52 protein-coding genes, 2 tRNA genes and 5 pseudogenes (1 of these 59 running past the window's edge) are annotated in these 56,159 nt (G+C 59.9%); 35 read left to right on the plus strand and 24 right to left on the minus strand.

Annotated features, from left to right (window positions below):
* Positions 1-5 precede the first annotated feature (5 nt).
* Together HU727_RS18970 and HU727_RS18975 are read right to left on the minus strand one after the other, a co-directional pair.
* Positions 6-575 carry a lipocalin family protein gene (locus tag HU727_RS18970; RefSeq protein ID WP_186533757.1) on the minus strand — a complete coding sequence of 190 codons (570 nt, stop codon included), beginning with the start codon at positions 573-575 and terminating at the stop codon, positions 6-8.
* A gap of 29 nt (positions 576-604) precedes the next feature.
* On the minus strand, positions 605-859 hold the full coding sequence (locus HU727_RS18975; protein ID WP_186533758.1) for a hypothetical protein: 255 nt from the start codon (positions 857-859) through the stop codon (positions 605-607).
* 292 nt (positions 860-1,151) lie between these two features.
* Between HU727_RS18975 and HU727_RS26155 the strand changes: the two are divergent.
* Together HU727_RS26155 and HU727_RS26160 are read left to right on the plus strand one after the other, a co-directional pair.
* A pseudogene (locus HU727_RS26155) lies at positions 1,152-2,174 on the plus strand (cache domain-containing sensor histidine kinase); the annotation flags it as partial.
* Positions 2,175-2,267: 93 nt separating this feature from the next.
* Positions 2,268-3,032: a methyl-accepting chemotaxis protein gene (locus HU727_RS26160; protein WP_437180427.1), complete on the plus strand. Its 765-nt coding sequence runs from the start codon at positions 2,268-2,270 to the stop codon at positions 3,030-3,032.
* Positions 3,033-3,168: 136 nt separating this feature from the next.
* On the opposite strand, the gene HU727_RS18985 is transcribed toward HU727_RS26160, so the two are convergent.
* From HU727_RS18985 to HU727_RS19005, 5 genes are all read right to left on the minus strand, one after another.
* On the minus strand, positions 3,169-3,771 hold the full coding sequence (locus HU727_RS18985; protein WP_186533760.1) for a DUF924 family protein: 603 nt from the start codon (positions 3,769-3,771) through the stop codon (positions 3,169-3,171).
* Between the two features lie 3 nt (positions 3,772-3,774).
* Complete coding sequence (locus HU727_RS18990) at positions 3,775-4,785, minus strand: class 1 fructose-bisphosphatase (RefSeq protein WP_039756611.1); 1,011 nt, start codon at positions 4,783-4,785, stop codon at positions 3,775-3,777.
* Between the two features lie 292 nt (positions 4,786-5,077).
* Positions 5,078-6,442, minus strand: coding sequence for a DUF3999 domain-containing protein (locus HU727_RS18995; protein WP_186533761.1), 1,365 nt, complete (start codon positions 6,440-6,442; stop codon positions 5,078-5,080).
* Entirely contained in the window at positions 6,439-10,026 is a 3,588-nt protein-coding gene (locus HU727_RS19000) for a DUF2339 domain-containing protein (protein ID WP_186533762.1), read from the minus strand. The genes HU727_RS18995 and HU727_RS19000 overlap by 4 nt, the downstream gene beginning before the upstream one ends.
* A gap of 250 nt (positions 10,027-10,276) precedes the next feature.
* Positions 10,277-12,727 (minus strand): glycogen/starch/alpha-glucan phosphorylase, encoded by a 2,451-nt coding sequence (locus HU727_RS19005; protein ID WP_186533763.1) that lies wholly within the window; start codon positions 12,725-12,727, stop codon positions 10,277-10,279.
* A 260-nt stretch (positions 12,728-12,987) separates the two neighbouring features.
* Between HU727_RS19005 and HU727_RS19010 the strand changes: the two genes are divergently transcribed.
* A complete protein-coding gene (locus HU727_RS19010) occupies positions 12,988-13,425 on the plus strand; it encodes a YkgJ family cysteine cluster protein (protein ID WP_186533764.1) in 438 nt (145 codons plus the stop codon).
* Positions 13,426-13,684: 259 nt separating this feature from the next.
* Here the strand turns inward: HU727_RS19010 and typA are convergent, their stop codons facing one another.
* Positions 13,685-15,505: a translational GTPase TypA gene (gene typA / locus HU727_RS19015; RefSeq protein WP_186533765.1), complete on the minus strand. Its 1,821-nt coding sequence runs from the start codon at positions 15,503-15,505 to the stop codon at positions 13,685-13,687.
* A gap of 139 nt (positions 15,506-15,644) precedes the next feature.
* Positions 15,645-17,099 (minus strand): tRNA uracil 4-sulfurtransferase ThiI, encoded by a 1,455-nt coding sequence (gene thiI / locus HU727_RS19020; RefSeq protein WP_186533766.1) that lies wholly within the window; start codon positions 17,097-17,099, stop codon positions 15,645-15,647.
* A gap of 328 nt (positions 17,100-17,427) precedes the next feature.
* On the opposite strand from thiI, the gene glnA reads away from it, so the two are divergent.
* From glnA to ntrC, 5 genes are all read left to right on the plus strand, one after another.
* Complete coding sequence (gene glnA / locus HU727_RS19025; protein ID WP_186533767.1) at positions 17,428-18,834, plus strand: glutamate--ammonia ligase; 1,407 nt, start codon at positions 17,428-17,430, stop codon at positions 18,832-18,834.
* A 286-nt stretch (positions 18,835-19,120) separates the two neighbouring features.
* Positions 19,121-19,633, plus strand: coding sequence for a DUF4124 domain-containing protein (locus tag HU727_RS19030; RefSeq protein WP_186533768.1), 513 nt, complete (start codon positions 19,121-19,123; stop codon positions 19,631-19,633).
* Positions 19,630-20,253: a DUF4124 domain-containing protein gene (locus HU727_RS19035; RefSeq protein WP_186533769.1), complete on the plus strand. Its 624-nt coding sequence runs from the start codon at positions 19,630-19,632 to the stop codon at positions 20,251-20,253. Before HU727_RS19030 ends, HU727_RS19035 begins: the two co-directional genes overlap by 4 nt.
* Positions 20,254-20,483: 230 nt before the next feature.
* Complete coding sequence (glnL, locus tag HU727_RS19040; RefSeq protein ID WP_186533770.1) at positions 20,484-21,569, plus strand: nitrogen regulation protein NR(II); 1,086 nt, start codon at positions 20,484-20,486, stop codon at positions 21,567-21,569.
* The gene (gene ntrC / locus HU727_RS19045; protein ID WP_186533771.1) at positions 21,566-23,002 is read left to right on the plus strand and encodes a nitrogen regulation protein NR(I); all 1,437 of its coding nucleotides are present in this window, start codon (positions 21,566-21,568) and stop codon (positions 23,000-23,002) included. The genes glnL and ntrC overlap by 4 nt, the downstream gene beginning before the upstream one ends.
* 531 nt (positions 23,003-23,533) lie before the next feature.
* Here ntrC and HU727_RS19050 read toward each other — a convergent pair.
* Entirely contained in the window at positions 23,534-23,974 is a 441-nt protein-coding gene (locus HU727_RS19050; RefSeq protein ID WP_186533772.1) for a hypothetical protein, read from the minus strand.
* Between HU727_RS19050 and HU727_RS19055 the strand changes: the two genes are divergently transcribed.
* Complete coding sequence (locus HU727_RS19055; RefSeq protein WP_186533773.1) at positions 23,973-24,428, plus strand: tRNA (cytidine(34)-2'-O)-methyltransferase; 456 nt, start codon at positions 23,973-23,975, stop codon at positions 24,426-24,428. The genes HU727_RS19050 and HU727_RS19055 overlap by 2 nt on opposite strands.
* 120 nt (positions 24,429-24,548) lie before the next feature.
* Here the strand turns inward: HU727_RS19055 and secB are convergent, their stop codons facing one another.
* Genes secB through HU727_RS19070 form a run of 3 tightly spaced genes read right to left on the minus strand, consistent with a single transcriptional unit; the run spans position 24,549 to position 25,762 of the window.
* The gene (secB, locus tag HU727_RS19060) at positions 24,549-25,034 is read right to left on the minus strand and encodes a protein-export chaperone SecB (protein ID WP_016772114.1); all 486 of its coding nucleotides are present in this window, start codon (positions 25,032-25,034) and stop codon (positions 24,549-24,551) included.
* A 58-nt stretch (positions 25,035-25,092) separates the two neighbouring features.
* Entirely contained in the window at positions 25,093-25,347 is a 255-nt protein-coding gene (gene grxC, locus HU727_RS19065; RefSeq protein WP_186533774.1) for a glutaredoxin 3, read from the minus strand.
* Between the two features lies 1 nt (position 25,348).
* Positions 25,349-25,762 carry a rhodanese-like domain-containing protein gene (locus tag HU727_RS19070; RefSeq protein ID WP_186533775.1) on the minus strand — a complete coding sequence of 138 codons (414 nt, stop codon included), beginning with the start codon at positions 25,760-25,762 and terminating at the stop codon, positions 25,349-25,351.
* A 153-nt stretch (positions 25,763-25,915) separates the two neighbouring features.
* On the opposite strand from HU727_RS19070, the gene gpmI reads away from it, so the two are divergent.
* The 5 genes from gpmI (at position 25,916) to HU727_RS19095 (ending at position 32,435) form a co-directional block, all read left to right on the plus strand.
* Positions 25,916-27,445, plus strand: a complete 1,530-nt coding sequence (gene gpmI / locus HU727_RS19075; protein WP_186533776.1) for a 2,3-bisphosphoglycerate-independent phosphoglycerate mutase — start codon at positions 25,916-25,918, stop codon at positions 27,443-27,445.
* A 216-nt stretch (positions 27,446-27,661) separates the two neighbouring features.
* Positions 27,662-28,948 carry a murein hydrolase activator EnvC family protein gene (locus HU727_RS19080; protein ID WP_186533777.1) on the plus strand — a complete coding sequence of 429 codons (1,287 nt, stop codon included), beginning with the start codon at positions 27,662-27,664 and terminating at the stop codon, positions 28,946-28,948.
* A gap of 31 nt (positions 28,949-28,979) precedes the next feature.
* Positions 28,980-30,299 (plus strand): S41 family peptidase, encoded by a 1,320-nt coding sequence (locus HU727_RS19085; protein WP_186533778.1) that lies wholly within the window; start codon positions 28,980-28,982, stop codon positions 30,297-30,299.
* Positions 30,300-30,301: 2 nt separating this feature from the next.
* Entirely contained in the window at positions 30,302-31,093 is a 792-nt protein-coding gene (locus HU727_RS19090; RefSeq protein WP_186533779.1) for a divergent polysaccharide deacetylase family protein, read from the plus strand.
* 103 nt (positions 31,094-31,196) lie between these two features.
* Complete coding sequence (locus tag HU727_RS19095) at positions 31,197-32,435, plus strand: trypsin-like serine peptidase (RefSeq protein WP_186533780.1); 1,239 nt, start codon at positions 31,197-31,199, stop codon at positions 32,433-32,435.
* A 3-nt stretch (positions 32,436-32,438) separates the two neighbouring features.
* Here HU727_RS19095 and HU727_RS19100 read toward each other — a convergent pair whose 3' ends face one another.
* The 7 genes from HU727_RS19100 to HU727_RS19130 all read right to left on the minus strand — a co-directional run bounded on the left by HU727_RS19100 (position 32,439) and on the right by HU727_RS19130 (position 38,255).
* Complete coding sequence (locus tag HU727_RS19100; protein ID WP_186533781.1) at positions 32,439-33,194, minus strand: substrate-binding periplasmic protein; 756 nt, start codon at positions 33,192-33,194, stop codon at positions 32,439-32,441.
* A 73-nt stretch (positions 33,195-33,267) separates the two neighbouring features.
* Positions 33,268-34,038: an imidazole glycerol phosphate synthase subunit HisF gene (gene hisF / locus HU727_RS19105; protein WP_007972752.1), complete on the minus strand. Its 771-nt coding sequence runs from the start codon at positions 34,036-34,038 to the stop codon at positions 33,268-33,270.
* A gap of 9 nt (positions 34,039-34,047) precedes the next feature.
* Positions 34,048-34,785, minus strand: a complete 738-nt coding sequence (gene hisA, locus HU727_RS19110; protein WP_095137961.1) for a 1-(5-phosphoribosyl)-5-[(5-phosphoribosylamino)methylideneamino]imidazole-4-carboxamide isomerase — start codon at positions 34,783-34,785, stop codon at positions 34,048-34,050.
* A 42-nt stretch (positions 34,786-34,827) separates the two neighbouring features.
* A complete protein-coding gene (locus tag HU727_RS19115) occupies positions 34,828-35,088 on the minus strand; it encodes a DUF2164 domain-containing protein (RefSeq protein ID WP_186533782.1) in 261 nt (86 codons plus the stop codon).
* A complete protein-coding gene (gene hisH / locus HU727_RS19120; RefSeq protein WP_186533783.1) occupies positions 35,089-35,727 on the minus strand; it encodes an imidazole glycerol phosphate synthase subunit HisH in 639 nt (212 codons plus the stop codon).
* Entirely contained in the window at positions 35,727-36,320 is a 594-nt protein-coding gene (hisB, locus tag HU727_RS19125) for an imidazoleglycerol-phosphate dehydratase HisB (RefSeq protein ID WP_016772125.1), read from the minus strand. The genes hisH and hisB overlap by 1 nt, the downstream gene beginning before the upstream one ends.
* Before the next feature lie 270 nt (positions 36,321-36,590).
* Entirely contained in the window at positions 36,591-38,255 is a 1,665-nt protein-coding gene (locus tag HU727_RS19130; protein WP_186533784.1) for an OFA family MFS transporter, read from the minus strand.
* Positions 38,256-38,591: 336 nt separating this feature from the next.
* On the opposite strand from HU727_RS19130, the pseudogene HU727_RS25770 reads away from it, so the two are divergent.
* The 12 genes and pseudogenes from HU727_RS25770 to vapC form a co-directional block, all read left to right on the plus strand.
* Positions 38,592-38,774, plus strand: a pseudogene (locus HU727_RS25770) (hypothetical protein); the annotation flags it as partial.
* Between the two features lie 29 nt (positions 38,775-38,803).
* Positions 38,804-41,020, plus strand: coding sequence for an AsmA family protein (locus HU727_RS19135; protein WP_186533785.1), 2,217 nt, complete (start codon positions 38,804-38,806; stop codon positions 41,018-41,020).
* Positions 41,017-42,084 (plus strand): A/G-specific adenine glycosylase, encoded by a 1,068-nt coding sequence (mutY, locus tag HU727_RS19140; protein ID WP_186533786.1) that lies wholly within the window; start codon positions 41,017-41,019, stop codon positions 42,082-42,084. The genes HU727_RS19135 and mutY overlap by 4 nt, the downstream gene beginning before the upstream one ends.
* Positions 42,081-42,353, plus strand: a complete 273-nt coding sequence (locus HU727_RS19145) for an oxidative damage protection protein (protein ID WP_186533787.1) — start codon at positions 42,081-42,083, stop codon at positions 42,351-42,353. Before mutY ends, HU727_RS19145 begins: the two co-directional genes overlap by 4 nt.
* Before the next feature lie 103 nt (positions 42,354-42,456).
* A tRNA-Phe gene (locus HU727_RS19150) sits at positions 42,457-42,532 on the plus strand.
* Between the two features lie 99 nt (positions 42,533-42,631).
* The gene (locus HU727_RS19155; protein WP_186533788.1) at positions 42,632-42,979 is read left to right on the plus strand and encodes a hypothetical protein; all 348 of its coding nucleotides are present in this window, start codon (positions 42,632-42,634) and stop codon (positions 42,977-42,979) included.
* Between the two features lie 149 nt (positions 42,980-43,128).
* Positions 43,129-43,353: pseudogene (locus HU727_RS25875) on the plus strand (DUF1016 N-terminal domain-containing protein); the annotation flags it as partial.
* A 105-nt stretch (positions 43,354-43,458) separates the two neighbouring features.
* A complete protein-coding gene (locus HU727_RS19165; protein WP_186533789.1) occupies positions 43,459-44,433 on the plus strand; it encodes an alpha/beta hydrolase family protein in 975 nt (324 codons plus the stop codon).
* Between the two features lie 29 nt (positions 44,434-44,462).
* Positions 44,463-44,876, plus strand: coding sequence for a hypothetical protein (locus HU727_RS19170; RefSeq protein ID WP_008080543.1), 414 nt, complete (start codon positions 44,463-44,465; stop codon positions 44,874-44,876).
* A 6-nt stretch (positions 44,877-44,882) separates the two neighbouring features.
* Positions 44,883-45,335, plus strand: a complete 453-nt coding sequence (locus tag HU727_RS19175; protein ID WP_186533790.1) for a hypothetical protein — start codon at positions 44,883-44,885, stop codon at positions 45,333-45,335.
* A 165-nt stretch (positions 45,336-45,500) separates the two neighbouring features.
* Entirely contained in the window at positions 45,501-45,731 is a 231-nt protein-coding gene (vapB, locus tag HU727_RS19180; protein ID WP_103485283.1) for a type II toxin-antitoxin system VapB family antitoxin, read from the plus strand.
* Positions 45,731-46,138 (plus strand): type II toxin-antitoxin system tRNA(fMet)-specific endonuclease VapC, encoded by a 408-nt coding sequence (gene vapC, locus HU727_RS19185; protein WP_186533791.1) that lies wholly within the window; start codon positions 45,731-45,733, stop codon positions 46,136-46,138. Before vapB ends, vapC begins: the two co-directional genes overlap by 1 nt.
* A 70-nt stretch (positions 46,139-46,208) precedes the next feature.
* On the opposite strand, the gene gabP is transcribed toward vapC, so the two are convergent.
* Positions 46,209-47,600 carry a GABA permease gene (gene gabP, locus HU727_RS19190; protein ID WP_186533792.1) on the minus strand — a complete coding sequence of 464 codons (1,392 nt, stop codon included), beginning with the start codon at positions 47,598-47,600 and terminating at the stop codon, positions 46,209-46,211.
* Positions 47,601-47,626: 26 nt separating this feature from the next.
* Between gabP and HU727_RS19195 the strand changes: the two genes are divergently transcribed.
* The 7 genes from HU727_RS19195 to HU727_RS19225 all read left to right on the plus strand — a co-directional run bounded on the left by HU727_RS19195 (position 47,627) and on the right by HU727_RS19225 (position 52,856).
* Positions 47,627-47,872: a hypothetical protein gene (locus HU727_RS19195; protein ID WP_186533793.1), complete on the plus strand. Its 246-nt coding sequence runs from the start codon at positions 47,627-47,629 to the stop codon at positions 47,870-47,872.
* Between the two features lie 282 nt (positions 47,873-48,154).
* Positions 48,155-48,928 (plus strand): ABC transporter ATP-binding protein, encoded by a 774-nt coding sequence (locus HU727_RS19200; protein ID WP_186533794.1) that lies wholly within the window; start codon positions 48,155-48,157, stop codon positions 48,926-48,928.
* Positions 48,929-48,941: 13 nt separating this feature from the next.
* Complete coding sequence (locus HU727_RS19205; RefSeq protein ID WP_186533795.1) at positions 48,942-49,688, plus strand: ABC transporter substrate-binding protein; 747 nt, start codon at positions 48,942-48,944, stop codon at positions 49,686-49,688.
* Positions 49,689-49,763: 75 nt separating this feature from the next.
* Positions 49,764-50,459, plus strand: coding sequence for an ABC transporter permease (locus HU727_RS19210; protein ID WP_186533796.1), 696 nt, complete (start codon positions 49,764-49,766; stop codon positions 50,457-50,459).
* The gene (locus HU727_RS19215; protein ID WP_186533797.1) at positions 50,456-51,145 is read left to right on the plus strand and encodes an ABC transporter permease; all 690 of its coding nucleotides are present in this window, start codon (positions 50,456-50,458) and stop codon (positions 51,143-51,145) included. The genes HU727_RS19210 and HU727_RS19215 overlap by 4 nt, the downstream gene beginning before the upstream one ends.
* Positions 51,126-52,361, plus strand: coding sequence for a methyltransferase (locus HU727_RS19220; RefSeq protein ID WP_186533798.1), 1,236 nt, complete (start codon positions 51,126-51,128; stop codon positions 52,359-52,361). Before HU727_RS19215 ends, HU727_RS19220 begins: the two co-directional genes overlap by 20 nt.
* Before the next feature lie 419 nt (positions 52,362-52,780).
* Positions 52,781-52,856, plus strand: a tRNA-Thr gene (locus tag HU727_RS19225).
* A gap of 324 nt (positions 52,857-53,180) precedes the next feature.
* Here HU727_RS19225 and HU727_RS19230 read toward each other — a convergent pair.
* Positions 53,181-53,291, minus strand: a pseudogene (locus HU727_RS19230) (helix-turn-helix domain-containing protein); the annotation flags it as partial.
* Positions 53,292-53,764: 473 nt separating this feature from the next.
* Here HU727_RS19230 and HU727_RS19235 point away from each other — a divergent pair.
* A pseudogene (locus tag HU727_RS19235) lies at positions 53,765-54,045 on the plus strand (DUF3077 domain-containing protein).
* A 43-nt stretch (positions 54,046-54,088) separates the two neighbouring features.
* Here the strand turns inward: HU727_RS19235 and HU727_RS19240 are convergent.
* The gene (locus HU727_RS19240; protein ID WP_225919867.1) at positions 54,089-54,769 is read right to left on the minus strand and encodes an RES family NAD+ phosphorylase; all 681 of its coding nucleotides are present in this window, start codon (positions 54,767-54,769) and stop codon (positions 54,089-54,091) included.
* The gene (locus tag HU727_RS19245; RefSeq protein WP_186533799.1) at positions 54,766-55,176 is read right to left on the minus strand and encodes an MbcA/ParS/Xre antitoxin family protein; all 411 of its coding nucleotides are present in this window, start codon (positions 55,174-55,176) and stop codon (positions 54,766-54,768) included. Before HU727_RS19245 ends, HU727_RS19240 begins: the two co-directional genes overlap by 4 nt.
* 332 nt (positions 55,177-55,508) lie before the next feature.
* Between HU727_RS19245 and HU727_RS19250 the strand changes: the two genes are divergently transcribed.
* On the plus strand, positions 55,509-56,159 hold the 5' portion of the coding sequence (locus HU727_RS19250; RefSeq protein ID WP_186533800.1) for a LysR family transcriptional regulator. 276 nt of this gene lie beyond the right edge of the window; only the first 651 of its 927 coding nucleotides appear in the window; the start codon lies at positions 55,509-55,511; its stop codon lies beyond the right edge, outside the window.

Raw genomic sequence — 56,159 nt, forward strand, 5'->3', positions numbered from 1 at the left:
TGCTCTTAATTCGAAGTTTTGGCCATCTGCCGATCCGATGCTCGCCAGATCAGTCGCGTGGTGTCATACCCCTGCTGACGCGCCTTGCTCAGCAGCTCTTCGCGCACCACACCGTTGACCGTTGGCGTGCGTGACAGCAGCCACATGTACTTGCGACTTGGATCGCCGACGATGGCGGTCTTGTAATCGTCGCTGACGTACAGAACCCAGTATTCGCCCTTCGCCACACCGGGAATCAGACGCGAAAACCAGTTATCGAATTCGACCCAGAGCTTGTCGGTCTTGCCTGGCACCTGGGGATAAGCCGTGCCCTTGGCTTCCTCCCACTGCCAGTCTGGTGTCAGGCAACGGTTGAGCACGCCGATGTTGCCGTCAGGCTTGAGCGTGTAATGGGCTTCGGATTGCGCGCAGTGACGCTGGAAGTACATCGGCAAGCGCGCCAGCTCATACCAGGTGCCCTGATAGCGCTTGAGGTTGACGCTGTTGACAGTCTTCGGCGCCAACGGGTCGACGCCGGAAGTGGCGCAGCCGGCCAGTACCAGGCCAGCAAAAAGGATCAGCAATAACCGCTTCATTTTTATCTCCGTGGGCGCGAAGCCCCGGTTTACTTCAGGCCTTGGCCGGAAAACATCAGCACTTTGTCACCGGCGTATTGCACGCTGATAAAGCTGTTCTGGTCGCCCCAGGTGCAACTGGACATACCGAGCGCGCCCGAGCAATCGGTGGGCTTGCCGAGGAGGGTTTCCACTTCGGACTTGGCCATGCCGGCCGAGAGCTTGGAGTAGTTTTCCTGATTGACCTTGCTGCATGCGGCCAACAGCACGCAAAACGACAGCAGGGCGAGAGATCGCAGCGACATGGTGTAACTCCTGGAACGAGGGGGGATGGCATGGTGCCAACCAGAAGCTTAGAAGAGAAAAGTGTCATCTGGTTCCGTGGCCGGACGGCTATTTATTAGCCCGCCCGTCTGGCTTTTGCCGGTAAATCAAAAACTTTGTGACGCTGTCGAGCATTTCGTCGACTTTTGCTGCAGGCGTCTAATCTTTGGCGCCACGCGGTCGAAATAAGAGCAGCGCAACGCTGCCGGATATGGCAAATTGCCGCACTTTCTGACCAGCCCCTTCGCGGTAGTTCATTCGATGACCAGAAACATGAAATTCAGCCACAAGATTCTGTTGGCTGCCGCCCTCGTGGTGGCCGTTGCGTTCGCCTGTTTCATTTTGTTCAACGATTACCGCCAGCGTCAGGCCCTGAGCAGCAGCACCGAGGCCACGATGCAGGAATTGGGCAGCCTGACCACCAGCAACATCCAGACCTGGCTTGAAAGCCGCATTCAACTTTTGCAATCACTGTCGCAGCAGGTCGCCGTCGACGGCAATGCGCCCGCGAGCCTGAAACGCATCATCGATCTGCCCGCCTACACCGGCAACTTTCAACTCAGCTACTTCGGCGGCGCTGACGGCGTGATGTTTTCCGTGCCGGCCGGCAACCGCGCCCCGGATTACGATCCTCGCGCACGCGGCTGGTACAAAGCCGCCAACAGCGCGCAACAGACCATCGTCACCGAACCGTACATCGCCGCTTCGTCGGGCAAACTGGTGATCACCGTGGCCACACCGGTACAACGCCAAGGCCAGATGCTGGGCGTAGCGGGCGCCGACATCGACCTGACCAGTGTCAGCGCGATCATCAACTCGCTGAACTTCGGCGGCCACGGTCATGCATTCATCGTCAGCGCTGATGGGAAGATCCTGATTCACCCGGACAGCAAACTGGTGCTCAAAACCCTCGCCGACGCCTATCCGAGCGGTGCGCCCCAGGTCAGCCCGGGCCTGAAAGAAGTCGAGTTCAATGGCCAGACTCAACTGATCTCTTTCACCCGCGTTAACGGCGTACCGTCGGCCGACTGGTACGTGGCGCTGGTGCTCGACAAAGACACCGCGTTCTCGATGCTCAGCGAATTCCGCACATCGGCACTGATTGCCATGGTCATCGCCGTGCTGATCATCATAGTTTTGCTCGGCATGCTGATTCGCATGCTGATGCAGCCGCTGCTGACCATGGGCCGGGCGATGCACGACATCGCCGAAGGCGAAGGCGACCTGACCAAACGCCTGGTGATCCAGGGCAACGATGAATTCGGCGCACTGGGCACCTCGTTTAACCGCTTCGTCGAACGCATTCACACCTCGATCCGCGAAGTGTCTTCCGCGACCGGTCAGGTCAACGAAGTCGCTCTGCGCGTGGTCGCCGCCTCGAACTCGTCGATGTACAACTCCGATCAGCAGGCCAGCCGCACCAACAGCGTTGCTGCCGCGATCAATCAGCTCGGCGCCGCCGCCCAGGAAATCGCCCAGAACGCCGCCCTCGCCTCGCAACATTCCAGCGACGCGCGCAGCCTGGCAATTGACGGTCAGCAGGTGGTGGATAAAACCATTCACGCCATGCAACAGCTGTCGGCGAAAATCAGCGATTCGTGCGGCAACATTGAAACCCTGAACAGCAACACGGTGAACATCGGCCAGATTCTGGAAGTGATCACCAGCATTTCCCAACAGACCAACCTGCTCGCGCTGAACGCTGCGATCGAAGCTGCACGTGCCGGTGAAGCCGGGCGTGGTTTTGCCGTGGTTGCCGATGAAGTGCGCAATCTGGCGCACCGCACCCAGGACTCAGCGCAGCAAGTGCAGAAGATGATCGAAGAACTGCAAGTCGGCGCGCGCCAGGCCGTTAGCATCATGACCGAAAGCCAACGCGAGAGCGAAAGCAGTGTCGGCATCGCCAACCAGGCCGGCGAACGCCTGGGCAGCGTGACCCAGCGTATCGGCGAGATCGACGGCATGAACCAGTCAGTCGCCACCGCAACCGAAGAGCAGACTGCCGTGGTCGAGTCGATCAACGTTGATATCAACGAGATCAACACGCTGAATCAGGAAGGCGTGGAGAACTTGCAGGCGACGTTGCGGGCGTGTTCGGACCTGGAGCAACAGGCGGCGCGGTTGAAGCATCTGGTCGGTAGTTTCCGCATTTAAGCGGCGCTGCTTCTGGCCCCTTCGCGGGCAGGCCCGCTCCCACAGGGATCTTCGGTGTTCACACAATGTGTGCTCCACCCCAAAACACTGTGGGAGCGGGCTTGCCCGCGAAAGCAGCATCAGCCGCACTGAAGATTTAGAATCTGGATCCGGGTTCGGAAAGAAACACCAACTCCTCAGCCGTAGATTCGCGCCCCAACACCGCATTGCGATGGGGAAACCGGCCAAACCGGGCAATCACTTTCTGATGCCGCTCAGCATAATCCAGATTGTCGGCGAACACCGCACGCTCTTCTTCCGGCTGTTCAGCCACCAGCGCCATGAATCGCGAAACGGCTTCGTTCTGCACCGCGAGGTTTTCGCAGTGTTCGAACACCAGGTAAATGAACAGGCGCTGAATCGGCTTCAGTTGACGATCAAAATCCGCCGCAACACCCTGCGCCACAAGCTTCTGCGCCCGTGAGTCACCGGAAAAGGCCTTGGGGGTATCGCGATAGATCATGCGCGGCAGTTGATCGAGCAACAGCACCACCGCCAGCCAGCCTTCGGGACGTTGCGTCCACTCGGTCAATTCGCCAGCCAGGGCCTGATCGACAAAGACCCCGAAACGCGTCCGCGCTTCGAGGTCCTGGCTGTCTCGCTTGCCAAACCACAACTTGCCCTTTTCAGCCGCTACTGCGTTCGCTGATTCGGCGTGTCCGAACCACCAATCGAGCAACGGCTGCCAGGGCGCGTGCATGGTTTATTCCTTGTGGTAGGCCGTGGCGCGGGCGACTTCTTCTTTCGAACCGAGGAATACCGCGACGCGCTGGTGCAGGCCTTCCGGCTGAATGTCGAGGATGCGCTGGTGGCCGTCGGTGGAGGCGCCGCCCGCCTGTTCAACGAGAAACGACATCGGATTGGCTTCGTACATCAGACGCAGCTTGCCCGGCTTGGACGGCTCGCGGCTGTCGCGTGGGTACATGAACAGACCGCCACGGGTCAGGATGCGGTGCACATCGGCAACCATCGCCGCGACCCAGCGCATGTTGTAGTTCTTCTTCAACGGACCTTCTTCACCGGCCAGCAGTTCGCCGACGTAGCGTTGAACCGGAGCTTCCCAGTGACGCTGGTTGGACATGTTGATGGCGAATTCCTGGGTGGTTTCAGGAATGGTGATGTCTTCGTGGGTCAGCACGAAGCTGCCCATTTCGCGGTCCAGGGTGAAGCCTTTGACGCCGTCGCCCAGCGTCAGCACCAGCATGGTCTGCGGGCCGTAGATCGCGTAGCCGGCGGCGACTTGCTGGGTGCCTGGCTGCAGAAAGGCTTTTTCGTTCAGCGGCTCGTTCTGGCTCAGGTATTCGTTCGGGCAACGCAGAACCGAGAAGATGGTGCCGACCGGGGCGTTGATGTCGATGTTCGACGAGCCGTCCAGTGGGTCGAAAACCAGCAGGTACGCGCCTTTCGGGTATTTGCCCGGGATCTGGTAGGCGTTGTCCATTTCTTCGGACGCCATGCCGGCCAGGTGACCGCCCCATTCGTTGGCTTCGAGCAGGATTTCGTTCGACAGCACGTCGAGCTTCTTCTGCACTTCGCCTTGCACGTTCTCGGTGCCCATGCTGCCCAGGACACCACCCAGGGCGCCTTTGGATACGGCGTGGCTGATTTCCTTGCAGGCACGCGCCACCACTTCGATCAGGAAGCGCAGATCGGCAGGAGTGTTGTTGCTGCGGGTCTGCTCAATCAAATAGCGACTCAAGGTAACGCGGGACATGGACGGCTCCGGTGGAATGGGGGGCTAAAAACCCGCGCAGTTTACAGGGAGTCTGAAAACGTAGCGAGCGAAGACGCCCGCTAAGGTGCGCCAGGGTGTATTTGCCTGCATGAGACGTGATTGTCAGTGGAGAGTTCAGGCGGCGGGTTTAGCGTAGTCCGATTCAGGATGTCCGGTTGCGGATTTTCATTGTCTGTTCGGGCGCTTTCGCGAGCAGGCTCGCTCCCACATTGGGATGCGGTGCACTGTGGGAGCTGGCTTGCCAGCGATTGGCGCGCAGCGCCGGCCATGCTCAGGTATTGGCCGGTGGCTTGCGCAACAGACTGAACGCCATCGCCCCGAGGAAAACCACACTCAGCAACAACACCGCCCACAAGCCGATTTTTTTCCAGTTGGTCTCTGTCGCCGCCGCCGTTGTTGCAGTCGAGGTCTGCGTCGCCACGGCTTCACTCTGCACCGTCGCCTTGCCCAACGTCGCCAGCATCTGCGGTTTGAAATCCGGAATCAGCGTCGTCAGCGGCAGATTCGCCGTTTTCACACCTGAATTGCCCAGCGCCAGGCTGTAGGGCCCTTCGCCCCGTGCGAGAAAAATGACCTGCGTCGCGCGCACGGCATATTTCAGATCGGGCGCCTGCTCGCCCAGACCGCCGCCCCGCTCATCCACGGTCATCTTCAATTGCTGCACGGTTTGCCCGGAGAGCGGGACTTCGTTCTGCACCACGTCCTGACTGTTTTGCGTCAGGCGATACAGCAAGCCGCTGCTCAGTGTCTGCCACGGCAAGCTGCTGTCGCGGCGGCCGGCCAGCGTTACCGGGGCCAGACTGTTCGGCTGTTTGAGTTCTATCTGCACCCGCTCGACATTCAGCCCCATCGGCAACTGCCAGGTGTACTCCCCGGCCCTGGTGCTGCTGCCGGCCAGGGTGGGTGACCAGACCAACGGCAGCGGCAGGTTGCGTGGGTCGCTGCTTTTGAGCTGAGCCGAGGTCAGGACCGGCGCCGAGTTCGGCGATTCCCACAGCAGGCGCAAATAGCGCGCGGACTGTCCCGGCAGACTCACTTCGTGTTGCTCGATGCGTTCATCGGAAAAGGTCAACCGCGCCACTTGCCCTTCGCCCCACGGCTGCCAATGCTGCAAGTCGTCGCTCGCTTCGATGCTGAAGCGCTGGAAACCGTCGCGCTCGCTGGTCCAGTCGAGGATCAACTGTTGCAGCGGCGCTTTGATCGCGCTGGCGTCGAGCAGCCAGCCGCGCAGCACTTCTTCGCCCGCCTCGAGTTGCGAGGACGGCTGCACTTCGACGAGCGTGCCGTTGGTGGTCGACTGCACGCGCACATTCGGTGCGCGCTCGCTGGCGTCGGCGGCGTTGTACAGCGGAAACCACTTCACTTCGTGCAACTTGCCGTCATCGCGGATCTGCGCCGACTCGCGCGCCAAGGCGTAGGCCTGCGGTTCGCCTGCGGCGTTGAAGACGCGCAAGTCGCTGAGGTCGGTCTGGCGCGCCTGCAATTGCGCGCTCAGCGGCAGGTCGAGGCGATACCACGGCCCGTTGCCGCTCACCGCCAAAGGCACCCGTGTGGCGAAGTCTGCCGGTTTTTCCTGAGCGCCGGCCACCATCACCACGCCCAGCGCCAACCACCCAAGATTCAGCATGCGACTCAAGATGCAACTCCTTCGGTTTCCGGCGCGGGTGTGTCCGCCACCGGTTCAGCCTCGATGCGTTTGGGCGGCAGCGGCGCGAAGTAGCCCACCACCAGCAGCAATACGCCGACGCCGATAAACGAGACGATCCGGGCGAGGCCGCCACGGTTGCTCAGCTCGACAAAAATCAGTTTGGCCACGACCAGCGCAATCAGTGCCGCACCGATCAGCCACACTTCGCGACGATGACGCAGATGGCCGCCGATCATCAACCCCAGCGCCAGCAGCGTCCAGACGATGGACAACCCGGCCTGCACCAGCATCGAGGCGAGCAGTTGGTCCAGCTCGAACGGAATGCCGGCCCAGTGATGCGCGGCGCGTGTCACCAGCGCCGTGCAGAAGGCAAACAGCGAAACCCCGGCAATCAGTTGCGTGGCGGTGTCGGCGTAATCACGGCGGATCGACAGCTGCGCAACGGCGCTGCGCGACCAGACATAAACACCGAACAGCGCGAACAGCAAACCCAGCTCCAGCGGGTTCAGCAGCGGCACGTAAGGCAATGGCTCGGGGTTGCCGTCGCTGACACCATTGGCCAGCCAGAACCACGCCAGCATCAGCACCGCCAGCGGCGCCGCCGCGTACAAGCGATACTCGCGGGCAAACGCGGCAACCGGCCACGGCCAACTGCGCGGTGCCGCTGCCAGCAGCAGATACAGGCTTGGCAAGATCGCCCAGCCCAGCCAGCGCCAGGCGTTGTATTGCTCGGACAACAGCAGCAGGCCGTAGCGCAACTCGAGCGCCAGCACGCCAATCAGCAGCCAGCAGCCGAGCACATGCGCCACGCCCAAGACACGCGCCGGCAGCATCGACGCCAGGCGACGCAGGCTGAAGAAATGCACGGCGAACAGCGCCACCCACGCCAGCCAGCCGAACTCGGCCGCCGGGTGATAACGCGCCTGCCATGCACCGATCAGCACAAGCGCTGCTGCCGGAATCAGCAGCGTGCACAACAACCCCAGTGTCGGCCATTTCAGACGCAGCGAAAGCAGCGTCCACAACGCAACGCTGAGCCCGGCGACCAACAGCAGCAAGGTGCCTTGCAGATTCGGTGAGGCGAAACGCAGCACTTCGCTGACCCACGCCAGCGCCCACCAACCAGCGCCCCACACCAGCAGTACTTGCGCCAAGCGCTGCAAACCCAAGGCATCGAAGGCCGAGGCGTGATTGCCCAACTGCAGGCGCCACGCGCCAATCATCGCCGCCAGCCCCAGCACCAATGGCGTCCAGAATCCGCCGTGGGCCAGGGGTTTCAAGCCTTCGCTGGACAATGGCCCAAGCCATTCGGTACCGCCAAGCAGAAACGCCGCGCCGCCAATCACCTGCAACAGCAGTCCGAAGACGAAACTCAGCCGCTGTTTGAGGTACAGACTCAGCCAGATGATCAGCAGCCCGCTGGCGGCCCACACCGCGCTCGCGGTTTGCCATGGCAGCACGAACAGTACCGCCAGATTGATCAGCACAAGCCCGGCCAGCAATACCACCGACAAGCCGCGCAACAGGCGCACATCGCCGCGCACCATGTCGTCGCGCGCCGCCAGCAGCATGCCGGCGATCAACGCCAGCCCTATCAAGGAAGCACTGAGCAAACCGCTCCAGCCAGCGCTGAATACGGCTGCCGAATCATCGCCCGCACCCTGCAGGCGCAGCAGGAACAACGCACCGCCCAGCAGTTGCACAGCGAACGCGGTGAACAGGAAAGTGCGCGAGTGAATCCGCAGGCCGACGAACAACGTCGCCAATCCGGCCAAGGCCCAACTGATCGCCGTGCCCTGAGCAAAGAAAAACAGCGGTGCCAACAGATAGAGAAAGGTCAGGCCCAGACACGCCAGCGCCGGCAGACCTTGCCTTTCCCAGGGCGACGCCTGTTCAGGCGCAGCCTTGCGCAGTTGATGAAAACTGAACAGCAGCGCCGCGCCAAGCATCAGCGCCCCCAGCGGCGCCCCGTCGAGCAGGCTGCTGTCGCCAATAGCCAATTGGCCGAGAAACGCCAGCGCCGATCCCAACTGCAGCAGCAAGGCGAAGGCCCGGGCGAAGGGCCGATGCTGACGCAGCCCAAGCCAGAAAATTCCCGCGCCCTCCACCGCCCAGGCCGCCGATGTCCAGCGCGCATCGAGCCCCAGCGGAATCGCGAGGCTGGCAAAGATCACCCCCAGCGCCAGACAGGTTTCGCCCAGCAATACCGCGCGTCCGCCCATCAGCACTTTGGCCAGCGCCATGTAAATCATGCCCAGCGCCAGGGCACTGAATGCCGCCGCGAATTCGAGATGTTGCACCAACGCGAACTGCAAACCGAACCCAATGATCGGCGGGCCGAACAGCATCGTGCCGTCAACGTAATCGCCCTTGCGCGCCGACCACCGCAGCAGCGCCTCGCGGTCGCTATTCGCCGGGGCATCCGGCAGGTCGCGCAGTTTTCGCCGGGCGAACAACAGGCCGATGGCCAGGTACATGAGGAAGAACAGAATCAGGAACGGTTCGGTGCTCCACAGGAGCTCTGGCGTATAAGAACGCAAGCCCCAGGCGAAACCGATGCCGAAGGTGCCGACGAAGCCGATCAGGTTGAGCAGGCGCCAGGCCTTGAACCAGGCGATGGCGAGAATGCCGGCGTTGAGCAAGGCGAAATAACTGAACAGCGCGACGTGGTTGCCTTCGCCCGTAGAGGTCAGGATCGGCGCGGCGAAACCGCCCAACGCCGCCGCAGCGGCCAGCCCCAGCGCATCCTGAGTGATCGCCAGAATCGCCGAAAACACTGTCACTGCAACCAACAACCCCAGCGCAGCCGAAGGATCCAGCAACGGATGCAAGCGCATCGCCGCAAACACCGTCAGGTACAACACCGCGATCCCGGTGCCTTGCAACATCAAGGCGTAATGGCTGTTGCGTCGGCGCAGCCACCAGCCCAGCGCCAGCAGGGCCAGCGCAGCAGCAGCGACACCGGCGTAACGTAATTCGATCGGCACCACCATGCCTTCGGTGGCGTAACGCAGCAGAAAGGCCAGACCAAAAAACAGCAGCACCACACCGACGCGCAATACCGTGTTGCCCCCGAACAGCCAGTCGCGAGCCGCCCTGATGCCGCGCTCGATCAGGTTCGGGCCACGGGGTTCGGCAGGTTTCTGTGGCAGTTCAACAAACGCAGGTTCAGCGCGCCAGACGTCCGCCGGCAACGGCTGGCTGGTTTGGCGAGCGACAGCGGAAATCGGTTCAAGCCCGGGGGGCAATTCCCAGATCAGCTCAGGCGCCGCAGGCTGTTCAGCCATGTTGAAGGGTTCGTCTGCGGGCTCGGTGACAGGCTCAACGCCTGGCGACGTCGCCGCGTGAGACGGCGAGCCTTCCAGCACAAACAGGCGCTGGGCAACGCCTTGCAAGGCTTCCCTGACCTGCTCAAGTTGACGCTGTTGCTCCCCAGCCTGCGCGCCAAGCCGCGAAATGCGCACCGTCTGCCCGATCACCAGCCCCAGCAGCGCGCCCAATAGCGCAGCACTGAACGACTCGTCGAGCAGTCCACCGAGCACGAGCCCGATCAACATGAACATCCATTGCATGGTCGATATCCCTAAGCAGCCCCAGGCGGGGCGAGTCCGGCGATGGCTTCAGTCTAGGCACAAACCTTGTGGGAGCGAGCCTGCTCGCGAAGGCGGATTGTCAGCCAACATTTCTGTTGAAGATGAAAATCGCTTCGCGAGCAGGCTCGCTCCCACAGGGTATGGCGGTGACTGATGCCTTGTAACCGGCGCTCAGTATATCGATCCGGCCCAACAAACGTTGGGCCTTGCGCAGATTTGTTGGCGAAAGTTACTCCAACGCCTTCCAGATATCCGTGGCGTACTCGCGAATGGTCCGGTCGGACGAGAACCAGCCCATTCGCGAGGTGTTTAGCACCGCCGAGCGCCACCAGTTCTGCGAGTCATGCCAGTGCGCTTCGACGCGCTTCTGCGCTTCCCAGTAGGAGTCGAAATCGGCGCAGACCAGAAAGCGGTCGTAGTCGATCAGCGAGTCGATCAGCCCGGTGTAGCGTGAGGTGTCGTCAGGTGAAAACACACCGCTACGGATGGCTTGCAGCACGTCGTTCAAACGGTGCGAGGCAGCGATATCCGGTACCGCGCTGAACTCGTGGTTCTGCTTGCGCGCTTCAACCTGCTGCGCACTGAGGCCGAAGATGAACATGTGCTCGGCACCGATGCGCTCGCACATTTCCACGTTGGCGCCGTCGAGGGTGCCGATGGTCAGCCCGCCGTTGAGGCCGAACTTCATGTTACTGGTGCCCGAGGCCTCGAAACCGGCGGTGGAAATCTGCTCGGACAAATCCGCCGCCGGAATGATGCTTTCCGCCAGGCTGACGTTGTAATTGGGCAGAAACACCACTTTCAGCAAACCGCGCACGGTCGGGTCGTTGTTCACCACCCGGGCGATATCGTTGGTCAGTTTGATGATCAGCTTGGCCTGGTGATAACTCGCCGCCGCTTTACCGGCGAAAATCTTCACGCGCGGCACCCAGTCAACTTCAGGCTCGGCGCGAATCGCCTGGTACAGCGCCACGGTGTGCAGCAGGTTGAGCAACTGACGCTTGTACTCGTGAATCCGTTTGACCTGAACGTCGAACATCGCCGCCGGGTTGACGGCAATCCCCAGGCGTTCGTGAATCAGGTACGCCAGCGCTTTTTTGCTGTGCAGGCGCTGCTCGGCGAAGGCCTTGCGGAACGCCGGTTTTTCGGCGAACGGTTCGAGGTCGAGCAGGCGTTCCTCGGGGTTATCGAGCACGTCCGGGCCCAGTGCATCGACCAGCATCGAGGTCAGTTCCGGGTTGGCCTGATACAGCCAGCGGCGGAAGGTGATGCCGTTGGTTTTGTTGTTGATCCGCTCCGGGTAGAGCTTGTGCAGTTCGGCGAACACGGTTTTGCGCATCAGCTGTGTATGCAGGCCGGACACCCCGTTGACGCTGTGCGAACCGAGGAACGCGAGGTTGCCCATGCGCACGCGGCGGCCGTTGTCCTCTTCGATCAGCGAGACCGCGCGCAGCACGTCGAAATCGTGAATGCCCTTGGCGCGCAGCGAGTCGATGTGTTGAGCGTTGATCAGGTAAATGATCTGCATGTGCCGTGGCAGCATGCGCTCCATCAACCCCACCGGCCAGGTTTCAAGCGCTTCCGGCAGCAGTGTGTGGTTGGTGTACGAGAGCGTATCAACGGTGACTTGCCACGCCGCGTCCCAGGCCACGTCGTAGACGTCGACCAATTGACGCATGAGTTCGGCGACGGCAATCGAGGGGTGGGTGTCGTTGAGCTGGATCGCTGCGTGATCGCCCAGGGTCAGCACCGAGGTGTGCATGTTGCGGTGACGTCGCAGCAAATCCTGCAGCGAGGCCGCGACGAAGAAATATTCCTGACGCAGGCGCAGCTCTTGCCCTGCCTCCGTGCTGTCGGCCGGATAAAGCACGCGCGAGATGCTCTCGGCGCGGGCCACTTCTGCGACGGCGCCCAGGTGGTCACCGGCGTTGAAACGCTCCAGGTGGAGCTCTTCCATGGCGCGGGCGCGCCACAGGCGCAAGGTATTGACGCTTGCACCGCGCCAGCCAACCACCGGCGTATCGTAGGCAATCGCCCGGACGGTTTCGGCCGGCGACCAGACCTGGCGGGTCTTGCCGTTGGCATCGGTGACGGTTTCGACGCTGCCGCCGAAGCCGATCGGGTACACCACTTCCGGCCGCTCGAATTCCCAAGGGTTGCCGAAATCCAGCCAGTGCTCGGTCTGCTCCTGCTGCCACCCATCAACAATCGCCTGACGGAACAAGCCATGCTCATAACGAATGCCATAACCATGGCCAGCGATGCCGAGGGTCGACATGCTTTCCATGAAGCAAGCCGCCAGTCGACCGAGGCCGCCGTTGCCAAGCGCCGCGTCGGGCTCCAGCAGGCGGATACGTTCCAGATCGACGCCCAGTTCGGTCAACGCTTCACGGGCAACGTCGAGCAGGCCCAGGTTGCTCAGACTGTCATAAAGCAGGCGGCCGATCAGAAACTCCAGCGAGAGGTAATAAACCCGCTTCTGGCCTTTGCGGTAGATCTGCCGGGTGTGATCCATCCAGTGTTCAACCATGTGATCACGCGCAGCCAGGGCGATGGCTTCGAACCAGTCATGGTCGAAGGCGTGATCGGGGTCTTTGCCCACCGCATAGGTGAGTTTGGTCAGGACGGCGTCGCGGAATGCGGCCACCTCTGCTTCGCGAACTAGTGGTTCTTGAGTCATCAATAAGACCTCGAGCGAGCGGGGAAATGTCTGAGCCTAGACGGTCTGACCGACGGTAATGGCTGTGGTTCGGCAGGATTTCCCGGGACTGTGCGGCAGCCCGGCATAACCTTGGCGCATGAACCAATGAATGCAGGGGCCGTGCCGTCCTGCCGGGCAAAATGCAGTCATGGCGAAAATATCCGGCGAAAGGTTGTTCAAAATTCCACCCGTCCCGGTATGATCGCGCGCCCTGATGCACACACGCCTGGTAACTCCCGATGATGAAGCCCAACCTGATCGCCGCCGCCGAGATTGATCGCCTCGATACGTGGGCCAAATACTCGGCGCCGATGTGCGGCTCATGTATTTCCAGTTGCTGCACGCTGCCGGTCGAGGTCAAGGTCAAGGACCTGGTGCGCATCGGCGTGGTCGACGAGTTCGAACTGGGCGACCCGCCGAAGAACATTGCCAAGCGGCTGCAAAAGGAAGGACTGGTCGAGCGCTTCAATCAGAAGTCAGGGATTTTCACCCTGCAGCGCATGAGCAACAACGATTGCTATTACCTGGATCGTAAAAGCCGCCTGTGCACCATTTATGACAAGCGCCCCGACACTTGCCGCAACCATCCGAAAATCGGCCCGCGGCCGGGGTATTGCGCGTACAAGCCGAAAGAAGTCGAGCGCGTGCAGAATTCGCGGTCGATTGAGCGCTTCTGAACGACGCTGAGCTTTTCGGTAGCCGTTAAACCCCAGCCCCTCACCCCAGCCCTCTCCCGAGGGAGAGGGAGCCAATCTCTGTCGCTTCCAAACCTGAGTTCGACTCGATTATTCAGGTCGATGCAAAATCAAAGAACAACTCGGTCAGTTCCCTCTCCCTCCGGGAGAGGGCTAGGGTGAGGGGCTTTTGATCCCGGACAAACAAAAACGCCCCCGGTCTCGCGACCGGGGGCGTTTTCATTCAGCCTGAACTAATGACTCAGTTCTTGGCTTTCTTCGCAGCGCGGGTGCGCTCGCTTTCGTCCAGGATCTTCTTGCGAAGACGGATGGACTTCGGCGTGACTTCACACAGCTCGTCTTCCTGGATGTATTCCAGAGCCTGTTCCAGGGTGAACTTCACCGGTGGAACCAGAGCGATGGTTTCGTCTTTACCCGAAGCACGCATGTTGTCGAGCTTCTTGCCCTTGGTAGGGTTGACGCCCAGGTCGTTGTCACGGCTGTTCTGACCAACGATTTGACCGTTGTAGATCTCCTGGCCGTGTTCCACGAACAGCTTGCCGCGAGCCTGCAGGGTTTCCAGCGAGTAGGTCAGTGCCTTGCCGGTTTCAACCGAAACCAGAACGCCGTTCTGACGGCCGGACATGTGGCCCGACTTGACGGTGTCGTAACGGTCGAAGATCGAGGTCAGGATGCCAGCACCGTTGGTCAGGGTCAGGAACTGGTTACGGAAACCGATCAGACCACGAGCAGGGATGTTGTATTCCAGACGAACACGGCCCTTGCCATCCGGCACCATGTTGCTCAGATCGCCCTTACGCAGGCCCATCTCTTCCATGACCTTGCCCTGCGCTTCTTCAGGGATGTCGATGGTGACGTTTTCGAACGGTTCCTGCTTGACGCCGTCAACTTCACGGATGATCACTTCAGGACGGCCCAGGGCCAGTTCGAAGCCTTCACGACGCATGGTTTCGATCAGTACCGAGAGGTGCAGCTCACCACGGCCGGAAACTTTGAACTTGTCAGCCGAGTCGCCTTCTTCAACGCGCAGTGCAACGTTGTACAGCAGCTCTTTGTCCAGACGGTCCTTGATGTTACGGGACGTCACGAACTTGCCTTCCTTACCGCAGAATGGCGAGTCGTTGACCTGGAAGGTCATGGAAACGGTTGGCTCGTCAACGGTCAGCGGCTTCATCGCCTCGACAGTGTCCGGGTGGCACAGGGTGTCGGAGATGAACAGCGAATCCATACCGCTGATGCAAACGATGTCGCCGGCTGCAGCTTCTTCAACGTCGATGCGGTGCAGACCGTGGTGACCCATCAGCTTCAGGATACGGCCGTTGCGGCGTTTGCCGTCGGCACTGATAGCCACAACCGGGGTGTTCGGCTTGACGCGACCACGGGCGATACGGCCAACGCCGATAACACCCAGGAAGCTGTTGTAGTCCAGAGCGGAGATCTGCATCTGGAACGGACCATCGCGGTCAACGGCCGGAGGCGGAACGTGGTCCACGACCGCCTGGTACAGCGGGGTCATGTCTTCAGCCATGTCGGTGTGATCCAGACCGGCAATGCCGTTCAGGGCCGAGGCGTAAACAACCTGGAAGTCCAGTTGTTCTTCGGTTGCACCGAGGTTGTCGAACAGGTCGAAGATCTGATCCAGAACCCAGTCCGGACGCGCGCCTGGACGGTCAACCTTGTTGATCACCACGATTGGACGCAGGCCGGCTTCGAAAGCCTTCTTGGTCACGAAACGGGTTTGCGGCATAGGGCCGTCCTGAGCGTCAACCAGCAGCAGAACGGAGTCGACCATCGACATTACGCGTTCAACTTCGCCGCCGAAGTCGGCGTGGCCCGGGGTGTCCACGATGTTGATGTGGTAGCCGTTCCAGTTGATGGCGGTGTTCTTCGCCAGAATGGTAATACCGCGCTCTTTTTCCTGGTCGTTGGAGTCCATCACGCGCTCGTCGTTGAGCTCGTTGCGCTCCAGGGTGCCGGATTGACGCAGGAGTTTGTCTACCAGGGTGGTTTTACCGTGGTCAACGTGGGCAATGATGGCGATGTTGCGTAGATTTTCGATCACTTGTGTATCTCGATCAGAGGATTCGGTTTGCTGACAAGTCATGGCAGCGATTAGCAGTAGTGTCCGGCATGGCCGTTACAGCTTGACGGCGGTGTCGGGGGGCCGGTGACGCAGGCCACAGGCAAACAGCCCCGGGCACTTAGCTCGGTCGATAAACGCGCACATTGGCATGCCCCTCACTGAGCAAATGGTGGGCATGCAGGCGACTCATCACGCCTTTGTCGCAATACAGCAGGTACTGGCGAGTAGGGTCCAGTTCCTTGAAACGTGCGTTCACTGCATAGAACGGCATCGTCTGTACCTCTATCCCGGCGAGTTCCAGCGGGTCATCCTCGGCGGCATCCGGGTGACGGATGTCGATGACGATCTGACCGGCCAGCGCTTCGCCGACTTCTTCAATTTGCACATCCTGGCCCAACTCGTCGATGACCCGATCGATCGGCACCAGTTTGGCGTTTGCGAGCGCACGCTCGAGCACCGCCATGTCGAACTCTTTTTCTTCGTGCTCAACCCGGCCGCGCTTGGCAGCGGTCTTCGGGTTGACCGAAATCACGCCGCAGTACTCAGGCATGTGTCGGGCGAAATCGGCGGTGCCAATTTCGTTGGCCGTGTCGATGATGTCCTGCTTGTGCGCGACGATCAGCGGACGCAGCACCAGCTTGTCGGTCACGCAGTCGATCACCGAAAGATTCGGCAGCGTCTGGCTCGACACCTGGGAGATCGCTTCACCGGTCACCAGCGCATCGATGTGCAGGCGATCGGCGATCTCGGATGAGGCGCGCAACATCATACGCTTCAAAACCACACCCATATGACTGTTATCGACTTTGCCGAGAATTTCGCCCAGCACTTCCTCGAACGGCACACTGACAAATAGCACGCGTTGCGAGCTGCCGTACTTCTTCCAGATGAAGTGCGCGACTTCCATCACGCCCAATTCATGGGCACGTCCGCCCAGATTGAAGAAGCAGAAATGCGCCATCAGGCCGCGACGCATGATCTGGTAGGCCGCAACGGTCGAATCAAAACCGCCGGACATCAATACCAGCGTCTGCTCCAGGGCGCCGAGCGGGTAGCCGCCGATGCCGTTGTGCTGGCTGTGGATAACGAACAACCGTTTGTCGCGAACTTCGATACGGACTTCGATTTCGGGCGATTTCAGGTCGATTCCGGCTGCACCGCACTCACGACGCAGCTTGCTGCCGACGTATTTTTCGACGTCCATCGAACTGAATGTGTGCTTGCCGGCACGCTTGCAGCGCACCGAGAAAATCTTCCCGGCCAGCGCATCGCCGTAGTGCTGTTTGCACTTTTCGGTAATGTCGTCGAAGTCGCCCAGCGGGTACTCGTCGATCTGCAGAAAGTGCGCGATGCCCGGCATGCAGGTCAGGCGCTCGCCCATCTCTTTCAGGGCTTTGGCGTCGGTAACACGGGTTTCCAGCTCGAGATTGTCCCACACGCCGTTCACCACCACAGCCGGGTCCAGATCACGGAGCACGGCGCGGATGTTCTTGGCCAGCTGGCGGATGAATTTCGTCCGGACAGGTCGGCTTTTGATGGTGATCTCGGGGAAGACTTTAACGATAAGTTTCATGAAAACAGCGCGCGAACGGCCAGCCGAAAAAGGGGGGCGCGGATTATAGCGGAAATTGCTCAAGGTTTAACCAGTTAATGTACAGAAGGTTTTCGCCGCACCAAAACGGGTCATTTTCGATTTTGCACGCTACATTAGAGGGCGAAAAATGGACCTTCGCCCTGCTTTGCCTCTCTAAAGGCCCGAATTTGGCGCAAAAAACCCATGCTGGGGCACTGGCATGCAATTTGCTCCCTTGTGAGGCAGGTTGCCTTGGCAGAGTATCTGCGCCGGCATCACACCTATTAAGGGCATCCACTACCAAGCCCTAAGCCACCCGGAGGACACTATGTCGAAGTCGGTTCAACTCATCAAAGATCATGACGTCAAGTGGATTGATCTGCGCTTCACGGACACCAAAGGCACTCAGCACCACGTGACCATGCCGGCTCGCGATGCGCTGGAAGACGACTTCTTCGAAGTTGGCAAGATGTTCGACGGTTCTTCCATTGCTGGCTGGAAAGGCATCGAAGCCTCCGACATGATCCTGCTGCCGGACGACGAAACCGCCGTCCTGGACCCGTTCACCGAAGACCCTACCCTGATCCTGGTCTGCGACATCATCGAACCGTCGACCATGCAGGGTTACGACCGCGACCCGCGCGCCATCGCTCACCGCGCCGAGGAATACCTGAAGACCACCGGTATCGGTGACACCGTCTTCGCCGGTCCAGAGCCTGAGTTCTTCATCTTCGACGAAGTGAAATTCAAGTCCGACATCTCCGGTTCGATGTTCAAGATCTACTCCGAACAAGGTTCGTGGATGTCCGACCAGGACATCGAAGGCGGCAACAAGGGTCACCGTCCGGGCGTCAAAGGTGGCTACTTCCCGGTTCCGCCGTTCGACCATGACCACGAAATCCGTACCGCAATGTGCAACGCCCTGGAAGAAATGGGCCAGACCGTTGAAGTTCACCACCACGAAGTGGCGACTGCCGGTCAGAACGAAATCGGTGTCAAGTTCAACACCTTGGTGAAAAAAGCTGACGAAGTTCAGACCCTGAAATACGTTGTCCACAACGTTGCCGACGCTTATGGCCGCACCGCGACCTTCATGCCGAAGCCACTGTACGGCGACAACGGTTCGGGCATGCACGTGCACATGTCGATCTCCAAAGACGGCAAGAACACCTTCGCAGGTGAAGGCTATGCCGGCCTGTCCGAGACCGCCCTGTATTTCATCGGCGGCATCATCAAGCACGGCAAGGCACTGAACGGCTTCACCAACCCGGCCACCAACTCCTACAAGCGTCTGGTGCCAGGCTTTGAAGCCCCGGTGATGCTGGCCTACTCGGCTCGCAACCGTTCCGCCTCGATCCGTATTCCTTACGTCAACAGCCCTAAAGGCCGTCGTATCGAAGCCCGCTTCCCGGATCCGGCTGCCAACCCGTACCTGGCTTTCGCAGCACTGCTGATGGCCGGTCTGGACGGCATCCAGAACAAGATTCACCCAGGCGATGCTGCCGACAAAAACCTGTATGACCTGCCGCCTGAAGAGGCCAAAGAGATCCCACAAGTTTGCGGCAGCCTGAAAGAAGCCCTGGAAGAGCTGGACAAGGGCCGTGCGTTCCTGACCAAGGGCGGCGTGTTCTCCGACGACTTCATCGATGCCTACATCGCACTGAAATCGGAAGAAGAAATCAAGGTTCGCACCTTCGTGCACCCACTGGAATATGAGCTGTACTACAGCTGCTGATCCGGTAGCGCCTGCGCAAGCGGCGCGACAGAAAGAGGCCTCCTTCGGGAGGCCTTTTTTATTGCCGTAATTTATGACGCGGCGCAGTTTCCACGTGGGAGCGAGCCTGCTCGCGAATGCGGTGGATCATTGAAGGTGACGGTGATTGACAAGTCGCCTTCGCGAGCAGGCTCGCTCCCACAGTGGATTCGTGGTGCTTGAATGATCTCTGGATGTGTAGCCAGTTGGGCCAACCGCCGCACCTGGCCTATGCTGCTACCCAACGTTTTCAATCCCGGTCGATTTCATGGGTCGCACCTTTTTATACAGCCTGCTGTTGATCGCCCTGCCCGCCGCCGCGCAGATCTACAAGTACACCGATGCCGATGGCAACACCGCCTACAGCAATCAGCCGCCGGACGGTGTGCAGGCGCAACCGGTCGAGCTGCCGCCGCTCAACCGGGTCGAGTCGCAAGCGCCGAGTGCGCCGCCAGCACCCAGCGCCGAAGAACCCCAGCCGCCGCGTAAGGCCTACGACATACTGGAACTTGCCGGCCTGCCCGACGAAGAGGCCCTGCGCGCCAACAACGGCACTTTCACCGTCAGCGTAATGATCAAGCCGCGCCTGCAACCGCCTCATCAATTGAAGCTGGTGCTCGACGACCAACCCTACGGCCAGCCGAGCAATGTGCCCGTCCTGCAGCTGGTGAATGTTGATCGAGGCGAGCATCGGCTGGCCGTCCAGGTCATCGACGGCCAGACGGTCGTTCAGCAGAGCCCACCCGCCGTGTTCACCGTGCAACGCGTGCACAAGCCATGATCCGCGCAGCATTGTTGGTCGCACTGGCGCTGATGGCGGCGCAGGCCTTCGCAGAGGTCTTCACGTACATCGATGCGCAGGGCAACCGCGTCTATACCGATCAGCCTCGCGCCAACGCCAAGCGAGTGCCCATCGCGACGAGCAACCGCATGGCTGCCCCTGCGACGGGCGCCGCGCCAGTCGCCATCGCGAAGAAGCCTTCCGAACAACCGCCCTTTCACTACGACATGCTGCGCATTCTGATTCCGGAGCCCGACGCAACCCTGCGCAGCAGCGCCGGTGAGCTGATTGTCAGCGTCACCAGCGAGCCCGGCCTGCAAAGCGGTCATCGTTATCGTCTGCTGCTCGATGGCAAGGCGACCGGCGAACCCGGAGCCAGCCCGGTATTCGCGCTGCGCAACATCGATCGTGGCAGTCACAATCTTTCAATCGAGATTCTCGACGAGACCGGGCGGACCGTGGAGCGCACCGCCAATCAGCCATTCCACATGCTGCGCATTTCCCTGGCGCAGAAACGTCAGGTCAAACCGTGCGTGGCCGGCGACTATGGCGTGCGTCCAGAATGCCCGCTCAAGGACAAGCCTGAAGAGCCGAAAAACCCCTTCCTGCGTTTCTTTTAACGCCATAAGGCAATGCGCACTACATTGGTGCACTAAACTACCCAAGACCCATATTACAACCCATTTTGGTTCGAAACTTCCCGCTTGAGCTGGCTTCGTGCCATACAAACGCGCGTCAAACGCCTGTTTCAGGCCGCAAACGCTTCTTTTCGGAGCCTTGGTTTGGTTTTTGCATTTTCCCGATTTCAGCGCTTTGTTCTCGCGCACGCCTTGCTCCAAAAGGGGTCCAGATGACCATAAGCGACGCTATCCACCGTTTGCTGCTCGACAACCTGACCACGGCGACCATCCTGCTCGACGCCCAATTGCGGCTCGAGTACATGAACCCGGCAGCAGAGATGCTCCTGGCCGTGAGCGGCCAGCGCAGCCACGGCCAGTTCATCAGCGAACTGTTCACCGAATCCCCCGAGGCGCTCAATTCCCTGCGCCAGGCGGTCGAACAGGCGCACCCGTTCACCAAGCGCGAAGCGATGCTCACCGCCCTCACCGGCCAGACACTGACCGTGGATTACGCCGTGACGCCGATCCTCAGCAATGGCGCAACCCTGCTCTTGCTGGAGGTCCACCCGCGTGATCGCCTATTGCGGATCACAAAGGAAGAGGCGCAGCTGTCCAAGCAGGAAACCAGCAAGATGCTGGTGCGCGGCCTGGCCCATGAAATCAAGAACCCGCTCGGTGGCATCCGTGGCGCAGCGCAACTGCTGGCCCGTGAGCTGCCGGAAGAAAGCCTGCGTGACTACACCAACGTGATCATTGAAGAGGCCGATCGCCTGCGCAATCTCGTCGACCGCATGCTCGGTTCGAACAAGCTGCCTTCTTTGGCCATGTGCAACGTTCACGAAGTGCTCGAACGCGTCTGCCATCTGGTCGAAGCCGAAAGCCAGGGCTGCATCACCCTGGTGCGCGATTACGACCCGAGCATTCCCGACGTGTTGATCGATCGCGAACAAATGATTCAGGCCGTGTTGAACATCGTGCGCAACGCCATGCAGGCGATCAGCAGCCAGAACGAGCTGCGCCTGGGCCGCATCAGCCTGCGCACCCGCGCCATGCGCCAGTTCACCATTGGCCACATCCGCCACCGCCTGGTGACCAAGATCGAAATTATCGACAACGGCCCCGGCATCCCGGCGGACCTGCAGGAAACCATTTTCTTTCCAATGGTCAGTGGTCGCCCCGACGGTACCGGGCTGGGCCTGGCCATCACCCAGAACATCATCAGTCAGCACCAGGGTCTGATCGAGTGTGAAAGCCATCCAGGCCACACCACCTTCTCGATCTTCCTGCCCCTGGAACAAGGAGCCACATCGACATGAGCCGTAGTGAAACCGTGTGGATCGTCGATGACGACCGTTCTATCCGTTGGGTTCTGGAAAAGGCCCTGCAGCAGGAAGGCATGACCACCCAGAGCTTCGACAGCGCCGATGGCGTGATGAGTCGTCTGGCCCGGCAGCAGCCGGACGTGATCATTTCCGACATCCGCATGCCGGGCGCCAGTGGTCTGGATCTGCTGGCGCGGATCCGCGAACAGCATCCACGGCTGCCGGTCATCATCATGACCGCTCACTCCGATCTGGACAGCGCTGTCGCCTCCTACCAGGGCGGCGCTTTCGAATACCTGCCCAAGCCGTTCGACGTCGACGAAGCGGTGTCGCTGGTCAAACGTGCCAATCAGCACGCCCAGGAACAACAAGGCCTGGAAGTCGTGCCGGCGCTGACCCGCACCCCGGAGATCATCGGCGAAGCGCCGGCGATGCAGGAAGTGTTTCGCGCCATCGGCCGCTTGAGCCACTCCAACATCACCGTGCTGATCAACGGCGAATCCGGCACTGGCAAAGAGCTTGTGGCGCATGCGCTGCACCGCCACAGCCCGCGCGCAGCCTCGCCGTTCATTGCGCTGAACATGGCGGCGATCCCCAAGGATCTGATGGAGTCCGAGCTGTTCGGCCATGAGAAGGGTGCGTTCACCGGCGCCGCGAACCTGCGTCGCGGACGCTTCGAGCAGGCGGACGGCGGCACGCTGTTCCTCGACGAAATCGGCGACATGCCGGCAGATACCCAGACGCGTCTTTTGCGCGTGCTGGCTGACGGCGAGTTCTATCGGGTCGGCGGCCATGTACCGGTCAAGGTCGACGTGCGGATCATTGCGGCAACGCACCAGAACCTGGAGACCCTGGTCCACGCCGGCAAATTCCGTGAGGACCTGTTCCACCGCCTCAACGTGATCCGCATTCATATCCCGCGCCTGTCGGATCGCCGTGAAGACATCCCGACCCTGGCCCGACACTTTCTCAGCCGCGCGGCGCAGGAACTGGCGGTCGAGCCGAAGCTGCTGAAAAGCGAAACCGAGGAATACCTGAAAAACCTGCCGTGGGGCGGCAACGTGCGTCAGCTGGAGAACACCTGCCGCTGGATCACGGTCATGGCATCCGGGCGTGAAGTGCACATCAGTGACCTGCCGCCGGAACTGCTCAACCTGCCGCAGGATTCGGCGCCAGTGACCAACTGGGAACAGGCGCTGCGCCAGTGGGCCGATCAGGCCTTGGCTCGTGGCCAGTCGAGCCTGCTCGACAGCGCAGTGCCGGCATTCGAGCGGATCATGATCGAGACGGCGCTGAAACATACTGCCGGGCGGCGTCGTGATGCCGCGGTGCTGTTGGGCTGGGGGCGTAATACCCTGACGCGCAAGATCAAGGAATTAGGGATGAAGGTGGATGGCGGGGATGATGATGAGGGAGAAGAGGGTTAATACGTCGAATATCTACGGCAAAAGAACTCATGTGGGAGCGAGCCTGCTCGCGAAAGCGGTGTGTCATCGAAGAGAGGGTCACTGACACGACGCCTTCGCGAGCAGGCTCGCTCCCACAGGTACACCTTTGTGCACCAACCCAATGCACTTTGACCCGCTATCGCGCACGGCGGATGGGCTCTAAAAAGGTTCAGAAACCGTTGAAAACTAAAACCTGACACACGCCAAAGCCCCGAATTCCGGGGCTTTGGCGTTTCTGATCAGCTTTATTTTTTTACAGGCTTGAATCTGGCACGCGCCCTGCAATACCTCTTGCAGGTGATTCGAATCACCACCCGTTTCGGGGACCTTGGTACAGGCAGGCCGGGGATTCCCCTCTTTACATTGGGCTCGCACCGCAAGGCGCGCCTACCCTTTTGGGATCCTTGGTACAGGCAGGCCGGGGGTTCCCTCTTTATACCGGGCCGACGCTTGAAGCGAAGCCCACCTGTTTTGGGAACCCTGATACAGGCAGGTCAGGGATTCCCGCTTTTATTGCTCCCGGAGATGGACCTCCAGCCGCCAGCGATCATCAACTTCGCTACCGCTCCACTCACCCTGCAGCGGCCGCGCCGCCAGCACCGTCAGCAACAATCCCTCGTCACTTTTGCGCACGCGCCAGTTCACGTCCTTGCCGTTGAACTTGAGCTGGCCCTTCTGCGCCCGGCCCTCGGCCTGAAACAGCAGCGCGATGGTGCCATCGATGATTTCGCCGTGCAGCTTCGGCTCATTGTTGAACCAAACCACCAGACCATTTTCGGTCACTTCGACCTGCTCCAGCACGCTTGGATCAGGCGTGGTCAGGCGGCCGATCATCAGCCCGACCATCAGTCCGACAATCGCCAGCGAACCGATCACCCGCGGCAATAGTTTCGAACGCGGGTCCGCTTGCGGCGTAGAATGCGCGTCATCTTTACCTTCGGAGCCGTGCATGTTTCACGTCATCCTTTTTCAACCAGAAATTCCGCCGAATACCGGCAACGTTATCAGGCTGTGCGCCAACAGTGGCTGCCACCTGCATTTGATCGAACCGCTGGGTTTCGAGATGGACGACAAGCGCTTGCGCCGGGCCGGTCTCGATTACCACGAATATGCCACGCTGCAACGTCATGCGGACCTGGCCAGTTGCCTGGAAAGCCTGGGCAATCCCCGCGTGTTCGCGTTCACCACCAAGGGCTCGCGGCCCTTTCATGATGCGGCGTTCGTGCCCGGCGATGCGTTTTTGTTTGGCCCGGAAAGCCGAGGTTTGCCAGCGGACGTTCTCGACGCCCTGCCCGCCGATCAGCGCCTGCGCCTGCCCATGCGCGAAGGTTGCCGCAGCCTCAACCTGTCCAACACCGTGGCTGTTGCCGTGTACGAAGCCTGGCGCCAGAACGGTTTCAAGTAACGCCGTATAACGAATGTGGGAGCGAGCCTGCTCGCGAAAGCGCTGTATCAGTAGACGAATCTATCTCTGACACGCCCTCTTCGCGAGCAGGCTCGCTCCCACATGGGTGAAACTGAACCGTTATTGAACGGTCGGGGTCTCGCCGCTTTCCTGCATGCGCTGCAGCTCTTGCGCGTACAGGGCGTCGAAGTTCACCGGAGCCAGCATCAGCGCCGGGAACGAACCGCGAGTCACCAGGCTGTCGAGGGTTTCGCGCGCGTACGGGAACAGGATATTGGGGCAGAACGCGCCCAGGGTGTGGCTCATCGAAGCCGCGTCCAGATTCTTGATCAGGAAGATACCGGCCTGTTGCACTTCAGCGATGAAGGCGACTTCTTCACCGTTCTTCACGGTAACCGACAGGGTCAGCACGACTTCGTAGAAATCGCCTTCCAGCGCTTTCTGGCGAGTGTTCAGATCCAGACCGACCGCCGGGTCCCACTGCTGGCGAAAGATCGCCGGGCTTTTCGGGGCTTCGAAGGACAGGTCGCGTACGTAGATGCGCTGCAAGGAGAATTGCGGTGCGGTTTCTTCTTCGCTGGCTGCAGTGTTCTGTTGGTCAGTCATCTCAGATCCTTATCGATCTTGGGTCTTTTAGGGAGTGCTGTACGTGGGGTGCAGCCGTTCAGGCCTTGAGCAGCGCATCGAGTTTGCCGGCGCGCTCCAGGGCAAATAAATCATCACAACCGCCGACGTGCTGGCTGCCGATCCAGATCTGCGGCACGGACGTGCGTCCGGCCTTTTTGGTCATTTCGGCGCGCAGCTGCGGCTTGCCATCGACCTTGATCTCTTCGAAGGCCACGCCTTTGCTGACGAGCAGAGACTTGGCTCGGGAGCAGTAAGGGCAGTAATCGCTGGAGTAGACGACGACATCTTTCATATCACTTCACCAATGGCAGGTTGTCGCCTTTCCAGCTGGAAATCCCGCCGGACAGCTTGGCGGCCGTGAAACCGGATTTCATCAGCTCGCGGGCGTGGGTGCCGGCGGTCTGGCCCAGAGCGTCGACCAGAATGATGGTCTTGGCCTTGTGCTTTTCCAGCTCGGCAACGCGGGCAGTCAGTTTGTCGTGGGGAATGTTCAGCGCGCCAACGATGTGGCCAGCGGCGTAATCCTTGACGGGACGGATGTCCACCACCACGCCGGCATCTTTATTGACCAGCGCGGTCAGCTCGCCGGTGCTCAGGCTTTTACCGCCGCCCTGCATCGTGTGCGCCAGCAACAGAGCCAGCAGTACGACGAAGATACCGACAAGAATGTAGTGGTTAGTGGCAAATTCAATCAGGTGAGCAACCATCGAAGGAGGTTCCAGGGCGTTAAAATGTCGACCAGTATACACAGCCACTATGGTCGGCCAAACCCCGTCCGGCGGTGACGCGGTCGGAACTTCGCTTTAAACTCCAACTCCGTTTTGCATCGCCCTCTTCTTTATTAGCCACGAGTGGATTCCATGACGACTACGCCTAAACCTTTGGTCCTGATGATTCTCGACGGCTTCGGTCACAGCGACAGCCCCGAATCCAATGCCGTGTTTGCGGCGAAGAAGCCTGTCCTCGATCGCCTGTGGGCCACTGTTCCAAACGGCTTGATCTCGGGCAGCGGCATGGACGTCGGTCTGCCGGACGGCCAGATGGGCAACTCCGAAGTCGGTCACATGAACCTCGGCGCCGGTCGCGTGGTGTATCAGGACTTCACTCGGGTGACGAAATCGATCCGAGACGGCGATTTTTTCGAAAACCCGACCATTTGCGCCGCTGTGGATAAAGCCGTGGCCGCCGGCAAAGCCGTGCACTTCATGGGCCTGCTGTCCGATGGCGGCGTGCACAGCCATCAGGATCACCTGATCGCCATGGCCGAACTGGCGTTCAAGCGCGGCGCCGAAAAGATCTACCTGCACGCCTTCCTCGATGGCCGCGACACCCCGCCGAAAAGCGCCGCATCGTCGATTGAACTGCTCGACGCAACCTTCCAGGCACTCGGCAAGGGCCGCATCGCCAGCATCATCGGCCGCTACTTCGCCATGGACCGCGACAACCGCTGGGATCGCGTGGCCCAGGCCTACAACCTGATTGTGGATGGCAACAGCGAATTCAACGCCGCCACCGCTCAGGAAGGCCTGGAAGCCGCTTACGCTCGCGGCGAGAGCGACGAATTCGTCAAAGCCACTTCAATCGGTGAGCCGGTCAAAGTCGAAGATGGCGATGCCGTGGTGTTCATGAACTTCCGCGCCGACCGCGCTCGCGAACTGACCCGCGTGTTCGTTGAAGACGGCTTCAAGGAATTCGAGCGCGCCCGCCAGCCAAAACTGGCCGGTTTCGTCATGCTCACCCAATACGCCGCCAGCATCCCTGCGCCATCGGCGTTCGCCGCCGGCAGTCTGGAAAACGTCCTCGGCGACTATCTGGCGAAAAACGGCAAAACTCAGCTGCGCATCGCTGAAACCGAGAAGTACGCGCACGTGACCTTCTTCTTCTCGGGTGGCCGCGAAGAGCCGTTCCCGGGCGAGGAGCGCATCCTGATCCCTTCGCCAAAAGTCGCCACCTACGACTTGCAGCCGGAGATGAGCGCCCCCGAAGTCACTGATCGCATCGTCGACGCCATCGAAAACCAGCGTTACGACGTCATCGTGGTCAACTACGCCAACGGCGACATGGTCGGCCACAGCGGTGTGTTCGACGCGGCGGTAAAAGCCGTAGAGTGCCTCGACACGTGCGTCGGCCGCATCGTTGAAGCACTGGAGAAAGTCGGCGGCGAAGCGTTGATCACCGCAGACCATGGCAACGTCGAGCAAATGGCCGACGAATCCACCGGCCAGGCGCACACCGCCCACACCACCGAGCCGGTGCCGTTCATCTATGTCGGCAAGCGCGACCTCAAGGTGCGTGAAGGCGGCGTGCTGGCGGACGTGGCACCAACCATGCTGAAACTGCTGGGCCTGGAGAAACCGGCGGAAATGACCGGTACTTCGATCCTGGTATAAGCATTAGCGACCCTGTGGGAGCGAGCCTGCTCGCGAAAACGGTTGATCAGACGACATGGATGTTGCCTGACACTGCGCTTTCGCGAGCAGGCTCGCTCCAACATGGGGTTTGTGGTGTTTTTCAGGCCAGTTATCACACAGCCCCAATTGGGCGTTTTTTTTGCAGCTTCGGGCGGGCATACTAGGCCGTCCCTTACCCTGGTGCCGCCCGCCCCTATGCTTCGCGTCCTGATCGCCCTTGCTCTGACCTGTCTGCTCCAACCGGCCTTCGCCGACGAGCGCGCGCAAACCCAACAGCAGTTGGACGCCACGCGTCAGGATATCGCCGAGCTGAAAAAGCTGTTGGGCAAGCTGCAGGAAGAAAAGTCCGGTGTTCAGAAAGAGCTCAAGGGCACTGAAACCGAGATGGGCAAACTGCAGAAGCAGGTCGATGCCCTGCAGAAAGAATTGCAGAAAAGCGAATCCGAGCTGCAGCGGCTCGATGCGGAGAAAAAAAAACTCCAGAGCGCGCGCACTGAACAGCAGCGACTGATCGCCATCCAGGCCCGAGCGGCCTATCAGAACGGCCGCCAGGAATACCTCAAGCTGTTGCTTAATCAGCAGAATCCAGAGAAATTCGCCCGCACCCTCACCTATTACGATTACCTGAGCCAGGCGCGCCTGGAACAGCTGAAGAATTTCAACGAAACCCTGCGCCAACTGGCCAATGTCGAAAAAGACATCGGCTTGCAGCAGGCACAATTGCTGGTACAGAAAAGCGACCTCGACAGTCAGCGCGAAGAACTCGAAAAAGTGCGCAAGGAACGTCAGCAGGTTCTCGCCAGACTCAATAATGATGTGAAGGCTCGCGACCAGAAACTCGCCGCCCGCGAGCAGGATCAGGCAGACCTGTCTAAAGTCCTTAAAACCATTGAAGAAACCTTGGCCCGCCAGGCTCGTGAGGCAGAAGAAGCGCGGCAGAAAGCGCTGATTGCCCAGCAGGAAGCGGAAAAAAAGCGTTTGCGTGAGGCGCAGGCTGACACCAGCGACGCCCCACGAAAGCCCGTCAGATCAACGCCCGGCGCCCTGGTGTCGAGCAGCGGCGAGACCTTCGGTGGCCCTTTTGCTGCAACCCGGGGAAAACTTCCGTGGCCGGTTGATGGTCGATTACTCGCACGCTTCGGTGAAAGCCGTGGCGACGATGCCCGTACCAAGTGGGACGGCGTGATGATCAGCGCCTCCGCCGGCAGCCAGGTCCACGCCGTACACGGCGGGCGCGTGGTGTTTGCCGATTGGCTGCGCGGTGCCGGGTTGCTGGTGATCCTCGATCATGGCAACGGTTTTCTGAGTCTTTATGGTCACAACCAGACGCTGCTCAAGTCGGCGGGTGATGTGGTCAAAGCGGGCGAGTCGATCTCCACTGTCGGTAACAGTGGCGGTCAGGACACGCCAGCGCTGTATTTCGCAATTCGTCAGCAGGGTCACCCGAGTGATCCGGCGCAATGGTGTCGTGCGCAAGGATAAGCACGGTATCTAATTCAGGAGTTCGTTCGACATGCTGCATTTGTCCCGCCTTACCTCGCTGGCCCTGACGATCGCTCTGGTGATCGGCGCGCCTCTGGCGTTCGCCGCGCAACCGGCCCCGACCGTTGCTCCAGCAGGCACTGCCGCGACCGCCAAGGCGCCGCTGCCGCTGGAAGAGCTGCGCACCTTTGCCGAGGTCATGGACCGGATCAAGGCCGCGTACGTCGAACCGGTTGACGACAAGACGCTGCTGGAAAACGCCATCAAGGGCATGCTCAGCAACCTCGATCCGCACTCCGCGTACCTCGGCCCGGAAGATTTCACCGAGCTGCAGGAAAGCACCAGCGGCGAATTCGGCGGCCTGGGCATCGAAGTCGGCGCTGAAGACGGTTTCATCAAAGTCGTCTCGCCGATCGATGACACTCCCGCCTCGAAAGCCGGCATTCAGGCCGGTGATTTCATCGTCAAGATCAATGGCCAGCCGACACGCGGCCAGACCATGACCGAAGCCGTGGACAAGATGCGCGGCAAGATCGGCCAGAAAATCACCCTGACCCTGGTTCGCGACGGCGGCACGCCATTCGACGTGACCCTGGCGCGCGCGGTAATCCAGGTGAAGAGCGTCAAGGCGCAACTGCTGGAATCGGGCTACGGCTATATCCGCATCACCCAGTTCCAGGTCAAGACCGGCGACGAAGTCTCCAAAGCGCTGGCCAAGCTGCGCAAGGACAACGGCAAGAAGCTCAACGGCATCATCCTCGACCTGCGCAACAACCCGGGCGGCGTGCTGCAATCGGCGGTGGAAGTGGTCGACCACTTCATCACCAAAGGCCTGATCGTCTACACCAAAGGCCGGATCGCCAATTCCGAACTGCGCTTCTCCGCCACCGGCAAGGACGAAAGCGAAGCAGTGCCGATGGTCGTGCTGATCAACGGTGGCAGCGCCTCGGCCTCGGAAATCGTCGCCGGCGCCCTGCAGGATCAGAAACGCGCCGTGGTCATGGGCACCACCAGTTTCGGTAAAGGTTCGGTGCAAACCGTGCTGCCGCTGAACAACGACCGCGCGCTGAAGATCACCACGGCGCTGTACTTCACGCCCAATGGTCGATCGATCCAGGCCCAGGGCATCGTTCCGGACATCGAAGTACGCCGCGCGAAGATCACCAACGAAGCCGACGGCGAATACTTCAAAGAAGCCGATCTGCAAGGCCACCTGGGCAACGGCAACGGCGGCGCCGACAAACCGAGCGGCTCCGGCGGCAAGGCCAAAGCGATGCCGCAGGATGACGATTACCAGTTGGCCCAGGCCCTGAGCCTGCTCAAGGGGCTGAGCATCACGTCCGGTCGCTGAGGATGTTGCTGCGCTTCATCTGCGTGCTGTTGTGCTGCCTGGCGGGTACTGTTCAGGCAGAACCCGCCAGCCCGTCGTCGCAAAAAGCCTACCTGACACTGATCATCGACGACCTGGGGCAAAACCTGCCCCGGGATCGCCGCGTGCTCGCTCTGCCTGGCCCGGTCACGGCGGCGATCATGCCCGACACCCCTCACGCCACCGAGTTTGCCCGCGAAGCCCATCGCGCCGGCAAGATTGTCATTCTGCACATGCCGATGGACCCCGCCACCGGGCCCTACGCCTGGCACCCCGAACTTTCCATCGAAGAGTTACAGAAACGCCTGAACGCTGCGTTTGAAAAGGTCCCGTTCACCGCAGGCCTCAATAACCACATGGGCAGCCGCATGACGGCGCAGCCGGCGGCAATGGCGTGGTTGATGGCTGAGCTGCAGCGTCGACATAAATTCTTTGTCGACAGCCGCACCAGCGCGCAAACCGTCGCGGCGGCCGAAGCGCAGAGGATCCAGTTGGCGAGCGTTTCGCGGGATGTGTTCCTGGATGACGAGCGCACTGAGGCGGCGATTTTTATTCAGCTGCAGGTGGCAATCAGCCTGGCGCGCAAACAGGGTTCCGCGGTGATGATCGGGCATCCGTATCCGCAAACATTGGCGGTGCTTGAACGCGAATTGCCCAAGCTCAAAGCTCAGGGCATTGACTGGATCGATATCCGACAGATGATCAGCGTGCGCGGCAATCGCGCCACGGCTGCGCACGGCAAGGATGGCCAATACCGCCTCCCGACCTCGCCGTAATCCCTCTCGGCACACTCTGATCACAATAACTATCTATGCCTGCCGGCACGCCGTCGCGTGCCACGATAGACCTCACCCTGAATTTCATCACCAAGGATTGGCCATGAAATATCTCAACCGCGTTTTCCTGACGACTCTGATCGGCCTGGCAACAACAATTACCACCGCACAGGCGCGCGACCTTGGAGAAGGCGCCGTCAACGGCTCAACGTCGAGAGCGCTGCAAAACAGTGAGCATCACTATGAACTCTGGAGTGGCATCGGACGCCTCAGTCTGCCTTCGAGGGAATCGTGCACCGCCGTTCTTCTGGACTCGCGAAACAGGCAAGGCCGAGCCACCGGCCCGGCCTATCTGCTCACCAGTGGTCATTGTGTGTTTTTTCAATTCGGTTCCGCACGAACCCATCTGCCTGTAGAGGCCAAAGTCACCTTCCACTACTTTCATGACACACCCCAACGTCATCGCCAATATGCTATCCGCACCGCCCGCTGGAGCAGTCTCGTCGGGACTGATCTTGCAGTACTCGAGGTCGACGCTACGTTGGCAACGCTGGTACAAGCCGGGGTCAACCCCCTCAAACTCGCGTCACATCAAACCAACGAGAGCCAGGATGCGCTCAACGTCGGAGCACCTGCCGGCTTTACCGAACGCGGGCTCCGAGTGAGTGTTTGCGCCGAACAAAGCGCCGGAACGTTCATCGATCACCCTGGGGTGTTCCCTCTGGCCATGAAAAACAATTGCGACCTTTACGGTGGCAACTCCGGTAGCCCGATGCTGAACCGCCGCACCAACGAAATCACCGGCATCGTCAGTAAAGTCGTGGCTCTGCGCGATACGCCAGCCCCGCCCGGCTGTGAGCACCTGGAGTCGTGCATGGCTGCACGTCTCAATTACAGCTACTCGGCCAACTTCCTGCACAAGTGCTTTATTGAAGGTGTATTCACCAGCAACGCACCGGACTGTTCGCTGGAGCCGGTCGAGCTGACGGTCATGGAACCCTGGAAGCTCAAGTCATACGCTTACAAAACGAAAGATGTGGATGGGCGGATCGTATTGCCTACGTGGGACTTCAGATTCACCCTGGCAGCGCCCTTTTATCGCTACAAAACGGTTCGTAACGCCAGGGACTGCAAGGCTCCCGACAATTACAGCGCCGCCATCAGCACAGAAGATGCTTACATCGATACTGAAATCGGGCCACAAAGCGGCGCACATGCACTCTGCATTATTGGCGTATCAGGAAAACAGCAGCTGACACGGGCGATGCTCAATAATGTGTTTACAAGTGCCGCGTACTTGGTCGCGACGCCGGGCACTCCACCTCAGACAACACTGAGGTAATCGCTACAGATAGCGCGCCATGATGTCGTCAACGATGCCTTCCTTGCGCAGTTGATCCAGCGCCGCTTGAAGCTTTGCCACCACTTCGTCCGGCACGTTTTTATTCAACGCCAGGTACAACTCGGCGCTATTGAACCGCAACACCGTCTTGAGACCGGTCACCCCCTCCTGCCGCGCCAGATAACGCCCGGCAGGATCACCGGTGGCCCACAGATCGATCTGGCCGTTGACCAGTTTTTTCGCATTGTCCTGATCGCGCAGCACCACCACTGGCTTGAGGCCCTGTCTGGTCAGCGTTTCGGCGATCGCATCGCCCTTGTAGGCGCCGATCCTGTACTTGCGCGCGTCGTTGAGGGTTTCGAGGGTGATCTTGCTATCGGCCTTGGCCAGCAGGATCCAGTCGTCGGGTCCGATCGGGCCAACCCATTTGAAGCGCTTTTCCCGATCGGGCAGGCGCGCCATAACGAAGGCTCCATAACCTGGATTTTCCAGCGCCAGTTTGTAGACCCGCTCCCAGGGGAAGCGCAGGGTCAGGCTATAGGTGAGACCAGCACGCTGGAACATTTCGCGGACGATGTCGGTGGCGATACCGTTGATGTTTTCGCCTTGGGCGAAATTCTTGCCGTTCTTCGCCATGTTGTAAGGCGGGAAGTTTTCGGTGAGAAGCACCAGATCGGTGTCAGGACTGCTTTCGGCCCGGGCAGTGCCGAGCAGCAGCACACAGGCGCTGGCGAGAACGAGAAGCAGGCGTTTGAACATGTCGGGCTACCGGAATCCATGGCGTGCCCAAGAGTGCCTTGGGTACGCCATGCTGTCCACTGGCCTGTACGGTTTAGCGCATCACGATCCCGCGATGGGCCATATAGGCCTTGGCTTCCTGAACAGTGTATTCACCGAAGTGGAAAATACTTGCCGCCAGCACCGCGCTGGCGTGGCCTTCGATGATGCCGTCGGCCAGATGCTGCAAATTGCCGACGCCACCGGACGCGATCACCGGAATGCCCAGCGCATCGCTGATGGCGCGGGTCACGCCGAGGTCGAAGCCGTTCTTCATGCCGTCCTGGTCCATGCTGGTCAGCAGGATCTCACCGGCGCCCAGACCTTCCATTTTCTTCGCCCACTCGACCGCGTCGAGGCCGGTCGGCTTGCGCCCGCCGTGGGTGAAAATTTCCCAGCGCGGGGTTTCGCCGGGACCGGAGACTTTCTTGGCGTCGATGGCGACGACGATGCACTGCGAGCCGAAATGCTGCGCGGCCTCGCCGACGAATTCGGGGTTGAACACCGCTGCGGTGTTGATCGACACCTTGTCCGCGCCGGCATTCAGCAGATTGCGGATGTCCTGAACGGTGCGCACGCCACCGCCAACGGTCAGGGGAATGAAGACCTGACTGGCCATGCGCTCGACGGTATGCAGCGTGGTATCTCGCCCATCAACGCTGGCGGTGATGTCGAGAAAGGTAATCTCGTCGGCGCCCTGCTCGTCATAACGCCGAGCGATTTCCACCGGGTCGCCGGCATCGCGGATGTTCTCGAATTTCACACCTTTGACGACCCGGCCGTTGTCCACGTCCAGGCAAGGGATGATGCGTTTGGCCAGCGCCATGGTCAGTCCTCAGCCTTGGTACGAATCGCAGAAAGCTTGCGCTTCGGCGACGTCGAGAGTGCCTTCGTAGATCGCCCGGCCCGTGATTGCGCCGATGATGCCCGGCGCCTTGGCGTCGAGCAGCGACTTGATGTCGCCCAGGTTATGAATGCCCCCGGAAGCGATCACCGGAATCTTCGTGGCAGCGGCAAGCGCCGCCGTGAACGGGACGTTGCAGCCTTGCATCATGCCGTCTTTGGCGATGTCGGTATAAACGATCGAAGAGACGCCGTCGGCTTCAAACTGTTTTGCGAGATCGATGACCTGCACGGTGCTGATTTCAGCCCAGCCATCAGTGGCGACGAAACCGTCCTTGGCATCGAGACCGACGATGATCTTGCCCGGGAACGCGCGGCAGGCCTCAGCCACGAACGCCGGATCTTTCACCGCCTTGGTGCCGATGATCACGTAGCTCACGCCGGCCTTGACGTAATGCTCGATGGTTTCCAGCGAACGGATGCCGCCGCCGATCTGGATCGGCAGGTTCGGGTAGCGCTTGGCGATCGCGGTGACCACCTCACCGTTGACTGGCTGGCCTTCGAAAGCGCCGTTCAGGTCGACCAGATGCAGACGACGGCAACCGCCCTCCACCCACTTGGCAGCCATGCTCACCGGGTCATCGGAGAACACCGTGGAATCTTCCATGCGGCCCTGGCGCAGGCGTACGCAGGCACCGTCTTTAAGATCGATAGCGGGAATAATCAGCATCTGGCAAACCTTCAAATTTGAATGTTCAGCTTGGCTCGAGAATCAGTTTTTCTCGAGCGCCCACAGATCGCTTTCAATGTTTTCAAACCGCTCCTTGAGGTGGGTCTGCACATCGAAAATCGCCCTGTTGTAATAGTGCGGAGCAATTTCGCGGGTAAACAGCTCAAGAATCTCCGCCGCTTCAAACGAACCCAGGTCCAGTTCGAAGCGATCCTCCATGAACCGCTGAATCTTGTGATTGGCCTCGCTCTCCTGTTCGGTAGTGAGGGTCAGGATCGGCGGCTTGGACTTCTTGGCGGCCATTTACCAGCGACCGTCCCATGCGGCGAAGTTCTGCAGCAGTTGCAAGCCATGGGTGTGGCTCTTCTCCGGGTGGAACTGCACGGCGAAACGCGAACCCTCGGCCAGCGCCGCAGCAAAATCGACGCCGTAGTGACCACTGCCCACGACCTGACGCGCGTTGGCGGCGGCAATGTAATAGCTGTGCACGAAATAGAAACGCGCAAGGTCCGGAATGTCGTGCCAGAGCGGGTGACTGATCTTCTGCGTCACCTGGTTCCAGCCCATGTGCGGGACTTTAAGGTGCTCGCCATCTTCATGCAGGTCTTTGCCGAAGAACTTCACCGCCCCCGGGAACAGACCGATGCAATCAACGCCATCATTCTCTTCACTGGTGTCGAGCAAGGCTTGCATGCCGACACAGATACCGAGAAACGGCCGATCCTGGCTGACTTCACGCACCAGCGAATCGAAGCCGAGGCGACGGATCTCCGCCATACAGTCGCGAATCGCACCAACACCGGGAAACACCACACGGTCGGCTTCGCGGATGACATTCGCATCGCTGGTGATCAGCACCTTGCCGGCGCCGACGTGCTCGAGGGCCTTGGCCACCGAGTGCAGGTTGCCCATACCGTAATCGATAACTGCGACCGTCTGCATTACAGAACGCCTTTGGTCGATGGCATTTGCCCGGCCATGCGCTCGTCCAGCTCGACGGCCATGCGCAGGGCGCGGCCGAAAGCCTTGAACACGGTTTCGATCTGGTGGTGAGTGTTGGTGCCGCGCAGGTTGTCGATGTGCACGCTGACCAGTGCGTGGTTGACGAAGCCCTGGAAGAATTCCTGGAACAGGTCAACGTCGAAGCCGCCAACGGTGGCGCGGGTGTACGGCACGTGCATTTGCAGGCCCGGGCGACCGGAGAAATCGATCACCACGCGCGACAGCGCTTCATCGAGCGGCACATAGGCGTGGCCGTAGCGACGGATGCCCTTTTTGTCGCCAATGGCTTTGGCGAAGGCCTGGCCGAGGGTGATACCGACGTCTTCCACGGTGTGGTGGTCGTCAATATGCAGATCGCCCTTGCATTCGATATCCAGGTCGATCAACCCGTGACGGGCAATCTGATCCAGCATGTGCTCAAGAAAAGGAACACCGATATCGAATCGGGCCTTTCCGGTGCCATCAAGGTTGATCGAGGCTTTGATCTGGGTTTCCAGAGTGTCGCGCTCGACAGACGCCTTACGTTCGGCCATCACCAGCTCCGCAAAATCATTGGGCGAAAAAGGCAGCCATTATAGGCACGCGGGGCCGAAACAGAAACACGAGAGGCGATATCGCTGAAGGATAAAATGCCCGCCTGTCGCGGGTAGACATGTGCATACAAGCCAGAAGAGATGATGATCGCTCCCACGCTCTGCGTGGGAGTGCAGCCCCGGACGCTTCGCGTCCGCTTCAAATGTGACGCAGAGCGTCACGGGAGGCATTCCCACGCAGAGCGTGGGAACGATCAAATGTAAATGACCTTAGTGAAACAGCACTGCCGTCTTCTGCAGGGTCACCCACACACCCCACGCCAGCGGAATACCCACCACCAGCCACGCAGCGATCGCCAACGGCTTGCTGCCCGGCGCGGCTTTCCACTCCAGAACAGTGCTCGCATCAGCACCTTTGTCGTGGCCCAGCGCCTGCTCGGCAGCCAGTTCGGCGTCAGTCATGAAGTACTTGTCGGCGACCGGGCGAACCATCAGGTTGCACAGGAAGCCCAGCACCAGCAGGCCGGCGAGGATGTACAGAGTGATGTCGTAAGCGGCGGCGCGTTCAACGCCGATGCTCAACTGGTACTCGCGCAGGTAGTTCACCAGCACCGGACCGAGCACACCCGCCGCAGCCCAGGCCGTCAACAGACGACCGTGAATCGCGCCGACCATCTGTGTACCGAACAGGTCGGCCAGGTAAGCCGGAACGGTCGCAAAACCGCCGCCGTACATCGACAGAATGATGCAGAACGCCGCCACGAACAGCGCAACGTTGCCCAGGTGGCCCATGTTCGGAATCAACGCGTACAGGGCAAAACCCAGCGCGAAGAACACGAAGTAGGTGTTTTTGCGGCCCAGGTAGTCGGAGAACGACGCCCAGAAGAACCGTCCACCAATGTTGAACAGGCTCAGCAAACCGGTGAACCCGGCCGCAATCGCGGCGATCGAAGCCAGTTGACCGGCGTCGAGCTGACCAAACGGCACATCAACGCCCAGCAGCTTGCCACCGAACACTTCCTGCAACAGTGGCGAAGCCATGCCGAGGATGCCGATACCGGCCGATACGTTAAGGCACAGCACCAGCCAGACCAGACGGAATTGCGGGGTTTTCCACGCAACGTTCACGTGTACGTGGCGATTGGTGATCATCGCGTTCGAAGCTTTCTTCGCCGGCGCGGTCCAGCCTTCAGGCTTCCAGCCGGTTGGCGGCACGCGGTACGACAGTGCACCACCGATCATGAACACGAAGTAGATAGCGGCCATGGCCACGAAGCTCTGCCATACGCCCACGCCTTCAGGCGAAGCAAAGTGGCTCATCAACGCGGTTGCCAGTGGTGCACCGACCATCGCGCCGCCGCCGAAACCCATGATCGCCATGCCGGTCGCCATGCCGCGCTTGTCCGGGAACCACTTGATCAAAGTCGACACGGGCGAGATATAGCCCAGACCCAGGCCGATACCGCCGATCACGCCGGAGCCGATCCACATCAGCCAGATCTGGTGGGTATAAATCCCCAGCGCCGAAATCAACAGGCCGCCGCACCAGCACAATGCCGATACAACGCCGGCCTTGCGTGGCCCCGCGTGCTCAAGCCAGCCACCCCAGATCGCTGCCGAGCAGCCGAGGAAGATGAAGAACAGCGTGTAGATCCAGCCGAGCATGGAGATCGGCCAGTCGCATTGCGACGAAAACACTTGTGCGATGAAGCTCATGTCCGGTGCGCAAGCCACCGGAGCGGTTACGCCCAGCGCCTTGGACAGCGGCAACCAGAACACCGAAAAGCCATAGGCCATGCCGATGCACAGGTGAATGGCCAGCGCGGCCGGTGGTACCAGCCAGCGGTTGAAACCGGGCTTGGCGATGATGCGTTCCTTGGACAGGAAGCCTGGCTGATCGGCGTTCAAGCCGTCCGCCGTGATGCTCGTGCTCATTGTGTATCCCCCAATTGTTAGTATGGTTCGCCAGCCACTGCTCACCCTCGGCCTTATGCACGCAGGCATGACCGTTTTTTTAGGTGAAGCTCCTTGAAGGCGCGACGATAAGTCGCAGACGGGCGGACGAACTGGCGAAGGTTACCATTCTCGGATGACAGAAAAACCAAACTGATATCACCTTTTTTCAAGTCATCTGTTCTTTTTCCCTGCAGGAGCCGCGGAACGCTGCGAACTTTTGATCTTTTTTGACATTGCCAGATCAAAAGATCGCAGCGTTCCGCAGCTCCCGCAGCGTGTATTCCCAAGGGGTTACCCTGCCGATGACTTCTCGGGAGACGGGTGAACCAAGCGCAGAAAATGGCGTCGCAAGCGGGGGCCCAATTGCGGCTGCTGGCGCCCGCCGGAAATTTTGAAGCGCAGGCACTGTCGGCGAAGTTGCGGCGCCGTTGCAGGCCCTCGACACATAACGCCACTCCGAACCGGGTGCTTGCAGCGCTATACTCCCCGGCTAATTGACGAATTCGACTAATTACAAGGACTCGCCCATGAAAGCGTTCGGCAAAATCCTGGGTCTGGTACTTCTCGGGCTGTTGCTGATCATCGTGGCGGCAGGTTTTGCCCTGACCCACCTCTTCGATCCCAACGACTACAAAGACGAGATCCGCCAGATAGCCCGCGACAAGGCCCACATCGAGCTGACGCTCAATGGCGATATCGGCTGGAGCCTGTTTCCTTGGCTCGGCCTGGAACTGCACGAAGCCAGCGTCGCCACTCTGGCCAAGCCCACCGAACCGTTTGCCGACCTGCAAATGCTCGGCCTGTCGGTGCGCGTGCTGCCGTTGTTGCGTCGCGAAGTGCAGATGAGCGACGTGCGCGTCGAAGGTCTCAACCTGCGCTTGAATCGTGACAAGAACGGCCATGGCAACTGGGAAGACATCGGCAAGGTACCTGTGGCGCCCGGTGCAACCCCACCAGCCAGCCCCGACGCTCCCGCCAGCGAACCGTCCGTAGCCGTGGAAAAACCGGCGCAACCGATTCGCCTCGACATCGACAGCCTGACCGTCAACAACGCCCGCGTTGAATACACCGATGAGCTGACCGGCAAGCAGTTCAGCGCCGAAAGCATTCAGCTGAGCACCGGCCCGGTGCACGATTCGACCAACATTCCGGTCAAGGCCACGGCGTTCCTCGGCACTAATCAGCCTGTGCTGCGCGTGCGCACCGAGCTCAACGGCGAGCTGCGTTTCGAGCGCGCCCTGCAGCGTTACAAGTTCGAAGACCTGAAGCTGACCGGCGAACTGGCCGGCGATCCGCTGCATGGCAAAACCATGACTTTTTCGGCTCAAGGCCAATTGTTGCTCGACAAAGCAGCGAACGTCGCCGAATGGACCGGCATCAAGATTTCCGCCAACCAACTGCGCGCCTTGGGCGAGCTGAAAGCCAACGACCTCGACAAGACGCCGCAAATCAGCGGCGGCATCTCCATCGCGCAGTTCGATCTGGCGAAGTTCGTCGACAGCATCGGCCAGACGCTGCCGGCCATGGGCGAAGGCAGCCTGAGCAAGGTCGAACTGGTCAGCCGCGTCGCTGCAACGCCGACCAGCCTGGCCTTCGACAACATCAACCTGAAACTCGATGACAGCAGTTTGAGCGGTCGAATCGCCGTCGAAGACTTCGCCAAACAGTCACTGCGCGCGATCCTCAAGGCGGACACGTTCAACGTCGACCGTTACCTGCCGCCGAAATCGGCTCAGGCCAACAGCGCCGCGCAAACGCGTCAGGCCGAAGTGGCCAGTACCGAGGCCGGTGCCGTGGCGGGCACCACGCCGCTGCCGGACAAGCCGAGCAAAACCGCCTGGAGCACCGAGCGCCTGCTGCCGGTCGAACGCCTGGCCAAACTCGACGTCAATGCGGATCTGACCTTCGGCCAACTGACCCTCGACAAGCTGCCGATCCAGAACGCCGCCCTCAAGGCGACAGGCCAGGGAGGTTTGCTGACCCTGACCAACTTGAGCGGTGATCTCTACAACGGTAGCTTCGTCGCCAACGGCACGCTCGACGTGCGCCCGAGCGCGCCGGTCTTGAATCTGCAGACCCGGCTCAATCGCGTCCCGGCAGAAAAAATCATCGAAAGCCAGGGCAAAAACCCGCCAGTCAAAGGCCTGGTGACGCTCACCAGCAGCCTGACCGGCAGCGGCAACAGTCAGCAGGCGCTGATCGACACGCTGAACGGCAACGCCAGTTTCGTCATCAATAACGGCGTGCTGCTCAACGCCAACCTTGAGCAGCAACTGTGCAAAGGCATCGCCACCCTGAATCGCAAAACCCTGAGCGGCGAGCCGCGTGGCAAAGACACGCCGTTCGAGGAGCTCAAGGGCAACCTGACCGTACGCAACGGCATCGCCAGCAACCCCGACCTGAAAGTGCGCATCCCGGGCATGACCGTTAACGGTGACGGCGATATCGACCTGCGCGTGCTGGGCATGGATTATCGCGTCGGCATCATCGTCGAGGGCGACACCAGCGCCATGCCGGACCCGGCCTGTCAGGTCGGCGAAAAGTTCGTCGGCGTCGAGTGGCCACTGCGCTGCCGTGGCCCGCTGGAGCTGGGCGCCAAAGCTTGCCGCATCGACAATGATCGTCTCGGTCAGGTCGCGAGCAAAATGGCCGGCAACAAACTCAGCGAGAAAATTGACGAAAAACTGGGCGACAAGGTCAGCCCGGAACTGAAAAACGCACTGAAGGGGCTGTTCAAGCGATGACAGCGGAGCAGTTTTCCACAGCGGTGCTGGACTGGTTCGACCGCCACGGCCGCCACGACTTGCCGTGGCAGCAAGACATCAGCCCGTACCGGGTGTGGGTGTCCGAAATCATGTTGCAGCAGACTCAGGTCAGTACCGTGCTCAATTATTTCGACCGTTTCATGGCCGCATTGCCGACCGTCGGTGCTCTGGCGGACGCGCCGGAAGACGAGGTACTGCACCTGTGGACCGGGCTGGGCTACTACACCCGTGCGCGCAATCTGCAAAAAACCGCGAAGATCGTTGTGAGCCAGTACGGCGGAGAATTTCCGCGTGACGTGGAAAAGCTCACCGAGCTGCCGGGGATTGGCCTGTCCACCGCCGGTGCGATTGCCAGCATCAGCATGGGCCTGCGCGCGCCGATTCTCGATGGCAACGTCAAACGCGTGCTGGCGCGCTTTACCGCGCAGGAAGGCTACCCCGGCGAGCCTAAAGTAGCGAAGCAGCTGTGGGCCAACGCCGAGCGCTTCACCCCGCACGACCGGGTCAACGCCTACACCCAGGCGATGATGGATCTCGGTGCAACGCTGTGCACGCGCAGCAAGCCGAGTTGCCTGCTGTGCCCGCTGGAGCGTGGCTGCGAAGCGCATAGGCTCGGCCTGGAAACCCGTTACCCGATCCCCAAACCACGCAAAGCCATCCCGCAAAAGCGCACGTTGATGCCGATGCTCGCCAACGGCGAAGGTGCGATTTTGCTTTATCGTCGTCCGTCGACAGGCTTGTGGGGCGGCTTGTGGAGTCTGCCGGAACTCGACGGCCTCGACGATCTGCAACACCTGGCCAATCAGCATTCGCTGACCATGGGCGAGCAGCAGGCCCTGCCGAGCCTCGTTCACACTTTCAGCCACTTCCAGTTATCCATCGAGCCCTGGCTGGTTCAGGTACAGGAAGCCAGCCATCACGTGGCCGAGGCCGACTGGCTCTGGTATAACCTCGCCACCCCGCCGCGCCTGGGCCTGGCAGCCCCGGTCAAGACCTTGCTCGAACGCGCGGCCGCCGTCTTGAATGCAGGAGAATCACCATGACCCGCACCGTAATGTGCCGCAAGTACAAAGAACAACTCGAAGGACTGGAACGCGCGCCGTTTCCAGGCGCAAAGGGCCAGGACATCTACGAGAACGTGTCCGCCAAAGCCTGGGGCGACTGGCAGAAACACCAGACCCTGCTGATCAACGAAAAACGCCTGAACATGATGAATGCCGAAGACCGCAAATTTCTTCAGGGCGAAATGGAGAAGTACTTCTCCGGCGAGGAATACGCCAAGGCCGAAGGCTACGTACCGCCCTCGGAGTAACGCTGCAAAATCGGGGGCTGGATCGTAAGCGACGGAATTAATTTAAGAAATTTTTAAAAAGTCGTTGACGTAAATTCGAAAAACCCTTTTAATGCGCCCCGTTGCCCAGATAGCTCAGTCGGTAGAGCAGGGGATTGAAAATCCCCGTGTCGGCGGTTCGATTCCGTCTCTGGGCACCAAATACCGAAAACCCTGAATCGCAAGATTCAGGGTTTTTTTATGCCTGCGATTTGACGGACACTGCTTTGGCATCCCCTTACGGAAGAGGGCAATAACCCATGAACCAGAAACGAACCCGCGTCCCCCTGCCCCATCCGCCGCCTTATCGGCAAAGCCGGCTGAGTTACTGGCTGACCGTTCTCGCCGGCGTGCTGTTCGCTGTCGCTGTTTGCCTTTCGATCTACATGCTCATCGAAAGCTGGATCAGCGGCTCCATCACCACCCACAATCGCGGGCCTCGCAGCACTTATACCCAGGCGTTGCAGCCGCGGCGGTTCTGGTTCGAGTTTGTGTGGCAGAGCTTCTGGACCTTGCTCATGCTGGCCGTTGGCGTGTTCGGGTTGTGGATTTATTGCAAAGTGCGCGAGCCTGCGGGGAAGCCAAAAGCTGAAAGGCGTTCCCGCTGAAGAGGCGCTGCGTTGTCACGCTGCTGACTATTCTCCCCCTCCCTATAAGACACCAGATTGCGCGCCGTACCGCTGCCAACCTCAACGCTGCCGTGACGGGTCACGCCGTTGCGCGCAGAGCAAGTACGAAATGGACTACGGACCGATACCGGCAGTTGCTGGCGCTGTTGGCGAAGGATCTGACGGGGCAGTTCGGGAAAGGGTTTGATGAACGGAATCTGCGATATATGCGCCTCTTCTATCAGGCGTTTCCAATTCGTGACGCACTGCGTCACGAATTGAGCTGGACCCATTACCGCCGTCTGCTACGCGTCGAAAGCGAGAACGCGCGCCTGTGGTACATGAACGAATGTGCCGACCTCAACTGGTCAACCGCGAACAAGCGTTGATGCTCACCCAATCCAATGACTGAACCGGCTGGATTGTTCTTGATCAACGCGGCGACTATGGTTGGCACCTAGCCGCCGAGGTCAAGCGCCATGAGCTGTCAGCACCCATCCGAGCTGGAAGACGCCGAGTTGAGCCAATCTGTTTTAACTGCAGCCGAAGGCACGTCCTTCAAGGAAAACGCTCACGACGGCTATGCACTCGGCGGTTTCACCTGGTGCCACAGATCGCCCGATCCGCAGCGCCCGTTAGTCATCATCAACGCCGCCACTTCGGTACGCTGTCGCCATTACTCGCGTTTCGCGGCCTACCTGTTCGCCAATGGTTTCGATGTGATCACCTACGACTACCGTGGCATCGGCGAATCGCGCCCCGCCGCAATGAAAGGCCTGAATGCTTCGTGGACCGACTGGGGCGCGCTGGATTTCGAAGCGATGCTCAAACGTGCCCAGCGGGAATTTCCCGGTCAGCCGATCGATGTGGTCGGCCACAGCTTCGGCGGGTGCGCGGCCGGTCTGGCCGCATCGGGCAAGGTAATCCGACGGCTGGTTACCGTCGGGGCGCAGTTCGCTTACTGGCGTGATTACGCGCCCGAACTGCGCTGGCGCATGTTCGGCAAATGGCATGTGATGATGCCGCTGCTGACGCTGCTCTGCGGTTATTTCCCCGGCAAGCGCCTCGGCTGGCTGGAAGACACGCCAGCTGGCGTTGTGCACGACTGGAGCACGCCCACCGCGCGTTACGAACATCGCCCGAGTGGACGCGCATTGATGAAAAAGACCGGCGCCCTGCCCTTCGCCAATGTCGGCGCGCAGATCCTTGCCATCAGCCTCAGCGACGATCCCTACGGTACGACTGCGGCCGTTGAACGCCTGCTCGACTACTTCAACAACACCGTAAAAACCCACCTGCGCATCGAGCCGCACGACATCGGCGAACGACAAGTCGGACATTTCGCCTTTTTTCGCAGCGAATACCAAGCCACACTATGGCCCATCGCTCTGACCTGGCTGCAAACCGGCGCACTGGCCGCCGATACACCCGGCCGACAAGTGCCACGCAGCTGAGCCCCTCTCAACGCACGACGGAACACATCATGGCCTCCGCCAACAAACAGCAAAAACGCGCCACCCGGGCCAAAGCCAAGGCCAAGCAAAATCGCACCAAGCGCGCCGAGGCGCCGGTCGAGCTGGATCCGAACGATGACCGCATCGACTTCGAATCGGTGGACCTGACCGAACTGTTCAAGAAAATGATCGACGCCGAGAAGATCAGCCAGCAGGCCTTGTGCACCGCGTTCCTTGAAGACCCACTGCTGGAACTGGTCTATGAACAGGAAGGCGAAGAAGGCGCAATGGATTTCATCCTCGCCGCGCTGATCGAATATCGCCAGTGGTCACAGGAAACCGACGAGGCCGGCGCGCTGGCATGGATCGAGTCCCCGGCTTTCCAGGCAGATTACGTAGCGGCGTCCGATGCGATCGCCGCGCAAACCCAACAGAAGAACTGAGCTCCCATGGCATCCCTGAACAAGCAACAGAAACGCGCCAAACGCGCCAAGGCCAAAGCCAAGCAGATTCGGATGGTCGGGCGCAAACCGCTGGACCAGGACGAAGACCTCGGCCATCTCGCCGAGCCGATTCCCGACTACACCCTGGCGATGTTCAGCAAAATGCGCGACGCCGAAGCCGTCAGCCGCAACGAGATGCTGCTGACGCTGCTGCGCGAACTGGCCTTCATCATCGTCGACCACCCTGAACTGCTCGACATGGAAAACGCCGACAACGAAGGCATGGCCGCTACCCACCTGGCCGCCGACATGCTCATCGACTACCGCATGTGGGCCGACGGCATGACCATCGAACAAGCCCAGGCATGGCTGAGCGAGCCGCAGTTCATCACCGATTTCGGGGTGGCGCTGGATACTTACGGGAAGTCGGTGGATACACCGGAAGAAAAGAGCGAATAAACCCAGCTCATAAACAAAAACGGCCGCTAGTCATCACTGACAGCGGCCGTTTTTTTGTTTGGATGGCTTAGCTACCCTTTGTCCGATGACATTGTATATCCCGTTGACATATCCCAAGCACAACTTATCCTGAGGCCATCACAGGATCAGACCCAGAGGTCAAATATGGAACAGACCACAATTTTCATGAGCAATAGAAGTCAGGCAGTTCGGCTGCCAAAGGCAGTTGCGATGCCCGGCGACGTTAAACGCGTGGAAGTCATTGCGATTGGCAGAACACGCGTCATTACGCCTGCTGGAGAAAGCTGGGATAGCTGGTTTGATGGCGACAGCGTCAGCCCTGATTTCATGGCTGACCGTGAGCAACCCGCTGATCAGGAGCGCGAGTCGTTCTGATGATCAAATACATGCTAGATACAAACATCTGCATCTTCACCATCAAGAACAAACCACAGGTTGTCCGGGAAGCTTTCAATCGACATTCCGGGCAATTGTGCATCAGCGCTATCACGCTTATGGAGCTTATTTATGGTGCTGAAAAGTCCGCGGCCCCGGAAAAGAATCTGGCGATCGTCGAAGGTTTCGTTGCGCGATTGGAAGTCTTGCCTTTCGACAATGACGCAGCCGCACAGACCGGGATGATTCGATCTGAACTTGCGAAAGCGGGAACACCGATTGGGCCGTACGACCAAATGATCGCAGGCCACGCGCGGTCACTTGGACTTATCGGCGTCACGAACAATGTGCGGGAATTTGAACGTGTTTCCGGATTGCGTATTGTGGACTGGGTTCATCCCGACTGAGCAAAGCTCATAAACAAAAACGGCCGCAAGTCATCACTGACAGCGGCCGTTTTACATCACGCGTTACAACTCAGTTCAAAACAACAGCACCACGCTTCTCCAGCTTGCGACGGCGTGACACCAGCAGTCCGGCAGCGACCACCATCAGGCTCAGCAAGCCTGTGGCGAGGATTTCCACGCGGTGAGCTTCCTGGAACAGCATGATGGTCAGCGCGGCGATGATGAAGATGATCACCGCCCAGGTCAGGCCCGGAAACAGCCACATGCTGAAGACGATCTTCTCGCCGCGCGCCATGCGCTGCTTGCGCATACGCAGTTGCGAGAATGCGATCACCAGGTACACCAGCAGGGCGATGGCGCCGGAGCTGGCCAGCAAAAATTCAAACACCGCTGCCGGAGCCACATAGTTGGCGAATGTGCACAGAAATGCTGCGCCGGTGGACAGCATCACCGCCCAGTAAGGCGTACCGCTTTTGTTGGTGCGGGTCGACATGGCTGGGGCATCGCCGCGCTTGCCCAGAGAAAACAGCATCCGCGACGAGGTGTAGAGCGCCGAGTTCAGGCAGCTGGTGACAGCGACCAGAACCACGATGTCGACGATCATCTTGGCGTTGGAAATGCCCATGCGCTCAAGCACAGTCTGGTAGGAGCCAAGGCTGGCCAGCATAGGGTCGTTCCACGGTACCAGCGCTACGACGATGAAGATCGAGACAAGGTAGAACAGGCCGATCCGCCAGATCACCGAGTTCGTGGCCTTGGAAATCTGCTTGCCCGGTTCCTTCGATTCCGCCGCCGCAATGGTGACGATTTCGGTGCCCATGAACGAGAACATGGTGGTCAGGATCGCCCCCAACACCGCGCCCATGCCGTTGGGCAGGAAGCCGCCGCTGTCGAACAGGTGCGAAACGCCGCTGACCTGGCTGGTCGGCAGGAAACCGAAAATAGCCGCGAGACCGAGGCCGATAAATCCAATAATCGCCAACACCTTGATCAGCGCGAACCAGAACTCGAACTCGCCGTAATTCTTCACGCTGAACAGGTTGGTCACGGTCAGCAGCAGGGTGATGACCAACGCAAGGGCCCAGATGTCCACGCCCGGGAACCACGCGTGCAGGATCGTCGCGGCGGCGTTGGCTTCCAACGGAATTACCAATACCCAAAACCACCAGTACAACCAGCCGATGGTGAAACCGGCCCAATGGCCGATGGCACGGTCAGCGTAAGTCGAAAACGAGCCGGTGTCCGGCGAGGCCACGGCCATTTCGCCGAGCATGCGCATCACCAACACCACCAAAGTACCGGCAGCGGCGTAGGCCAGTAGCACGGCCGGGCCGGCGGCAGCGATGGCGTGGCCGGAGCCGACGAACAGACCGGCGCCGATCACACCGGCGATCGACAACATGGTCACATGACGCGGTTTGAGCCCCTGTTCGAGGCCTGTGGAGCTTGGGGTACTGCTCATAGAGACTACCTTTGCAAGGAAAGCGAGTGCATCCGGCCGGTCTGGATTTCCTTCTCGTAAAAAGAATCCAACGGGCTGTTCCTTATTCTGCACGCAATATTTACGCCAAAATGTTTCAAGTCCTTGGCATCGCGGGACTTGCTGGCGATCGCGGCGATCAGCGCAAGTCCTTGAGTTTAATGGCGATTCGCCAGAGCGTTACCCTGCGACTCACTTTGAAGGACGAATCAGTGCACCGGAAACACACAGAAAAAGTGCGAGATGCACAATAAAAGGGCGAATGAGGAACGTTCGGCCGGATAGCGCTTCCAACACCCCGCCAAAGCTGGCAACATCGCGCCTTTTTTTACGCGACACCCACGGGCTTGCACGATCAAACACCCGTTCGGTTGTTGATGGGGCGACAGTCTGCTGTGCCGATGCGACAACCTGCCACATGCCACCCGTTTACCGCTCGTAGCGCTGTTGGCTGCCATTGAAACGCTATGCTAGCTTGGCCGCCTCGCCAGGAAGGCCCGCCAACAGCAGGAGCGCAACATATATGAGGAACGCACATGGCTGAGGCCACGCCCGCGCTTGAAATCCGCAACTTGCACAAACGCTACGGACAGCTTGAGGTGCTCAAAGGTATCTCGCTGACCGCCCGCGACGGCGATGTGATCTCGATCCTCGGTTCCTCCGGTTCCGGCAAGTCCACGTTCCTGCGTTGCATCAACCTGTTGGAAAACCCGCACCAGGGCCAGATCCTGGTGGCCGGTGAAGAACTCAAACTCAAAGCCGCCAAGAATGGCGAACTGGTTGCCGCCGACGGCAAGCAGATCAACCGCCTGCGTTCCGAGATTGGTTTTGTATTTCAAAACTTTAATCTGTGGCCGCACATGAGCGTGCTCGACAACATCATCGAGGCCCCGCGCCGCGTGCTCGGTCAGAGCAAGGCCGAAGCCATCGAAGTCGCCGAAGCCCTGCTGGCCAAGGTCGGCATCGCCGACAAGCGCCACGCCTACCCGGCGCAACTGTCCGGTGGTCAGCAACAACGCGCCGCCATCGCACGTACGCTGGCAATGCAGCCGAAGGTGATCCTGTTCGACGAACCCACCTCGGCGCTTGACCCGGAAATGGTTCAGGAAGTACTTAGTGTCATCCGCGCATTGGCCGAGGAAGGCCGCACCATGCTGCTCGTGACCCACGAAATGGGCTTTGCCCGTCAGGTCTCCAGCGAAGTGGTGTTCCTTCACCAGGGCCTGGTAGAAGAGCAAGGATCGCCACAGCAGGTGTTCGACAACCCGCTTTCGGCGCGCTGCAAACAATTCATGTCCAGCAACCGCTAACGGAGCAACATGCATGCAGAACTATAAAAAGGTCTTCCTGGCCGCAGCCGTCACCCTCGCATTCAGCGCCGGTGCCATGGCTGAAACCCTGAAGATGGGCATCGAAGCGGCTTACCCGCCGTTCAACAACAAAGACGCCAGCGGCAACGTGGTCGGCTTCGACAAGGAAATCGGCGACGCCCTGTGCGCGAAGATGAAAGTCGAGTGCACCGTGGTCACCTCCGACTGGGACGGCATTATCCCGGCCTTGAACGCGAAGAAGTTCGACTTCCTGATTTCCTCGATGTCGATCACCGACGAGCGCAAGGGCGCGGTGGATTTCACCGACCCGTACTACTCGAACAAGCTGCAATTCATCGCGCCGAAGGACAAAGAGTTCAAGACCGACAAGGACTCGCTCAAAGGCAAAGTGATCGGCGCCCAGCGCGCGACCCTCGCCGGTACCTTCATGGAAGACAACATGCCGGACGTCGAAGTGAAACTCTACGACACCCAGGAAAACGCTTATCTGGACCTGACTTCCGGTCGTCTCGACGGCATCCTGGCTGACAAGTACGTCAACTACGAGTGGCTGAAAAGCGACGCCGGCAAAGCCTACGAATTCAAGGGCGACCCGGTGGAAGAAAGCGACAAGATTGGCATCGCTGTACGAAAAGGCGACCCGATCCGCGCGAAGCTGAACGCTGCACTGAAGGAAATCGTCGCTGACGGTACCTACAAGAAAATCAACGACAAGTACTTCCCGTTCAGCATCTATTGATCTGACCTGCGGGACCGGCGCCGGGATCTGACGGCGCCGCTCCCGGCCTTGCCTGCCCGATTTGAACAGAAATCCATGATTATCGACCTCTACGGATTCGGCCCGGCGCTCGCCGCTGGCGCGCTGATGACCGTCAAACTGGCTCTCACGGCATTGTGCCTGGGGCTGGTACTCGGTCTGCTCGGCGCCTTGGCCAAGACTTCCCCATACAAGCCGCTGCAATGGCTTGGCGGCTTTTACTCCACCCTGGTGCGCGGCATCCCGGAATTGCTCTGGGTGCTGTTGATCTACTTCGGTACGGTCAACCTCATGCGCACGCTCGGTGAGTTTTTCGGCAATCCCGAATTGGAACTCAGCGCCTTCACCGCCGGCGTCATCGCCCTGGGCCTGTGCTTCGGCGCCTACGCGACGGAAGTGTTTCGCGGCGCAATCCTTGCCATTCCAAAGGGTCATAGTGAGGCTGGCGTGGCACTGGGCCTGTCGAAATGGCGGATCTTCACCCGTTTGATCATGCCGCAGATGTGGCGCATCGCCCTGCCGGGACTGGGCAATCTGTTCATGATCCTGATGAAGGACACCGCACTGGTTTCGGTCATCGGCCTGGAAGAAATCATGCGTCACGCGCAAATCGGCGTGACCGTGTCGAAACAGCCGTTCACCTTCTATATGGTCGCCGCGCTCATGTACCTGGGCCTGACGGTGCTGGCCATGACCGGCATGCACTTCCTGGAAAAACGCGCCGCACGCGGCTTCGCAAGGAGCGCCCAATGAACTGGGAAGTCATCATCAAATGGCTGCCAAAACTGGCCCAAGGTGCGACCCTGACCCTGGAACTGGTGGCCATCGCCGTGATTGCCGGCTTGCTGCTGGCCATACCGCTGGGCATCGCGCGCTCTTCTAAGCTGTGGTACGTGCGCGCTTTGCCCTACGCCTACATCTTCTTTTTCCGTGGCACACCGTTACTGGTTCAGCTGTTTCTGGTCTATTACGGACTGGCGCAGTTCGACGCGATCCGTAACAGCGCGATGTGGCCGTACCTGCGCGATCCGTTCTGGTGCGCCACGGCGACCATGACGCTGCACACCGCGGCCTACATCGCCGAGATCCTGCGCGGCGCGATCCAGGCCATTCCGCCTGGCGAAATCGAGGCCGCACGGGCCTTGGGCATGTCCAAACCCAAAGCGATGTTCTACATCATCCTGCCGCGCGCGGCGCGCATCGGCCTGCCCGCCTACAGCAACGAAGTGATCCTGATGCTCAAGGCCAGCGCCCTGGCCAGTACCGTGACCCTGCTGGAACTGACCGGCATGGCCCGCACGATCATTGCCCGCACCTATTTGCCGGTGGAGATCTTCTTTGCCGCCGGTGTGTTTTATCTGGTGATGGCTTACGTGCTGGTGCGCGGCTTCAAGCTGCTGGAGCGCTGGCTGCGCGTCGATGCCTGCCAAGGCCGCTGAAACTGCCCACGTGCTGACGGGCGAGGAACTACTCGCCCGCTTCACAGCGCTGAATGCTTTTTTGGTTGAGCATCAGGCGCTGTGGAAACCCCGGCCTTTTACGCATCTGCAACTTCCCTGGGAAGCGTCCTACCCGGAGTTGGCCTTATGGCTACGTAGGCGATCGCTGGAACAGGCGGAAAACGTTCACAACCAACCTACTGAACTTGCCGATGCGCCAGAGCCATTCGCTTCACTGGCGCTGTTGTCGGCTGAACTGAGTTCGGTAGGCGAATTGCCGACGCATGCGCTTGAAGTCGCCACCCATCGTTTGAATGTCGATGTGCCGGGCCGCAAGTGGCAACAAATCGAGGCGTTCGCCAGTCGTTTGCCATTCGCCTCGCCGTCGACCCACTGGCTGGACTGGTGCTCAGGCAAGGGCCACCTCGGGCGACGGTTGCTGAGTGAAAGGCAGCAACTGACCTGCATCGAATACGACCCTGCGTTGGTCGCCAGCGGCCAGGCGTTGAGTCAGCGTCATCATTTGTATGCGCTGCATATCGAGCAAGATGTGCTCGCCGAAAACGCTTCAGACGTATTGAACGCAGCTCATACCCCAGTCGCCCTCCACGCATGCGGTGACCTGCATGTACGGCTGATGCAGCTGGCCAGCGCAGCCGGATGCAAGCAAATGGCGATCGCCCCGTGCTGCTACAACCGTATCAGCCGCGACGAATATCAAGCGTTATCCTCGGCCGGCCGGCGATCGGTCCTACAGCTATCGCTGGAAGATCTGGCTCTGCCCATGAGCGAAACCGTCACCGCCGGTGCAAGAGTCCGACGTCAGCGCGACACCTCCATGGCCCGACGCCTGGCCTTCGATTTGCTGCAACGAGAATTGCGCGGCATCGACGAGTACCTGCCCACCCCGTCGCTGCCGAGTGCGTGGCTGGATAAGCCGTTCGCCGATTACTGTCAGGAACTGGCAGCGCTGAAAGACCTACCCACGGTCGGTTCGCCAGACTGGAAAGCGCTGGAAGCCGCCGGCTGGCAGCGTCTGGCCGAAGTCCGCAATCTGGAGCTGCTACGCGGACTTTTCCGACGACCACTGGAGCTCTGGCTAAACCTCGATCGCGCACTTTTCCTCGCCGAGCAGTGCTACGACGTGCGCCTGGGCACCTTCTGCGAAACACCGCTCACACCGCGCAACTTGATGCTCTTGGCCGAACGCCAATAATCAACCGGCGAGCTGTGGATAACTCTGTTGATGAAATATTGCTGGATCCAATATCTACGCCTGTTTGACTGCGTTTTCACCCCTGGTCATTTTTTGTACACCCTGATAAAAAACCGCCAAAACAGGGATTTGCGAACAAAATGAGAATGGCTCCGAAAAAACAGGCCTAAGCGACACGTCGAGCCATCGAGTTGTGCATAAGCCACCAATCGAAACGCCATAACGGCCCTATTTTCGGCGCAAACGCGCGCACGGACTCGCGGCACTTCATTAGCAGCAGGCCCTCCCGTATTGTCATTTTCATCGCCAGCTCGCCCCGCCCAGCCGCCCGCCTAGAAGGCGATTCAACACGCGCTTAAAAATAGTCTGAATTCAGGGGTTTACAGAACCATCCGAGTCGCTATAATCGTCGCCCACACGCCGGTATAGCTCAGTTGGTAGAGCAACTGACTTGTAATCAGTAGGTCCCGGGTTCGACTCCTGGTGCCGGCACCATACAAAACAAAGCCCCTGCAGAAATGCAGGGGCTTTGTTGTTTCTGGGGTGTTTATATTTTTGGCAGCGTTTCTGCTTCAGTAGAAATAGCGCCTCTCCTCCGCACACGTCGGTCTAATCGCCAGGCGCCCTTATCCCACAAAGCACGGCTTTTGCCCAAAACGCCCGAATTTCCGCTTTTATGCCAAATTATGAACTGGCAATAATTATGGCGTGCCCCTAAAAAATGTAATTGCATGAGCAGAGTTTCTCAGCGCACTGAACCGGCGGAGTCAATGGCAACCCGGCAGTCCAGCCCAAGAGTGCTGATGCCTCGACACTTTGTTCCTCCGCCGCAGAGAGCAGCATCTGCGTTACGCGCGCGGCCTCACCGGCCTTCATCTGACGTACAGACTCCAGTAAGTCCTGCTGGAATTGCTCCATTTCATCGAACATCGCTGATCTTCTCGTTTTATTGCTTTGAAAAGGCTAAGGACAAATCATGACCGACAAAACGCATGGCGCGAAACTCTGAGAAATTTGTTGTAACGAGAAGCCAGGCAAAGCCACTACTGGCCACGATTATGCATCGGCCCTCCCTCAAGCTACCGTTCAGTTCGTCGCTGCCAATCCAGCGACCGGGCCTGAGAACCCGCGTAAGATACAGGCGCAACAGCGCCTCAACCCACGATTGCCGGCGTTTTTTTTGCGCCCGCATTCACGTGCAATGGCGGCTGTGCGTGGGAGACCTTCGGGTCTGCCGGGTTCCTGTATCTCCGGTTTCTCAGCCTGCGCATAGCTGCCACCTTTTCGCCTGAGAACGAATGGCAGCTCTCATTTGATACAGGGAGTTCACAAATGAAAGCCATTGATCCGTCAGCAACACCGGTCACTTTACACCGCCCATCTCGAACGGCAGGTGAATCGAAATGACCAACTCTCAAGATCTGAAAACCCTCGGCCTCACCCACTTTCCTTTCAATCCAACCAAGCGATGTTCCGCACCAACCGTGGTGTACCGGTAATCGCCGCCCTTTCCCACGCCTCGCACTTGCTTCACATTTCACGACTGCTCACCGCGGACACTTCAGTCTCTCGCGACCCTGACCTTCACGCTTATGCCTCGCAGTATTTGCAGGAATTGAGCAAAGCGCTGATCGATGATGTAGTGAAAGTGATGGATGCGTCGCAGGACAAGCCGTTGATGTAAACGCCGGTTTCAGGCCCTCGCCGATGCAAGGGCTTTTTGCGTTTCAGACCTGACTCACCTCAAACACAAACGAAATCTTCTGCTGACTCCCATTCCACACATACCGCAAATGCTTGCCCTGCTTGGGGATCGATACGGCCGGTGGGCGAAACGCGGCCACGCATTCCTGGCCGGGTAAACGGACGCTGTTGTACAGCAACCCCCACGATTTGGCGTCGTGCAATTGTCGGGCGAACGCTTGCGACGGGCCGTAGGCGTCGGGATCCGGGTTGTGCAGGTGCGGGTAATCGTGGCGGAGGTCGTGCAGCGGCTTGACGACCTTGTTGACGTAAGTGCGCATGGTCAATTCGAGGTCTGCTTCCTGAGTCGCGGCCAGGAAGCGCTCCTGATGGAAACAGGTTTCGGCGATGGCGGCAGCCTGGCTGCTGGCGGCGTAGTACACGCCGAAGGTGCCGTCGCAGAAGCGGCTGCGTTTGCCGATGTGGGTGAACGCGGCCATGACGGGCGTCGAGCCGGGGCCGGAGAGTCGGTCTTCGGGGCGCACCCGGGCGAGGACGCCGGCCTGTTCGATCAGTCGATCGTTGGTCAGTGCTTCGATGGCGTAGGCGGTTTCGAGATCTTCCGGATCCAGGACGTCTTCGAACAGGGCGATCGGCGGGAAGCTGCTGTTGACGATTCGGTAGGCCCGCGGCCACTGCACCTCGACCAGCGCAGGCGTTTTCAACCGCGCACACCGTCGAGGTAGCGGCGCACGTCGGCGATGTCCACCACTCGCCCGGCCAGCATGTAATCCAGCGCCGTCCGGCCGTTAAATGGCGCGGCGGTGTTCGGGCTGCTGACCCAGGTGTAAGCGCGCTCGCTGCTGTTGCTGAAGATAATGCTCAACGCCTTGTGTATGCCCATCAGGTAGGAGATGCGCTCAAGGGTGTCGTGAGGCAGGCGCACGTTGGGTGGCAGGTGTTTGTATTTGTAGAACGTGGTGTTGCCGACGCCACCGAGCAAGGTGCGTTGCTGCTCGGTGCTGCAGCCCCAGCGCTCCATGAGGTTGAAAAAGAACTTCAGTGCGACGCGGCCGGCTTCGGGAGCGTCGAGTTGCTCGCGGGGCGAAAGCGCTGAAGATGGGGTAGACATGGCACCCTCCACTGATCGGTAACGTGACTACAGGTTAGTACACATATGGATATATGTCTGGAAATTATTCGCTTGTGGACGAACTGGCCGTGTGCGCCCAAATGCTGATAACGCTCCGAATTGTCAGAGTCCGTGAGTAGTTTTTGACCCTGATCACCCCGACGTCATCAAAAAACCCGATCCTGTGTCAGCCTCCAGCCATCGGCGGGGACATCGATTCGCTACTAAACCCGCGACAACTATGCTCAGGTACAGGAATATAGCCGGCATATGGCGCCGGTTCGGTCGTCTCGTAAACAACAATACCCAGCCCACTTCAGAGGGCATTACCCATGGATAGCAGAACCTTACGCAACCTCATGCGCATCGTGCAGACCGGCTCGTTGTCGGCCGCAGCCGAGCATTCGTGCCTGACCGTGCAGGCGTTGGCCGCACAGTTGAACAAGGTCGAAGAGCAGTTCGGTTTCCGCTTGTTTCGACGTTCCAACAAGGGGCTGACGCTCACGCCGCAAGGCACAGAGCTCACGCCCTACATCGATAAAGTGCTGATCGCCACGCGACAGATGGAAGAAAAAGTCGAGGCGCTGAAGGTCCCGGGTCAACGCACGTTGAAGGTTGCGTTGAACAATACGCTGTCGCCCGACTTCAACCGGCGAATGATCGGACGGCTGATTGAGGTATTTCCCGACTATCAGATGGAGTTCAGCTACGCCGAGTCGATGGAAAATCTCAGCAAGCTGAAGAACGAGGATTTCGACCTCGCGGTGCTGATCGGCCCGCAGCGGCCGGGCCTGCCGAGCATTGTCCTGCCGGACGTGCAGGTGCAGGTGGTCGGTGCGCATTGTGGCCAGGAGAACGATCCGCTGACGTTGCTGGGCAACAAGTTCCAGGTGCGTCCTGCCGAAGACTGTCCGTATTCCCACAGCTTTTTGCGCTTTCTCGACGCCGGACTGGGCAACCACGAGAACGGACAGCGCATGGTG

Source organism: Pseudomonas khorasanensis (assembly GCF_014268505.2).
Lineage (GTDB): Bacteria > Pseudomonadota > Gammaproteobacteria > Pseudomonadales > Pseudomonadaceae > Aquipseudomonas > Aquipseudomonas khorasanensis.

Excerpts from the sequence above, each read along its gene's own strand:
- HU727_RS18970 (WP_186533757.1), bottom strand. The coding sequence starts at position 575 with ATGAAGCGGTTATTGCTGATCCTTTTTGCTGGCCTGGTACTGGCCGGC.
- HU727_RS18975 (WP_186533758.1), bottom strand. The coding sequence starts at position 859 with ATGTCGCTGCGATCTCTCGCCCTGCTGTCGTTTTGCGTGCTGTTGGCC.
- HU727_RS26160 (WP_437180427.1), top strand. The coding sequence starts at position 2,268 with ATGTACAACTCCGATCAGCAGGCCAGCCGCACCAACAGCGTTGCTGCC.
- HU727_RS18985 (WP_186533760.1), bottom strand. The coding sequence starts at position 3,771 with ATGCACGCGCCCTGGCAGCCGTTGCTCGATTGGTGGTTCGGACACGCC.
- HU727_RS18990 (WP_039756611.1), bottom strand. The coding sequence starts at position 4,785 with ATGTCCCGCGTTACCTTGAGTCGCTATTTGATTGAGCAGACCCGCAGC.
- HU727_RS19000 (WP_186533762.1), bottom strand. The coding sequence starts at position 10,026 with ATGCAATGGATGTTCATGTTGATCGGGCTCGTGCTCGGTGGACTGCTC.
- HU727_RS19005 (WP_186533763.1), bottom strand. The coding sequence starts at position 12,727 with ATGACTCAAGAACCACTAGTTCGCGAAGCAGAGGTGGCCGCATTCCGC.
- HU727_RS19010 (WP_186533764.1), top strand. The coding sequence starts at position 12,988 with ATGATGAAGCCCAACCTGATCGCCGCCGCCGAGATTGATCGCCTCGAT.
- thiI (WP_186533766.1), bottom strand. The coding sequence starts at position 17,099 with ATGAAACTTATCGTTAAAGTCTTCCCCGAGATCACCATCAAAAGCCGA.
- glnA (WP_186533767.1), top strand. The coding sequence starts at position 17,428 with ATGTCGAAGTCGGTTCAACTCATCAAAGATCATGACGTCAAGTGGATT.
- HU727_RS19030 (WP_186533768.1), top strand. The coding sequence starts at position 19,121 with ATGGGTCGCACCTTTTTATACAGCCTGCTGTTGATCGCCCTGCCCGCC.
- HU727_RS19035 (WP_186533769.1), top strand. The coding sequence starts at position 19,630 with ATGATCCGCGCAGCATTGTTGGTCGCACTGGCGCTGATGGCGGCGCAG.
- glnL (WP_186533770.1), top strand. The coding sequence starts at position 20,484 with ATGACCATAAGCGACGCTATCCACCGTTTGCTGCTCGACAACCTGACC.
- ntrC (WP_186533771.1), top strand. The coding sequence starts at position 21,566 with ATGAGCCGTAGTGAAACCGTGTGGATCGTCGATGACGACCGTTCTATC.
- HU727_RS19055 (WP_186533773.1), top strand. The coding sequence starts at position 23,973 with ATGTTTCACGTCATCCTTTTTCAACCAGAAATTCCGCCGAATACCGGC.
- HU727_RS19050 (WP_186533772.1), bottom strand. The coding sequence starts at position 23,974 with ATGCACGGCTCCGAAGGTAAAGATGACGCGCATTCTACGCCGCAAGCG.
- secB (WP_016772114.1), bottom strand. The coding sequence starts at position 25,034 with ATGACTGACCAACAGAACACTGCAGCCAGCGAAGAAGAAACCGCACCG.
- grxC (WP_186533774.1), bottom strand. The coding sequence starts at position 25,347 with ATGAAAGATGTCGTCGTCTACTCCAGCGATTACTGCCCTTACTGCTCC.
- HU727_RS19070 (WP_186533775.1), bottom strand. The coding sequence starts at position 25,762 with ATGGTTGCTCACCTGATTGAATTTGCCACTAACCACTACATTCTTGTC.
- gpmI (WP_186533776.1), top strand. The coding sequence starts at position 25,916 with ATGACGACTACGCCTAAACCTTTGGTCCTGATGATTCTCGACGGCTTC.
- HU727_RS19080 (WP_186533777.1), top strand. The coding sequence starts at position 27,662 with ATGCTTCGCGTCCTGATCGCCCTTGCTCTGACCTGTCTGCTCCAACCG.
- HU727_RS19085 (WP_186533778.1), top strand. The coding sequence starts at position 28,980 with ATGCTGCATTTGTCCCGCCTTACCTCGCTGGCCCTGACGATCGCTCTG.
- HU727_RS19090 (WP_186533779.1), top strand. The coding sequence starts at position 30,302 with ATGTTGCTGCGCTTCATCTGCGTGCTGTTGTGCTGCCTGGCGGGTACT.
- HU727_RS19095 (WP_186533780.1), top strand. The coding sequence starts at position 31,197 with ATGAAATATCTCAACCGCGTTTTCCTGACGACTCTGATCGGCCTGGCA.
- HU727_RS19100 (WP_186533781.1), bottom strand. The coding sequence starts at position 33,194 with ATGTTCAAACGCCTGCTTCTCGTTCTCGCCAGCGCCTGTGTGCTGCTG.
- hisF (WP_007972752.1), bottom strand. The coding sequence starts at position 34,038 with ATGGCGCTGGCCAAACGCATCATCCCTTGCCTGGACGTGGACAACGGC.
- hisA (WP_095137961.1), bottom strand. The coding sequence starts at position 34,785 with ATGCTGATTATTCCCGCTATCGATCTTAAAGACGGTGCCTGCGTACGC.
- HU727_RS19115 (WP_186533782.1), bottom strand. The coding sequence starts at position 35,088 with ATGGCCGCCAAGAAGTCCAAGCCGCCGATCCTGACCCTCACTACCGAA.
- hisH (WP_186533783.1), bottom strand. The coding sequence starts at position 35,727 with ATGCAGACGGTCGCAGTTATCGATTACGGTATGGGCAACCTGCACTCG.
- hisB (WP_016772125.1), bottom strand. The coding sequence starts at position 36,320 with ATGGCCGAACGTAAGGCGTCTGTCGAGCGCGACACTCTGGAAACCCAG.
- HU727_RS19130 (WP_186533784.1), bottom strand. The coding sequence starts at position 38,255 with ATGAGCACGAGCATCACGGCGGACGGCTTGAACGCCGATCAGCCAGGC.
- HU727_RS19135 (WP_186533785.1), top strand. The coding sequence starts at position 38,804 with ATGAAAGCGTTCGGCAAAATCCTGGGTCTGGTACTTCTCGGGCTGTTG.
- mutY (WP_186533786.1), top strand. The coding sequence starts at position 41,017 with ATGACAGCGGAGCAGTTTTCCACAGCGGTGCTGGACTGGTTCGACCGC.
- HU727_RS19145 (WP_186533787.1), top strand. The coding sequence starts at position 42,081 with ATGACCCGCACCGTAATGTGCCGCAAGTACAAAGAACAACTCGAAGGA.
- HU727_RS19155 (WP_186533788.1), top strand. The coding sequence starts at position 42,632 with ATGAACCAGAAACGAACCCGCGTCCCCCTGCCCCATCCGCCGCCTTAT.
- HU727_RS19165 (WP_186533789.1), top strand. The coding sequence starts at position 43,459 with ATGAGCTGTCAGCACCCATCCGAGCTGGAAGACGCCGAGTTGAGCCAA.
- HU727_RS19170 (WP_008080543.1), top strand. The coding sequence starts at position 44,463 with ATGGCCTCCGCCAACAAACAGCAAAAACGCGCCACCCGGGCCAAAGCC.
- HU727_RS19175 (WP_186533790.1), top strand. The coding sequence starts at position 44,883 with ATGGCATCCCTGAACAAGCAACAGAAACGCGCCAAACGCGCCAAGGCC.
- vapB (WP_103485283.1), top strand. The coding sequence starts at position 45,501 with ATGGAACAGACCACAATTTTCATGAGCAATAGAAGTCAGGCAGTTCGG.
- vapC (WP_186533791.1), top strand. The coding sequence starts at position 45,731 with ATGATCAAATACATGCTAGATACAAACATCTGCATCTTCACCATCAAG.
- gabP (WP_186533792.1), bottom strand. The coding sequence starts at position 47,600 with ATGAGCAGTACCCCAAGCTCCACAGGCCTCGAACAGGGGCTCAAACCG.
- HU727_RS19200 (WP_186533794.1), top strand. The coding sequence starts at position 48,155 with ATGGCTGAGGCCACGCCCGCGCTTGAAATCCGCAACTTGCACAAACGC.
- HU727_RS19205 (WP_186533795.1), top strand. The coding sequence starts at position 48,942 with ATGCAGAACTATAAAAAGGTCTTCCTGGCCGCAGCCGTCACCCTCGCA.
- HU727_RS19210 (WP_186533796.1), top strand. The coding sequence starts at position 49,764 with ATGATTATCGACCTCTACGGATTCGGCCCGGCGCTCGCCGCTGGCGCG.
- HU727_RS19215 (WP_186533797.1), top strand. The coding sequence starts at position 50,456 with ATGAACTGGGAAGTCATCATCAAATGGCTGCCAAAACTGGCCCAAGGT.
- HU727_RS19220 (WP_186533798.1), top strand. The coding sequence starts at position 51,126 with ATGCCTGCCAAGGCCGCTGAAACTGCCCACGTGCTGACGGGCGAGGAA.
- HU727_RS19245 (WP_186533799.1), bottom strand. The coding sequence starts at position 55,176 with ATGTCTACCCCATCTTCAGCGCTTTCGCCCCGCGAGCAACTCGACGCT.